The organism is Zestomonas carbonaria (genome assembly GCF_904061905.1).
GTDB classification, from domain to species: domain Bacteria; phylum Pseudomonadota; class Gammaproteobacteria; order Pseudomonadales; family Pseudomonadaceae; genus Aquipseudomonas; species Aquipseudomonas carbonaria.
The window spans coordinates 1-56547 of record NZ_CAJFCI010000012.1 but is presented as its reverse complement, the minus strand read 5'-3'; the positions used below and the strand labels follow the sequence as shown (position 1 = coordinate 56547).

Sequence of the window (56547 nt, the reverse complement as noted above, 5' to 3'; positions counted from 1 at the left end):
CAGGTCGTAGCTGAGCCGGAAGGTCACCACGTCGCCCGGACGCAGGTCGCCGGTGGGTGGCGGCGCACCGTTGACCTGGGTGAGCTGGATATCGACGCTGCTGGTCGGGATGGTGGTGGTGGTGCCCGAGTCGTCGCTCTGGGATTGCCCGGTCAGGTTGAAGCGGTCGCTCAGCAGGGTACCCTCGACCGTGGCGCTGTTGCCCAGGCTGTCGCCCTCGTTGATCTCATTGTGCGGGTTGCCGTTGGGCGGGGTGTAGCTCTGGCTGACCAGCGCCGCGTAGCTGATCAGCGCGATGGTGGCGCCGTCCCGCGCGCCCTCGAAGGCCAGGTCACCGGCCAGCCAGCCGCTGCCGGCCCTGGCGACCTGTAGCGATTGGCCGATGTCGAAGACCAGCGTGGTGGTGCCATCTGCGTTCACCGTAGTCTCGACCACCAGGGCGATGTTGCGGGTGATACCGCCCATGGTTACCGACATGGTCAGCGGCCCACTCAGGGTCTGGCCGTCGGCGAGACTATCGGTGACGCTCAACGCGCCATTCAGGAAGAAGTCCTTGCCGAAGGCGAAGTAGTCCGAGATGTCCAGTTGCAGGGTATAGCGCAGGGTATCGCCGGGGCTGACGCCGGCGCTGCCGATATCGGCCTGCAGCACGACACGCTTCTGCAGGGTGATCGACTTGGCGACTATCGAGGTCTCGTCCCCGCTGCCGGTGAAATCGATGGTGGTGGACGGCGGCGTCACGTCGCGCGGGTCTATCGGGGTCCACAGGCCGGTGACCTCGGCGGCTGCGAAGGTGATGGTCCCCGGCGCGCCGGTGACCGGGTCGAGCACCGGCTGGCCGTTGGCGTCGATTTCCGGGACGTAGAAGTCCACCAGGGTATCGGTGGCGCCACTCATGGTCGCGTAGACGATGGTGAAGGAGCGGATGAACTCCGAATCGCTGGCGATCGCGGCGGCGATCTCCGTCGGATCGGTGAGCACCGTGCCGTTGTGCAGGGTCACCGAGGTCAGGGTGCCGCCGGCGCCGGGCTGGATCGCGGTGACCTGCACGTTGTCCGGCAGGGCCTGGGTGACCGACACGTTGTTCAGGACCTGTCCGTTGGCCGGCGTGGTGGTCAGGGTCAGGGTACGGCCGTGGTTCGGCCCGGTGACGGTCTCGCCTTCGACGGCATCGATGCGCTGGTCGATGGTCACCACGGTGGGATGCACGGTGAAGACCAGGGCGCCCGCTTCGAGCAGGCTGGGGTCGTTCTGCGGGTTGTTCAGCGCGTCGTTGCCCAGCTCGAAGCCGCTGTTGACGCGGATCTGCAAGTCCGGCGAGGCATTCGAGAGATCGGTATCGGCCAGGTTGCTGAGGCTGGCGGTGATCTGTACGGGAATCACCGGCTGGCTTTGCGACACGCTGGCGTAGGGCAGCGAGATCACCACCATCTGGTCGCCCGGCCGCATGCCGTAGGTCGCCGCGTTGATGACCAGCGGATTTCCGCTGGAGTCCCGGGCCAGCGGATGGGTGGCATTGCCGGAAGCATCGAAGGTGATCACCTGGGCGTTGAGCGTCTGCCCCAGGTAGCTGGCGGAAACGAAGCGGACCCCGTCGTCGCCATCCCGGCCGGTGGCCGGCATGAACAGGTTGATGAACGGTGCGTAGCCATCCTGGGTCGAGGTGTTGCGGAAGTTGACGATGAAGTTGAACTGGTCGCCGAGCAGCACGTCCTGGCCGGCGGACGCCAGCTCCGTGGTCGGCGCGGCGTCGGCCAGCAGCAGGTCGTAGGCGTTCAGGGCCACGGCGCTCAGGGCGATGGCCTTGTCGATGTCGCCGTGGCGCACTTCCAGGTCCCAGTCGCCGCCCTTCCCCGCGCTGCCGGTGGCATCGCTGGAAGCGGCGACGTTGGCGCCGGTCAGGCGGGCCAACTGGTCGACCAGCGAACGCCCGGCGCTGCCTTCGCCGACGTTGCAGCCGTACAACTGGATGTCGGCGCCCGCGTTCAGGTGCGCGCCCCAGCCGCCGAGCAGCGAGGCGAACTGGCCGATGTTGTCGCTGCTGACCTGCTGGCTGCCGAGGGTGATCTGCCCGGCAGCGCCATGGCTGAAGATCTGCAGGGAGTCGACCTTTCCGAGCCGGGCCAGGGCCGCCGAGATGGCCGCCAGGCTGTCCTGCTGGCCGTCGAGCACCAGCACTTCGACCGAATCCGCTATGTCGGCGGTCAGCGCCTCGCGGTTCTCCACCCGCTTGTCGAGCACCACGAGATGGCGCGCGGCAGGCGCCTCGGTGTTCGTCGGCGCCGGCGTGGGATGCGGCGTGTCGCCGTCGCGCTCGGCGTTCTGATGGTCGACGGATGCCGCGGCGGCGCCATCGAACAGGATGCGCTGCTCCAGGGCAAGGGCCAGGGGGCGCGGCCTGAAGCCCAGACGATCGGCACTACGAACTGAACCGCCCATTCACATATCCCCCTTTGCCGCTGCGGCAGCCCCTTGGATTCGGGGTATCGGATGACCTGCCATGCGTGGCCTCGATCACTGTTCGGGTAGGTTTGCGGGACGGGCCCGGACGGGCACTCAAGAACCTGTGCCGGCAGGGGAAAAGTGGCGTTCCGTGGTTCCTTGCGGGGGAAGGCAGGAGATATCGGCCATAGCAGTAGTCCTTGGCTATCGACAACTGGAGCGTGGGGGGGCGTTCTCCTCCCCTTCGAAAGCATCGGTGCGTACTGCCGGAGCGCACTCATGGGCTATTTGATAAAGCGTAGCCGTGGATCCCCCTCGTGCCAGTTCATTCGTCCCTGAACGTGCACGATGGTGCAAGGAGCGTCTCGACCGGCTACCCGGGATTCCGGATGCCTCGACAGCCCGTCGGATAGGCGGAACCTATGGCCATCCCGGTGCCTCCATTGTTCAAGTCCATCGAACAGGGTGCTCCCGCATGCGTTCCATTCTCGGCATCGCCGCCCTATGCCTGGCGGCCCTCTCCGCGCCGGCCACGGCCGACTCGTTCTGGCGCGACGTGATCTCCTCGGGGATGACCACCGCCTCCACCTACCTGACCTTCAAGGACGACAAGCTGATCCTGCCAGCCAGGGACGACGCCAGCGCATTCGTCGCCAGCGGCGGACAGATCCGCGGCCCGCACTTGGAAGCCGCGCTGCGCCAGTTGCGCGAGGACAACCCCGGCCTGGAAGCCAGCGACGAGGAACTGGCCCAGGCGATCCTTGCCCGGCACCAATGATCGGATAGCCCGGATGCAATCCGGGCTACGTTTTGTAGGGTGCGCCATGGTTCTGCGGCCCCGGAAACGACGAGGCCGCCCATGGGCGGCCTCGTCGTTTCCATCACTCGCGATAATCGTCCAGCGGCACGCAGGCGCAGAACAGGTTGCGGTCGCCGTAGACGTTGTCCACGCGGTTCACCGTCGGCCAGTACTTGTGCGCGCGGGCGTGCTCGGTCGGGGTCACCGCCTCGGCGATGGAGTACGGCCGCTCCCACACGCCGATCACGTCGGCCAGGGTGTGCGGCGCGCGCTTGAGCGGGTTGTCCTCGGCCGGCCAGTCGCCGTTCTGCACCTTGGCGATTTCCGCGCGGATGCTCAGCATGGCCTCGATGAAGCGGTCCAGCTCATGCTTGGACTCGCTCTCGGTCGGTTCGACCATCAGCGTGCCGGGCACCGGGAAGGACATGGTCGGCGCGTGGAAGCCGTAGTCCATCAGGCGCTTGGCGACGTCTTCCTCGCTGATCCCGGTTTCCGCCTTGAGCGGACGCAGGTCGAGGATGCACTCGTGGGCGACCCGGTCGTTGCGGCCGCTGAACAGCACCGGGAAGGCACCGCCGAGCTGCTTGGCCAGGTAGTTGGCGTTGAGGATCGCCACCTCGGTGGCGTCGGCCAGTTGCGGGCCCATCATGGCGATGTACATCCAACTGATCGGCAGGATGCTCGCGCTGCCCCAGGGCGCCGCGCTGACCGCGCCGTTCTCCGGGTTCGGCCCTTTCAGCTCGATCACCGGGTGGTTGGCGACGAAAGGCGCCAGGTGCGCCCGGACGCCGATCGGGCCCATGCCCGGACCGCCGCCGCCGTGGGGGATGCAGAAGGTCTTGTGCAGGTTCATGTGCGACACGTCGGCGCCGATGTCCGCCGGCCGCGCCAGGCCCACCTGGGCGTTCAGGTTGGCGCCGTCCATGTACACCTGGCCGCCGTGGGCGTGGATCACCTCGCAGATTTCGCGGATGCCCTCTTCGTACACGCCGTGGGTCGACGGGTAGGTCGCCATCAGGCAGGCCAGTTGCTCGCCGGCTTCGGCGGCCTTGCGCTTGAGGTCTTCGAGATCGACGTTGCCCTCGGCGTCGCACTCGACGATCACCACGCGCATGCTCGCCATCTGCGCCGAGGCCGGGTTGGTGCCGTGCGCCGAGGCGGGGATCAGGCAGATGTTGCGGTGCGCGTCGCCCCGGCTCTCATGGTAGCGACGGATCGCCAGCAGCCCCGCGTACTCGCCCTGGGCGCCGGAGTTCGGCTGCATGCAGATGGCGTCGAAACCGGTGATGGCGCGCAGCCATTCCTCCAGCTCGTCGATCATCAGCGTGTAGCCCTGGGCCTGTTCGCGCGGCACGAAGGGGTGCAGGTTGGCGAACTCCGGCCAGGTGATCGGGATCATCTCGCTGGTGGCGTTGAGCTTCATGGTGCAGGAGCCAAGCGGGATCATCGACTGGTTGAGGGCCAGGTCCTTGTTCTCCAACTGCTTGAGGTAGCGCAGCATCTCGGTTTCGCTGTGGTGCGCGTTGAACACCGGGTGGGTCAGGTACGGCGAGCTGCGCCGCAGGCCGGCGGGAATGCCCTCCGGCACCTGCCCGGCGTCCAGCGCCTCGACCGACAGGCCGTGGTCGGCGCCGAGGAAGATGTCGAACAGTCGCTCGACGGTGTCCTCGTCGCAGGTCTCGTCGAGGCTGATGCCGAGCTGGCCGCGACCGAGGATGCGCAGGTTGATGCGCGCCGCCTTGGCCGACTCGATGATCGCGCTCTGCGCACCGCCGACCTCCAGGGTCAGGGTGTCGAAGAAATGCTCGTTGAGGCGCTGCACGCCCTTCTGCTCCAGGCCGGCGGCGAGGATCGCGGTCAGCCTGTGCACGCGCTGGGCGATGCGCTTGAGGCCCTGCGGGCCGTGGTAGACGGCGTAGAAGGCGGCGATGTTGGCCAGCAGCACCTGCGCGGTACAGATGTTCGAGTTGGCCTTCTCGCGGCGGATGTGCTGCTCGCGGGTCTGCAGCGCCATGCGCAGCGCGATGTTGCCACGGGCGTCCTTGGACACGCCGATGATGCGCCCCGGCATGGCGCGCTTGAACTCGTCGCGGGTGGCGAAGAACGCCGCGTGCGGGCCGCCGTAGCCCATCGGCACGCCGAAGCGCTGTGCCGAGCCGAACACCACGTCGGCGCCCAGCTCGCCGGGCGGGGTCAGCAGCAACAGGCTGAGCAGGTCGGTGGCCACGCAGGCCAGCGCCTGCTGGGCGTGCAGATGCTCGATCAGCGGCTTGAGGTCGCGGATCTCGCCATGGGTGTCGGGGTACTGCAACAGTGCGCCGAACACCTGGTGCCGGCCGAGGTTGGCGACATCGTCGACCACCAGCTCGAAGCCGAACGCCTCGGCACGGGTGCTCACCACCGAGATGGTCTGCGGATGGCAGTGCTCGTCGACGAAGAACAGGTTGCTCTTGGCCTTGGCGACGCGCTTGGCCAGGGCCATGGCCTCGGCGGCGGCGGTGGCCTCGTCGAGCAGCGACGCGCTGGCCAGGTCCAGCCCGGTGAGATCGATGGTCAACTGCTGGAAGTTCAGCAGCGCCTCCAGGCGGCCCTGGGCGATCTCCGGCTGGTACGGGGTGTAGGCGGTGTACCAGCCCGGGTTCTCCAGCACGTTGCGGAGGATCACCGTGGGCGTCACGGTGCCGTAGTAGCCCATGCCGATCAGACTGGTCCACAACTGGTTCTGCTCGGCATAGCCGCGCAACTTGGCCAGCGCGGCCTGCTCGTCCAGCGCCGCCGGCAACTGCAGCTCGCCGGTCAGGCAAATGGCCGGCGGCACCGTCTGCTCGATCAGCTCGTCACGGCTGGCGAGGCCGAGGACCTCGAGCATGGCTTGCTGTTCGGCGGCATCCGGGCCGAGGTGGCGGCGCAGGAAGGCGTCGGGCTGCTGCAGTTGGGACAGGCTGGGCGTCTGGGACATGGTCGGCTTCTCGAAAAAAGACAAAGCCCTGGCGAAGCAGGGCTTTTGCAAGGATAGCGTGGGATCAGGCGTCGGCTTCGGCAGCGGCCTTGTAGGCGGCGGCGTCGAGCAGCTTGTCCAGCTCGCCGGCATCGTTCGGCTTGAGCTTGAAGAACCAACTACCGTAGGGGTCGCTGTTGACCAGCTCGGGGCTGTCGGTGAGCGCTTCGTTGACCGCGATCACCTCGCCGCCGATCGGCGCATAGATGTCGGAAGCGGCCTTCACCGACTCCACCACCCCGGCTTCCTGGCCGGCGTCCAGTTGCTTGCCGATCTCCGGCAGCTCGACGAAGACCACGTCGCCCAGGGCTTCCTGGGCATGGTCGGAAATGCCCACGGTAACGCTGCCGTCAGCTTCCAGACGGGCCCACTCGTGGCTGGCGGCGTAACGCAGATCGGCGGGGATATTGCTCATGTCGGTGTCCTCGGAGACTAGATGGCGGAAAGCCCGCCTGGAAAATTTAGCAGGCCGCGGCCCGGACGCGGGTCCGGACGCGGCCAACGCACTTCAGAAGCGGTCAGATAAGAGCCTTGCCATTGCGCACGAAGGTCGGCTGGACCACGCGCACCGGATACCACTTGCCACGGATTTCCACCTGGGCGCGGTCGCCGGTGGCAGCCGGCACGCGGGCCAGGGCGATCGACTTGCCGAGCGTCGGCGAGAAGCTGCCACTGGTGATCTCGCCTTCGCCGATACCCTCGACGCGCACCACCTGGTGGGCGCGCAGCACGCCGCGCTCCTCCAGCACCAGGCCGACCAGCTTGGGCTGGTCGCCGGCGGCGCGCATGGCTTCCAGGGCCTCGCGGCCGACGAAGTCACGCCCGGCGGGCTCCCAGGCGATGGTCCAGGCCATGTTGGCGGCCAATGGCGAGACGTCCTCGTCCATGTCCTGGCCGTAGAGGTTCATGCCGGCCTCCAGGCGCAGGGTGTCACGGGCGCCGAGGCCGATCGGCGCGATGCCGGCGCCGACCAGATCGTTGAAGAAATCCGTCACCTGCTCGGCCGGGAGGATGATCTCCAGGCCGTCCTCCCCGGTGTAGCCGGTGCGGGCGATGAACCAGTCGCCCTCGAAGGCGCCCTGGAACGGCTTGAGTTCGGCGATCAGCGAGGCGCGCGCGGAATTGAGCAGTTCGCCGACCTTGACCCGCGCCTGCGGACCCTGGATGGCCAGCATGGCCAGGTCGGCGCGTTCTTGCAGTTCGACGGCGAAGCCGGCGGCGCGGGCCTGCATCCAGGCCAGGTCCTTGTCGCGGGTGGCGGCGTTGACCACCAGGCGGTAGCCGCTCTCGGTGAGGTAGACGATGAGGTCGTCGACCACCCCGCCGCGCTCGTTGAGCATGCCGCTGTAGAGCGCCTTGCCGGGCGTCTTCAGGCGGTCCACGTCGTTGGCCAGCAGGTATTGCAGGTAGTCCCTGGCCTGGCTGCCGGCGAGATCGACCACGGTCATGTGCGACACATCGAAGACTCCGCAGTCCCGGCGCACCTGGTGGTGCTCCTCGACCTGCGAACCGTAGTGCAGCGGCATGTCCCAGCCGCCGAAATCGACCATCTTGGCCCCCAGAGCCACATGCTGTTCATAGAGGGGCGTACGCTGTCCCATGGGTTTCTCCTTCCGGGCGTGGCGAAGATGCGGCGGGCCCCGACGCGTGGCTGAGCCTGGGCAAGGCACTGGCACAGACGTCGCGAACCCGGTCTGGATGACGGGCCGCATCGAATGGCGCGCATTGTAGCCGCTCGCTCGGTGGCTGGACACCCGAGGACCGACCGCCTGGTCGGGGCGGGAACTCATGCTTTCGTAGGGGGCTCGCCCCGGCCGCGCCTGCCAACCCTCCCCGGATTACATCCGGGCTACGAGCTTTCACAGGGGCTCGATCCCAGCCGTAGGAGCGCGCCATGCGCGCGATTTCGCGGCCATGGGCCGCTCCTACCAGGTTCAGGCAGTTCGGGCCGAAGTCCACCCTGCCCTGTGCCGCGAAATCAGTGCCCGATCTGTCGGGCCGAGCGGCGGATCAGGCCGACCACCGGCAGCAGGCCGACCAGCACCAGGGTCAGGGCCGGCAACGCGGCGCGCGCCCATTCGCCCTCGCTGGTCATCTCGAAGACCCGCACGGCCAGGGTGTCCCAGCCGAACGGGCGCATCAGCAGGGTCGCGGGCATTTCCTTGAGGACGTCGACGAACACCAGCAGCGCCGCGCTCAGCGTGCCCGGCACCAGCAGCGGCAGGTAGACCCTGAAGAACAGCCGTGGCCCACCGACGCCAAGGCTGCGCGAGGCTTCCGGCAGCGACGGGCGGATGCGCGCCAGGCTGTTCTCCAGCGGTCCATAGGCCACCGCCATGAAGCGCACCAGGTAGGCCAGCAGCAGCGCCGACAGGCTGCCCAGCAACAACGGCTTGCCGGCGCCGCCGACCCAGGAAGAGAGCGGAATCACCAGATGGCGGTCGAGATAGCTGAAGGCGAGCATGATCGACACCGCCAGCACCGAGCCGGGCAGCGCGTATCCGAGGTTGGCCAGGCCGACCGCCGAGCGGATCGCCCGGGTTGGCGCCAGGCGCCGGGCGAAGGCCAGCAGCAGCGCCACGGTGACGGTGATCAGCGCCGCCATGCCGCCGAGGTAGAGGGTGTGCAGGATCAGGCCCAGGTAACGCTCGTCGAGGTCGAAACGGCCGCGCCGCCAGAACCACGTCAGCAGTTGCAGCATGGGGATGACGAAGGCGCAGGCGAACACCAGGCAGCACCAGCCACTGGCCGCCAGCGCCTTCCAGCCGCGCAGGTGGTACAGCGCCTTGCCGCGCGGCCGCTCGTTGGCCGGCCGGCTTACTCCACGGGCGCGGCGCTCGCCATAGAGCACCAGCATCACCGCCAGCAGCAGCAGGCTGGCCAGTTGGGTGGCGCTGGACAGGCTGTAGAAGCCGTACCAGGTCTTGTAGATGGCGGTGGTAAAGGTGTCGAAGTTGAACACCGCCACCGCGCCGAAGTCCGCCAGGGTCTCCATCAGCGCCAGCGCCAGGCCGGCGCCGATGGCCGGCCGCGCCATCGGCAGGGCGACCCGCCAGAACGCCTGCCAGGGCGACTGGCCGAGCACCCGCGCGGCCTCCATCAGGCCCTTGCCCTGGGCCAGGAAGGCACCGCGCGCAAGCAGGTAGACGTAGGGATAGAACACCAGCACCAGGACGATGATCACCCCGCCGGAGGAACGCACCCGGGGAAAGCGCAGGCCGCTGCCGAACCACTCGCGCGCCAGGCTCTGCACCGGCCCGGCGAAATCCAGCAGGCCGACGAACACGAAGGCCAGCACGTAGGCGGGGATCGCGAACGGCAGCATCAGCGCCCAGTCCAGCCAGCGCCGGCCGGGAAACTCGCAGAGGCTGGTCAGCCAGGCCAGGCTGACACCGAGCAGGACGACGCCGATGCTGACGCCGGCCAGCAGGATCAGCGTGTTGCCGATCAGGCGCGGCATCTGGGTATCCCACAGGTGCGACCAGATTTCCGTATCGACCGAGCTCCAACTGAACAGCAGCACGGATAACGGCAGCAGGACCAGGGCGGCGATCAGGAAGGAAATCGGATACCAGCGGCGCTGGGCGGGATGGGACACGAAAGCCTCGGGGGAAAACGCCAAAAGCGCTGAAGGCTGAACGAAAAAGCGGCGAACGGCAAGCGCTTCCCCGTCCAGCCCCCAGCCTGCAGCGCTTTATTCGGCTCTTGTCAGTTCCAGCCGGCGCGGTCCATCAGCTTGATCGCTTCGGCCTGGCGCTTGCCGGCCACTTCCACCGGGATGCTGTCGGCCTTGAAGGTGCCCCAGGCCGCGACTTCGGCGGACGGCTTGACGCTGGGGTTGGCCGGGAACTCCTGGTTGACCCCGGCGAAGATTTCCTGGGCTTCCGGGGTGGTCATCCACTCCAGCAGCTTCTGGGCTTCCTCGGCATGGGGAGCGTTCTTGGTCACCCCGGCGCCAGCCAGGTTCACGTGCACGCCACGGTCGTTCTGGTTCGGCCAGAAGGGTTTGACCTTCAGGTTCGGCTGCTGCTTGTGCAGGCGGCCGTAGTAATAGGTGTTGGTGATGCCCACGTCGCACTGGCCGGCGTCGATGGCCTGCAGCAGGGCGGTATCGTCGGCGAACACGTCGGTGGCCAGGTTGTTGACCCAGCCCTTGACGATTTCCTCGGCCTTGGCTTCGCCGTGGTTCTCGATCAGGGTGGCGGTCAGCGACTGGTTGTAGACCTTCTTGCTGGTACGCAGGCACAGGCGCCCTTCCCACTGCTTGTCGGCCAGCGCCTCGTAGGTGGACAGCTCTTCCGGCTTGACCCGCTCGGTGGAGTAGAAAATGGTCCGCGCGCGCAGCGACAGGCCGGTCCAGCTATCGGTGCTGGAACGGTATTGCGGTGGGATGTTGGCGTCGATGACGGAGGAGTCGAGCGGCTTGAGCACGCCTTCCTGCTCGGCCTGCCAGAGGTTGCCGGCATCCACGGTGATCAGCATGTCAGCCGGCGTGTTCTCGCCCTCTGCCTTCAGGCGGGCCAGCAGCGGAGCCTCCTTGTCGGTGATGAACTTGACCTTGACCCCGGTCTTGGCGGTGTAGGCGTCGAACACCGGCTTGATCAGCTCATCGATCCGCGCGGAATACACCACTACCTCGTCGGCGGCCTGGACGGAAGTCGCAGCCAGGCCGAAAGCCAGAGCCGCGAGAAGAGGATTGCGAACTTGCATCTGACATGCCCCTGTTAATGAGTTGGAAGCGCGAATGATAGTAAAGCGCAATTGCGGATTGATACAGGGAGTATGTCGAAGTATTTCATGCCCCGGCCGTGCCCCATGTGGAAATGGATGCCGCCGGAATTCCTCCGGACGACATCATGGTGGTCACCAACGCAGGGAAACACTTCCCAGCACCGTGCGCTCCTCCCCCCAGTAACAACGTCCGGCATTGTTGCAGCCACTGACGTATTCCTGGTCGAACAGGTTCTTGACGTTGAGGTCAACGCTCCAGTGGTCATCCAGGGCATAGCCGATCGCCGCGTCGACCAGCGTCACGTCCCCGGTGTCCAGCTTGCCGTACAACGTGGTCGGGTTGGTGTAGGCGAAGGTGCTGTCGAAATGTCGCACTCCGCCGCCCAATCGCAAACCGCGCAGGAGACCGTCGAGGAAGCGGTAGTTGGCCCAGATCGACGCCTGGTTGCGCGGTACCCCGGTCATCTGGTGCCCCTCGATCAGCGAGGTCTGGTTGTCGCGGGTGACCCGCGCATCGGTGTAGGTGTAGGCGGCCGTCAGGTTGAGGTTCTCGCTGAGGTCGCTGGTGGCTTCCAGCTCCACGCCCTTGGAGCGACTCTCGCCGACCTGGCGGTTGTCGTTGAGCACGGTATCGAAGATCACGTCGTCCTGCTTGCGCAGGTCGTACAGTGAGGCGGTGAAGCTTGTGTTCCAGCCCTTGGGCTCGTACTTGACACCCACTTCGTACTGCTCGCTCTTGATCGGATCGAGCGGCCCGGACGCCGAGGTTGTCTGCTGCACCGGCACGAAGCCCGTCGCGTAGCTGAGGTAGGGTGTCAGGCCGTTGTCGAACCGGTACATCAGACCGACCTGCCAGGTGAAGTCATGGTCCCAGTAGTCCAGGTCCGATGCCCCGTTGGTGGTGCCGGCACGGTTGCGGTACTGGCTGTTGACGCTGTCCTGGCGGCCGCCGAGCAGGAAGATCCAGTGGTCATACCGGGTCTGCAACTGGCTGTAGAGCCCGTACATCCGCTGGTCGAGCTGGGAGTTCTGGACATGCACCAGCATGGTTGGTTTCACCGGCGGGTACACCGGGTCGAAGGCGTCGATCACGCCGCCAAAGCCCGCGTCCCAATCCTGGTTGAAGGAAGTGCGGTCAACGCCGGCGCCGAGCAGCAGGGTGTGCTCGAAACCACCGTGGTCGAAGTGGCCCTCGAGCTGGTTGTCCAGGGAGTAGGTGATGGACTTATTGTCGCGGTCGTACGCGGTGTTGGTCAGCGTGGTGCCGAATCCACGGTCGTTCAGGTTGCCCGGCCAGGTCTCCTGGCGATTGATGCGCGACTGCAGGTAGCGCGAGTTCTGGCGGAATTGCCAGGTATCGTTGAGCTGGTGGCTGAATTCGTAGCCGAGGGTCCAGACTTCCCGCTCGAAATCATCCCAGTACGGATTGCCGAGAAAGTCGTCGCGGTCGAACTTGCCGTTGGGGTTGTCGAGCAGGGTGCCGGCGGCGGGATAGCCCAGGGTCATCATGGTACGGTCGCGCTGGTAGCTCGAGAGCAGGGTCAAGGCAGTCGCCTCGCCCAGGTTGAAGGTCAGCGACGGCGCCAGGTAGAGGCGGTCGTCGGGGACTTCCTCGACCTGGCTGTCAGCATTGCGCCCGAGCAGGACCAGCCGCCCCAGCACGTTGCCGTCGTCGCTCAAGGGGCCGGAGATATCCAGCGTCAACTGCCGCCGGTTGTGGCTGCCGTAGCCGAGCTGCACCTCACCACGGGAGAAGGCGGTCGGGCGTTTGCTGACCAGGTTGACCAACCCGCCCGGGGCATTCTCCCCGTAGAGGATAGAGGTCGGCCCGCGGAACACCTCGGTCCGCTCCAGGCCATAGGGCTCGCTGGTGGTGTCGTAGCGGTTGCCCTGCACGCGCAGGCCGTCGCGCAGCAGGCCGTAGCCGAAGTCAGTGGCGAGGAAGCCACGGATGTAGAACAGGTCACCGGCCAGCCCGTCGCCAGCGGCGAAGGGCGGAGCGAAGATGCCGGGCACATAGCCCAACACGTCGGTCAGCGTCTGCGAGCGCTGATCCTCCATGCGCTGCCGGGTCACCACCGAGATCGAGCGCGGGGTTTCCGCCAGCGGCGTGGCGGTCTTGCTCGCGGTTCTGCTGCGGCTCGCCTGGTAACCGATGTCTGGACCATCCCCCGCCGTCACCAGCACGCTGCCGGAAATGCTCAGTGGCGACAGTTGGACCGCCTCGCCGGTCTTTACCAGCACGTAGCCTCCATTGCTCTGACGCTGGGCCTGCAGGCCACTGCCGGCCAGCAGGCGGTGCAGCCCCTCCTCCACCGAGAAGGCGCCATTCAGCCCTGGCGATTGCAGACCATGGGTCTGCTCGGCGGCGAACGACAGGGTGACGCCGGCGGCGGTGGCGAACTGGCTCAGGGCGGCGCCGAGCGGGCCGGGGGCGATGCGGTACTCGGTGGCGGCCTGCTCCTGGGCGACGGCCTGCACGGGAACCAGGGCGAGCGGCGCCAGGGGCAGCGCGAACAGGGCCAGGTGCACGGCGCGGACCAGCGGCGCGACGCTCGGGATGAATCGGGGCATGCGGTTTTCCTTTTCGTTGGCGTGGCAGATGCGCGGCTGCGAGTGCCGCTTCATGTGCTTGGCCGGATGAGAATGAAAATCGGCAACCCCCAAACGGATTTTTCTTGCCGGCAGGCGTCTCAGGCTGGCTCGACGCTGACCCAGTAGCGCGTCAGGTAGCGCACCCGCACCGGCAGCGAAGCGGCGAGGTTTTCCAGGGCCAGGTCGGTGTCGTCGAGGGAGAAGGCGCCGGACAGGCGCAGATCGGCCACCGAGTCGGCGCAGCGGATATGACCGGGCCGGTAGCGGGCCAGCTCGGCGACGAGGTCGCCCAGGCGCCAGTCCACCACGCTGAGCATGCCCTGGCGCCAGGCCCCCTCGCCCACCGCCAGCGGCACCGGCCGACCCGCCCCTTGTGCGTCGAAGGCCGCCCACGCGCCGGCTTCCAGCCGCAACGGCGCCCCGGCCCAGTGCGCCGGGCGAATCTCCACCGCGTGCTCGAACACTGCGACCCGCGCCCGGCCGTCCTCGCTGCGCACGCTGAAACGGGTTCCAAGGGCACGTACGCTGCCTTCCGGCAGATGCACGACGAAAGGTCGTCCGGCAGGGTCGGCGGCGGTTTCGACGAGGATTTCGCCATGTCGCAGCAGTATCTGCCGCAGGCCGGCGTCGAAGACGACATCCACGGCGCTGGCGGTGTTCAGGTCGAGACGACTGCCGTCGACCAGCGTCAGGCGGCGGCGCTCGCCCCTGGCGGTGCGGTAGTCGGCCATCCAGCCGCGCAGCGGCTCCCGCGCGCCAAGCCCCAGCCCGCCGGCGGCAAGGAGCACCGCCAGGGTCTTGAGCACTGCCCGGCGCCGGGCACGCACGCCGGCGAGGGTCGGCAGGGCGACGTCCCGGGGCACGCTGCCCAGTTGTCGCTGCAGCTTCTCCACCCGCGCCCAGGCCTGGGCATGGGCGGGGTGCAGCTCCAGCCAGGCCCGCCAGGCCTGCCGTTCGGCATCGCTGGGCGGCGCGGCGTTGAGTTGCACGTACCAGGTGGCGGCGGCTTCCAGCACCTGGCGGTCGAGCGTGTCGGACATCCGGCTCAATCCTCGACCAGCAGCAGGCAGTGGGTCATGGCGCGGATCAGGTGTTTCTTCACCGTGGTCACCGACACGCCCAAGCGCTTGCCGACCGCCGCGTAGCCCAGCCCTTCGAGCTGCACGGCGAGGAATATCCGCCGGGTGCGCTCGCCCAGGCCGTCGAGCATGGCGTCGATGGCAGTGAGGGTTTCCAGGATCGCCAGGCGGGTTTCCGGGGAAATGTCCAGCGGCTCAGGGCGCGCGGCCAGGGTGGCGAGGTAGGCTTCTTCCACTGCCCGGCGGCGGAAGCGGTCGATCAGCAACGCACGGGCGATGGAGCTCAGGTAGGTACGCGGTTCGCGGATAGCGACGGCGTTGCGGGCCAGCAGCACGCGCAGAAAGGTGTCCTGGGCCAGGTCGGCGGCATCGCTGGAATTGCCGAGCCGGGCGCACAGCCAGGCTTTCAGCCAGCCGTGATGCTCGGTGTAGAGAAGACGCAGGGCATTGGAATCCTGGGCTGTCATGGCGGACCGACGAAATATCAAATGATAATTCGTCGCATTCTCTACAACCAGCAATCCTCCTGCAAGCCGCAGGATGCCTCAGACCCGCGCCAGCTCCGGCAGGTCGCCGGACAGGCCGAGCGCCTGGCGGACGAACATCGCCTTGGCCTCGGGCAGGCCATCGACCCAGTCGAGGCCGGCGTTGCGCAGCCAGCGCACCGGCAGCGGATCGGCCTGGAACAGCCGCTCGAAGCCTTCCATCGCCGCCATCATCGCCAGGTTGTGGGGCATCCGCCGGCGTTCGTAGCGGCTCAGCACGCGCGGCTCGGCCAGCCGTTCGCCACGGCCCAGGGCATGCAGCAGCACCTCGGCGAGCACCGCCGCGTCGAGGAAGCCGAGGTTGACGCCCTGCCCGGCCAGCGGGTGGATGCTGTGCGCGGCATCGCCGATCAGCGCCAGGCCCGCCTCGATGTAGCGCTTGGCGTGGCGCTGGCGCAGCGGGATGCACAGGCGCGGATCGACCGCCTCGATCTCGCCCAGGCGGTATTCGAAGGCGCGGCCGAGGGCGGCGCGGAAAGCGTCGTCGTCCAGCGCCATCAGCCGCTCGGCCTCATCCGGGGTGACCGACCAGACGATCGAACACCAGTGCCGGTCGCCATCGCGCTCCAGCGGCAGGAAGGCCAGCGGGCCGTCGTCGGTGAAGCGTTGCCAGGCGGTGCGCCGGTGCTCCTCGGCGCAGCGCACGCTGGTGACGATGGCGTGGTGCAGGTAATCCCATTCGCGGGTGGCGCAGCCGGCCAGGCGGCGCACCGCCGAGTTGGCGCCATCGGCGGCGACCAGCAGCGGCGTGCGAATCTGGCGGCCGTCGCTCAGGCCGAGCAGCCAGTCGTCGCCGGAATGGCGCAACTGCTCCAGGCGCGCGCCGCCGACCAGGCCCAGGTCGCTGTCGTGCAGGCGTTCCAGCAAGGCGTCCTGGACCACGCGGTTCTCGACGATATGGCCAAGGGTTTCGGCGTGCACGCTGGCGGCGGAAAAATGGATGCTGCCGGTACCCGAGCCATCCCACACCTGCATTTCGGCATAGGGGCTGGCGCGCCGTGCGGCGATGCCGTCCCAGGCGCCGACCCGTTCGAGGATGCGCTGGCTGGCCGCCGACAACGCGCTGACCCGCGGCTCGAACGGCGCGGTGGCGTCGAACGGCTTGACCGACAACGGCCCGCCGTCCACCACCAGGATCTCCAGACCGCTGTGCTCCAGGGCCAGCGCCAGGCTGGCACCGACCATGCCGGCACCGACGATCACCAGGTCCGCCTTCAACTCCATATGTTCAGCCCGCCTGTCGCAGTCGCGGCTTGAGCCGCACGTAAAGGGTCTTGTGCACCCGCGCCACGAGGGTTCCCTCGCTGTCATGGACTTCCACATGCAGCTTGGGCAGGTACTTGTCGCCGCCGGCGGTGCGTTCGCGGATCTCCGCCAGCAGTTCGTCGTCGATGCGGAAGTCGGCGTACACCGGGCCCTTGCCGGGCGAGACGAAGTCGATGCTGGCGGACTGGTCCCAGACGATGTAGTCGCGGCCGAGGTGCTGCATCAGCATGAGCATGAAGAAGGGATCGGTCATGCTGTACAGCGAGCCGCCGAACTGGGTGCCGACGTAGTTGCGGTTATACCAGCCGAGGCCCATCTTCACGCGGATATGGCGGAAGTCTGCGCTGATCCGCCGCACCCGCACGCCGGCGCCCAGATAGGGCGGGTAGAAATTCAGGGCCCAGCGCATCAGGCGCGCCTTGCGGGCTAGTCGACGCGAGTGCATGCGAAATTCCTAACGGTGAAGGCGAGTGCCCAGGCCCATGGCCTGGCGGGCGAACCAGCGCTTGGCCGGCGGCAGCAGATCGAGGCCGAGCAGGCCGAGGTTGCGCCCGGCGGCAAGCAGTGTGGTGTCGTTGGAGAACAGCCGGGTGACGCGGTCGGAGAACCCCACGGTGAGCTGCTGGTCGAGCGTCTGCATGCGCTGGAAGCGTTGCAGGGTGGCGAAGTCGCCGAGCGGTGCGGCGCTTTCCAGCAGCGCCTCGGCCAGCGCCCAGGTATCGCGCAGCGACAGGTTGTAGCCCTGTCCGGCGATCGGGTGCAGGGTGTGCGCGGCGTTGCCGAGCAGCACCAGGTGCGGGCGCACCTGCTCCTGCGCCTCGCTGAGCGACAGCGGGTAGAGATGGCGCACGCCGACCTGGCGCAAGGTGCCGAGCCGGTAGCCGAAGGTTTCCTGCAACTCGGCGAGGAAGGCGCCTTCGTCCAGGGTGGCCAGGCGCTGGGCGTCGGCGCTGGCACGGCTCCAGACCAGCGCGCAGCGGTTGTCGGCGAGCGGCAGCAAGGCCATCGGGCCATCGGGGGTGAAGCGTTCGAAGGCCTGCCCCCGGTGCGGTTCGCTGGGGGTCAGGTTGGCGATCAGCGCGCTCTGCCGGTAGGCGACGTTGTGCACGTGGATGCCCAGTTGCTCGCGCAGCCCGGAGCGGCCGCCGTCGGCGAGCACCGCCAGGCTGCAGTCGAGGCTGCCCTCGTCGCTGAGCAGCAGCCGGTAGCCGTCGCCCAGCGCCTGCATGCCCTGCACTTCCGCCGGACAGCGCCAATGGATCACCTGATGGTCCATGGCCTGCCACAGGCAGTGGCCGAGCCAGGCGTTCTCCGCCACGTAGCCGAGGGCCGGGACGCCTTCGTCCTCGGCGCGCAGGCGGGTGGCGCCGAAACGACCGCGATCGGAGACGTGGATCTGCCGGATCGGCTCGGCGCGCTCGGCGATCTTCTCCCACACGCCGAGGCGTTCGTAGATCTGCCGGCTGCCGTAGGACAGCGCGGTGGAGCGCGCGTCGTAGCTGGGCTGGTAGCCCTCGCCGGGGACGAAGGGTTCGATCAGCGCGATCGTCCAGCCGCGCGCCCGCGCCTCGCCCTGCAGGGCCAGCGCCAGGCTGGCGCCAACCAGGCCGCCGCCGATGATCGCCAGGTCGCAGCGAGTCATCAGGCCGCCTGGCTCCGTGCCGCAGCCATCAGCGCCTCGATCTCGGCGACGCTCTTCGGCACGCCATTGGTGAGGATTTCGCAGCCGGTCCGGGTCACCACCACGTCATCCTCGATGCGCACGCCGATGCCGCGCCACTTCTTCGCCACCTTGTCGTTGTCCGGGGCGATGTAGATGCCCGGCTCGACGGTCATCGACATGCCCGGCTCGAGCACCCGCCACTCGCCGCCGACCTTGTAGTCGCCGACGTCGTGCACGTCCATGCCCAGCCAGTGGCCGGCACGGTGCATGTAGAAGGGTTTGTAGGCTTCGCTGGCGATCAGTTCGTCGAGTTCGCCGTTGAGCAGGCCCAGTTCGATCAGCCCGGCGGTGATCACCCGCACGGTGGCTTCGTGGGCTTCGTTCCAGTGCCGGCCCGGGGCGATGAACTTGAACGCCTCTTCGTTGGCGGCCAGCACCAGTTCGTAGATGGCCTTCTGCTCGGGCGAGAACTTGCCGTTGACCGGGAAGGTGCGGGTGATGTCGCTGGCGTAGCAGTCGATCTCGCAGCCGGCGTCGATCAGCACCAGGTCGCCGTCCTTGAGCGGCGCGTCGTTCTCGCGGTAGTGCAGGATGCAGGCGTTGCGGCCAGCGGCGACGATCGAGCCGTAGGCCGGCATCTTCGCCCCGCCCCTGCGGAATTCGTAGTCCAGCTCGGCTTCCAGGTGGTACTCGGACAGCCCGGCGCGGCTGGCCTGCATGGCACGGACGTGAGCGCGCGCGGAGATTTCCGCGGCCGTGCGCATCACCTTCACCTCGGCCGCGCTCTTGTACAGGCGCATGTCGTGCAGCAGGTGGTCGAGGGCGACGAACTCGTTGGGCGGCTGCGCGCCCTGGCGGGCCTTGGAGCGGATCACGTTGATCCACTCCATCAGGTGCTGGTCGAATTCCTGGTTGGTGCCGATGGCGTAGTAGACCCGCTCGCGACCTTCGATCAGGCCCGGCAGGATGTCGTCGATGTCGCCGATCGGGAAGGCGTCGTCGGCACCGTAGTCGCGGATCGCGCCTTCCTGGCCGGCGCGCAGGCCGTCCCACAGCTCGCGCTCGGGGTCGCGCTCGCGGCAGAACAGGATGTACTCGCCGTGCTCGCGGCCGGGGACCAGCACCAGCACCGCCTCCGGCTCGGGGAAGCCGCTGAGGTACTGGAAGTCGCTGTCCTGGCGGTAGACGTGCTCGACGTCGCGGTTGCGGATGTACACCGGCGCGGCCGGCAGGATGGCGATGCTGTTGGGTTCCATCTGCTCCATCAGCGCCTTGCGCCGACGGGCGTATTCCGACTTGGGAATGCGGGTCATTGGGCAGCCTCAGTGCAGGGAAGGTTTCGGCGCCGGGGCTTGCGGCCTGGCGCACTCGGCGTACAGCAGCAGCGGCGCGACGCGCAGGTATTCCATGACTTCCATGTAGTCGCTCTCGCCGTCCTCGGACTCGTCCAGGGCGCTCTGCACCTGGGCGATCGCAGCCAGGTCCTGGAGCACTTCCATGGCCTCGCTGCTCAGCGCGGCATCGCCTGCGACCAGGCCGAAGCCCCCGAGGAAGCCCTGGCACCACTGGCCGAGGGCGGCGGCGCGCTCGGCCAGCGGCACGTCGTCGGCGGGCAGCAGCAGGACCACCGTCATGTCCTCGCCGGTCAGCTCGGCCTTGACCATTTCCTGCAGGCCGATCAGCGCCTGGCGCACGTTGTCCTGCGGCGCGCCGCCGAGCAGCTCGCTGGCATCGGCGAGCCAGGGCTCGGCGTCGAAGCCGGCGCCGGCGCAGCTACGGCCGAGCAACAGGCCGTGCAGTTCGGCGGGCGAAACGGGTTGGCCACTGCTCGCGAGCAGGGCGGCGAAAGCGCTGTAGGGGGAGTTTTGCATGGGCGTGGCCAACTAGGCGCGGCAAGGCGCGATGACTAGAATGAAGGCCTCGTATCCTAGCACCGGCGGGTGCGCCAAGACCAATCGCCGGCCCGGCGCCAGGGGCCGATGCCCGCCGATGGTTTACCCGTTCGCCATACCACTCCTATATAGTTGCGATGACTCCTGGCCGCCCCTAGCGAGACTTTATGGAAGACGCCGATCTGCAAGCGCTGACAGCCAAGCTGGAACTGCTGATCCGCCGCATCGAACAACTCAAGGCCGAGAACCAGCTACTTCGGGCGGGCGAGCGTGCCTGGCGCGAGGAGCGCGCTCATCTGATCGAAAAGAACGAAATCGCCCGGCACAAGGTCGAATCCATGATTTCGCGCCTGAAAGCCCTGGAGCAGGACTCATGACCCAGTCGAACACCGTAACCGTCCACATTCTCGACAAAGACTATTGCATCGCCTGTCCCCCGGAGGAGCGCGCCAACCTGGAGAGCGCCGCCCGCTACCTGGACGGCAAGATGCGCGAGATCCGCATGAGCGGCAAAGTGATCGGCGCCGACCGCGTAGCGGTAATGGCCGCGCTGAACATCACCCACGACCTGCTGCACAAGCAGCAGAACCTCGACCAGCAGGCCAGCTCCACCCGCGAGCAGGTGCGCGACCTGCTCGATCGCGTCGACCAGGCCCTCGCCACCGATCAGGATGCCCCACAGAGCTGATTGAAGAATGCTGGATTGGGGTATACTGGCCGCCGCTCCCTGGAGTGTGCGCCAGTCGGGAACGTCCCTGAGCCGATACGCACAACCACGGGGGTTGCCAGTTGGGGCAGGTGTGCATGTCCGCCTGACGGAAAGCCTTAATGCCTCCTGCAACCTCCACCTTGAACTTTCGGGTTCAAGGGCAGAACCGACAGCGGCACGTCGGGGGGTCTTGTTCCGGGCGCCAGCGTTTCTCGACGCTGGCGTCTTTCGTTGCGCCGCCCCATCATGCCCGCCATGATCATCGCCGACGACCTTTCCCGCGCAGCCCTGCGCCGCCTGCTACGCCAGACCCGGCGCGCCCTGCCCCCGCACCAGCAGCATCTCGCCGCCCGCGCCCTGTACCGCCAGTTGGCCCAGCATCCGCTGTTCCGCCGCGCCCGGCACATCGCCCTGTACCTGCCCAACGACGGCGAGATCGACCCGCGCCCGCTGCTGCGCGCCGCACAGCGCCGGGGCAAATGCACCTACCTGCCGGTGCTCAACCCCTGGCCGCGTACCCGGATGGTGTTCCAGCGCGTGCGGCCGGGAGAATCGCTGGTGCGCAATCGCTTCCGCATCCTCGAGCCGCGACCGGCCCCAGGCCGGCAGCGCAAGGTCTGGACGTTGGACCTGGTGCTGATGCCGCTGGTGGGCTTCGACGAGCATGGCGGGCGCCTGGGCATGGGCGGGGGCTTCTACGACCGCAGCCTGGCCTACCGGGCGCGGCGCAAGAATGGTCACAAACCGACGTTATTGGGCCTGGCGCACGAATGCCAGAAGGTCGATCGGCTGGCGCTGGCCAGTTGGGACGTGCCCCTTCGGGCAACGGTGACGGACAGGGGGTGGTACGGTGGGCTTTGAGCCGGCACCGCGATCCCTGCGGCGCACGCGACTACGGATGGGACGCTCAGGGCTGCTGCTGCGACAGGCTCGCCGCCGGTCGATCGCTCTGACGCTCCCACAGGCTCTGGGTGTAACCCGTGGTGACCACACCCAGGCCGAAAACAATTACCAAAACCCACAACATATCTGGTTTACGTTTCATTCATTGCCTCCCCCTTCAAGGCAACATACATGCGCTGACCGCGTCTCTTGTGATTGGACCTGAAGCAGCGCGGAGCTTAACCGGCGGCATTCTCCAGCAAGGTGAAACTTCCCGCAATTTCTGACGCCAACCGGCTGTCGCAAACTTGCCCAGACGCTACGACTGGCAATAGGAGGCAAAGTTCATGCCTTATTGGCTGATGAAGTCCGAACCCGACGAACTCTCCATCCTCGACCTGAAACGGCTCGGCCGGGCGCGCTGGGACGGGGTGCGCAACTACCAGGCGCGCAACTTCCTGCGCAGCATGCAGGTCGGTGACCTGTTCTTCTTCTATCACTCCAGTTGCCCGCAACCGGGCATCGCCGGGATCGGCCGGATCGCCTCGGCCGTCTACCCCGATCCCACCGCGCTGGACCCCGAAAGCCCCTACTTCGACGCCAAGGCCAGCAGCGACAAGAACCCCTGGAGCGCGCTGGACGTCGAGTTCGCCGAAGCCTTCCCGACGCTGATCGCCCTGCCCCGGCTGCGAGCCGAGCCCGCGCTGGCCGAACTGGCGCTGGTGCAGCGTGGCAGCCGGTTGTCGGTGATGCCGGTCGAACCGGCGCAATGGGCCGCGATACTGAGTCTGCGCTAGACTTCATGGCACCGCGCCATCACCCGACGCACTCGCCAGGGCCATTTCTCATGCAGTCCGCTCGTCCCGCCTGGCTGGCCCGTATCGCCCTCGTGCTGCTGCTCGCGCTGTTGTGCGGCACCACCGTGGCGATCTGGTGGCAACTGGAACAGCACCAGACGCAGCGCCTCCAGGAACGGGTCGACGCCCAGGCTCGCGCGCTGGCCCAGCAACTGGAAAGCCGGCTCGACGAGCAGTTGCAGGACCTGCGCATCCTCGGCGCGCTGTGGAACCATCGTGGCCGGCTGCCGCGCGACGAATGGGACCTCTACGTGCGTTTCTGCCTGGAAGGCTTCTCCGGCTACCAGTCGATCCAGTGGCTGGACAGCGACCTGCGCATGCGCTGGCTGCTGCCGGTGCAGGGCAACGAAGCCGCCCGAAACTTCCAGCTCCAGCCCGAACACCCCAACTACGCCATGGCGATGGAGGTCAAGGGCAGCGGCCAGCCGCGTTTCTCCGGCAGCTTCGCGCTGCTCCAGGGCGGGCGCGGGGTGATCCTCTACACCCCGCTGTACATCCGCAACCCGCAGGGCGAGCGGGTCTTCGACGGCTTCCTGCAAGGCGTCTTCCGCGTCGAGCGGTTGATGGACGAACTGCTCGGGCGCCTCGGCAGCCGCAGCTTCAACGTGCGCCTGGTGGAACGGGGCGAGCCGATCTACCGCCACGAGATCGACGAATGGCGCCCCCGTCTGCAACAGGAGGTGCCGCTGCGCCTGCTCGACAACCCGCACTTCACCCTGCAACTCAGCCCCACCGCGTCCCTGCTCGAACGGCTCGACTCGCCGCTGCCCCGGCTGGTGCTCGGCGGCGGCCTGGCGATCAGCCTGCTGCTGGTGGCGGCCCTCGCCCTGGCACTGGAGAACACCCGCCGCGCCGCCGCCCTGCAGGCCGGCAACCGGCGCCTGAACCAGGAGATCGATCGCCGCCAGGTGGTCGAGCAGGTGCTGCGCGACAGCCGCGAACGCCTGCAACTGGTGGTCGACCTGACCGACACCAGCCCGGACGGGCTGTTCATCATCGACCCGCAGAGCCGCGACATCCTGCACATGAACCGCGCCACCTACGCCAGCCTCGGCTACAGCGCGGAAGAGTTCGGCCGGCTGCTCAAGGAAGACCCGGAAAGCCTGCTGCCCGGCTTCGACGGCTGGCTGCGGCAACTGCGCGAGGCGCAGCGCGACGAAGACCCCGGCACGTTGATCCAGCGCGAAATGCGCCGCAACGACGGCAGCCGGCAGGCGGCGGAGATCAACGCGCAACTGGTCGAGGTGAACGGCCACGAGTACCTGATCGGCATCTCCCGCGACAACAGCGAGCGCCTGCAACTGGAGGCGCAGTTGCAGCGGCTGTCGCAGCAGGACGGCCTGACCGGGCTGTACAACCGGCGCTACTTCGACCGCCAGTTGCACAGCGAATGGCGGCGCCTGAGCCGGCTCGGCAAGCCGCTGGCGCTATTGATGCTGGATATCGACCACTTCAAGGCCTACAACGACGCCCTCGGCCACCTGGCCGGCGACGACGCGCTGCGCCGGGTCGGCGACGTGCTGCAACAGTGCATGCAGCGCGAGGGCGACGCGGCCTGCCGCTACGGCGGCGAAGAGTTCGCGCTGATCCTCACCGACACCGACCAGGACGGCGCCGAACACGTCGCGGAGCGCGTCCATCAGTTGATCGCCGAGCTGAACCTGTCCCATCCGGGCAGTCCGCTGGGCCGGCTGAGCATCAGCATCGGCCTGGCCACCGCCGACCCGAGCCACGACCAGGATCCGCAAGTCCTGGTCGAACGCAGCGACCAGGCGCTCTACCAGGCCAAGCACGCCGGCCGCAACCGCTCTTGCAACTGGAAGGAGCCCGCCGCGGGCTAGCAGGCCATGTCTTGCAGCGACGCTTCAGCCCCTCACCCCAGCCCTCTCCCGGCGGGAGAGGGGGCGGAACGGCGCGGCGGGAGAATACTGAGACCGATGGTTCGCACGGATTACCCCCTTGAGCGACGGAGACAAAATCGATGACAGGCTCCAGGCGCGGACGGCCGTCAGATCCTCGCGAAGGTGGCCTGCGCCTTGGCCACCAGCTTGTCGCCCTGCAGGGTTTCCGCCTCGACCACCAGGGTGCGCTTACCGGCGTGCAGCACCCAGGCGCGGCACAGCAGCTCGCCGTCGCTGACCGGGCGGATGTAGTTGATCTTGCTCTCCAGGGTCACGCTGACCGGCACGCCGTCGGTCAGGCTGTGGCAAGCCTGGCCCATGGCGGTGTCGATCAGCGAGAACAGCGCGCCGCCATGCAGCTTGCCGTGCACGTTGCGCAGGCCGTCGTGCATGGTCATGCGCACTTCCGCGCGGCCGTCCCCGGCCTGGATGGTCTCCAGGCCGAGCAGGCGGCTGAAGGCGCTGCCGGCAAGACCGCCCGCGCCGGCCATCAGTTCTTCCTCAACTGCTTGGCGTTGGCGAACAGCGCGGCCATGCCGGCATTGGCCGGCGCCGGCTTGTCCTGCCGCGAGTGGCGCTCGCTGCGCGGCGCGTTGCCGCGATTGCCGCCGCGCGGGCCATCGACCTTGGCGCCGGGGGTGTCGCCCATGCGCATGGACAGGCCGATGCGTTGGCGCGGGATGTCCACCTCCATGACCTTGACCTTGACCACGTCACCGGCCTTGACCGCCTCGCGCGGGTCCTTGACGAACTTCTCGGACAGCGCGGAGATGTGCACCAGGCCATCCTGGTGCACGCCGATGTCGACGAAGGCGCCGAAGTTGGTGACGTTGGTCACCACACCTTCGAGGATCATCCCCGGCTTGAGGTCGGCGAGGGTTTCGACGCCGTCCTGGAAGGCTGCGGTCTTGAACTCCGGGCGCGGGTCGCGGCCGGGCTTGTCGAGTTCCTTGAGGATGTCGGTGACGGTCGGCAGGCCGAAGGTCTCGTCGGTGAACGACTTGGGATCGAGGCGCTTGAGGAAGCCCGAATCGCCGATCAGCGAGCGGATGTCGCGGCCGGTGTCGGCGGCGATGCGCTGCACCAGCGGGTAGGTCTCCGGGTGCACGGCGGAGGCGTCCAGCGGGTTGTCGCCGTTCATCACGCGGAGGAAGCCGGCGGCCAGCTCGAAGGTCTTGTCGCCCAGGCGCGGCACCTTCTTCAGCGCGTCGCGGCTCTTGAACGCGCCGTTGGCGTCGCGGAACTGCACGATGTTCTGCGCCAGGGTGCCGTTGAGGCCGGAGATGCGCGCCAGCAGGGCGGCGGACGCGGTGTTCACGTCCACGCCGACGGCGTTCACGCAGTCCTCGACCACCGCGTCCAGCGAGCGCGCCAGCTTGAGCTGGGACACGTCGTGCTGGTACTGGCCGACGCCGATGGCCTTGGGCTCGATCTTCACCAGCTCGGCCAGCGGGTCCTGCAGGCGGCGGGCGATGGACACCGCGCCACGCAGCGAGACGTCCAGCTCGGGGAATTCCTTGGCCGCCAGTTCGGAGGCCGAGTACACCGAGGCGCCGGCCTCGCTGACCATGATCTTGGTCATGCCCAGGCCCGGGTATTTCTTGATCAGCTCGCCGGCCAGCTTGTCGGTCTCGCGGCTGGCGGTGCCGTTGCCGATGGCGATCAGCTCGACCTGGTGCCTGGCGCACAGCTTGGCCAGGGTCATCAGGGTGCCGTCCCAGTCGTTGCGCGGCGCGTGCGGGTAGACGGTGGCGGTGTCGAGCAGCTTGCCGGTGGCGTCGACCACGGCGACCTTGACCCCGGTGCGCAGGCCCGGGTCGAGGCCGAGGGTGGCGCGCGGGCCGGCCGGCGCGGCGAGCAGCAGGTCGTGCAGGTTGCGGGCGAACACGCTGATCGCCTCGTCCTCGGCCTGCTCGCGCAGTTCGCCGAGCAGGTCGGTTTCCAGGTGGCTGTACAGCTTGACCTTCCAGGTCCAGCGCACCACCTCGGCCAGCCACTTGTCGGCGGCCCGGTCCTGGTTCCGGATGCCGAAGCGCTCGGCGATCATCAGCTCGCACGGGTGCAGGCTGCCCGGCAATTCCTCGCCGACCTTCAGGGCGACGCTCAGCACGCCCTCGTTGCGGCCGCGGAAGATCGCCAGGGCGCGGTGCGAAGGCACGCCCTTGAGCGTCTCGTCATGTTCGAAGTAGTCGCTGAACTTGGCGCCCTCGCCCTCCTTGCCGGGCACCAGGCGGGCGCTCAGGGTGGCGTTGTCCTTGAGGAAGGAGCGCAGCTTGTCGAGCAGGCTGGCATCTTCGGCGAAGCGTTCCATGAGGATGTACTTGGCGCCTTCCAGCACGGCTTTCACGTCGGCGAAGCCCTTCTCGGCATCGACGAAGCGCTCGGCCTCGCTCTCCGGCACCAGGGCGGGATCGTCGAACAGTGCGTCGGCCAGCTCGCCGAGGCCGGCTTCCAGGGCGATCTGGCCCTTGGTGCGGCGCTTCTGCTTGTAGGGCAGGTAAAGGTCCTCGAGGCGGGTCTTGGTGTCCGCCAGGCGGATATCGCGGGCCAGTTCCGGGGTCAGCTTGCCCTGCTCCTCGATGCTGGCGAGGATCGCCGTGCGGCGCTCCTCCAGCTCGCGCAGGTAGCGCAGGCGCTCTTCCAGCATGCGCAACTGGGTATCGTCCAGGCTGCCGGTGACCTCTTTGCGGTAACGGGCGATAAAGGGTACGGTCGACCCCTCGTCGAGCAACGCCACGGCCGCGGCGACCTGCTGCGGCAGCACGCGCCCGGAAGGCAGGGCGGAAAGCTCTTCGGCGATACGTTGGTTGATGCTGTCCATAACATGCGATGACATAGAACTATCCGAACATTGACCAAGGGAAAGACAAGCCACGCTTGCCGCAAAAGGCCGGCATTATAACCAGCCCATCCGCTCGCGCTCGGCGCTAAGACCACCGGCGCGAGGGAAAAATCTGCTAACGAATGCCATCCCGCGTCACGCGGGCCCTGCGCCATAATGGCCGACGTTTTGAAAGGAGCCCCTATGAGCAGCACTACCGCCCCCGAAGGCGAGAAGATCCTGATCGTGGACGACGACCCCGGCCTGCGCCGCCTGCTCGAACGCTTCCTCAGCGAGCAGGGCTACCGGGTACGCTCGGTGGAGAACGTCGAACAGATGGACCGCCTGCTGGCCCGCGAGCTGTTCCAGTTGCTGGTGCTCGACCTGATGCTGCCGGGCGAGGACGGCCTGTCCGCCTGCCGCCGCCTGCGCGAAGCCGGCAACCAGATGCCGATCATCATGCTCACCGCCAAGGGCGACGAGACGAGCCGCATCCAGGGCCTGGAGCTGGGCGCCGACGACTACCTCGGCAAGCCGTTCAACCCCCGCGAACTGCTGGCGCGCATCAAGGCCGTGCTGCGCCGCCAGGCGCCAGTGGTGCCCGGTGCGCCGGCCAGCGAGGACGAGGTGGTCGGTTTCGGCGACTACCAACTGTCGCTGGCCACCCGCGAGCTGAAGAAGGGCGGCGAGATACACATGCTCACCACCGGCGAATTCGCCGTTCTCAAGGCCCTGGTCCAGCACGCCCGCGAACCGCTGACCCGCGACAAGCTGATGAACCTGGCGCGCGGCCGCGAGTGGGACGCCCTGGAACGCTCCATCGACGTGCAGATTTCCCGCCTGCGCCGACTGATCGAGCCGGACCCGTCGAAGCCACGCTATATCCAGACGGTCTGGGGCGTCGGCTACGTGTTCGTGCCCGATGGCAACAAGTGAAGTCGCAAGCGGCAAGCTTCAAGCCGCAAGAGACCTGGCGCGGCCACCTGCTCCGGCTTGTAGCCCGTAGGGTGGATCGCGCCTTATCGATCCACCGGGCGGAGTGGTGGTGGATGAAAAGAGCGTCATCCACCCTACAGACTGCTCCGGCTTGTAGCTTGAGGCTTGCAGCTTGAAGCTGCCTTTCCTATGAAAACCCCCGTCTGGTTCCCGCAAAGCTTCTTCGCCCGCACCCTGCTGCTGGTGTTCATCGCCGTGCTGTTCTCCAAGGCGCTGACCCTGGTCTACCTGCTGATGAACGAGGACGTGCTGGTCGACCGCCAGTACAGCCACGGCGCGGCGCTGACCCTGCGCGCCTACTGGGCGACCCGCCCGGAGTACCGCGACGAGGTGGCCAAGGCCGCCGGCCTGCGCTGGCGGCCCGAGGGCGCGGCGCCGGCCGGCGAATACCACTGGCCGTACACCGAGGTGTTCCAGCGGCAGATGCGCATGGAGCTGGGTCCGGAAACCGAGACCCGCCTGCGCGTGCACCAGCCGTCGTCGCTCTGGGTGCGCGCGCCGAGCCTCGGCGAGGGCTGGGTCGAGGTGCCGCTGTATCCGCACCCGCTGCGCGGCCAGAAGATCTGGAACGTGCTCGGCTGGTTCCTGGCCATCGGCCTGCTGTCCACCGCCGCCGCCTGGATCTTCGTCGGCCAGCTCAACGCGCCGCTCAAGCGCCTGGTCTTCGCCGCCCGCCAGCTCGGCCAGGGGCGCAGCGTGCGCCTGCCGGTCAGCGACACGCCGAGCGAGATGACCGAGGTGTACCGCGCCTTCAACCAGATGGCCGAGGACGTCGAGCAGGCCGCCCGCGAGCGCGAACTGATGCTCGCCGGGGTGTCCCACGACCTGCGCACGCCGCTGACCCGCCTGCGCCTGTCGCTGGAACTGCTCAACAGCGATACCGAGCTGACCGAGGACATGATCCGCGACATCGAGGACATGGACGCCATCCTCGACCAGTTCCTCGCCTTCATCCGCGACGGCCGCGACGAACGCCTGGAAGAGGCCGACCTGGGCGAACTGGTGCGCGAGGCGGTAGCGCCGTTCAACCATCCGGAAGAACGCGTGCGCCTGTGCCTGGAGCCGGTACCGTGCTTCCCGCTGCGCCGCCTGTCGATCAAGCGCCTGCTCAACAACCTGATCGAGAACGCCCTGCACCATGGCGGCGGCGTGGTGGAAGTGGCCGCCTACGTGTCCGGCGACAGCAGCGCGCCCTACGTGGTGCTCAGCGTGCTGGACCGTGGCATCGGCCTCGACCCGGCCGAGCTGGAGGACATCTTCAACCCCTTCATCCGTGGCGACCGCGCCCGCGGCGGACGCGGCACCGGCCTCGGCCTGGCGATCGTCAAGCGCATCGCCGCCCAGCACGGCGGCAGCGTCGAACTGCGCAACCGCTCCGGCGGCGGCCTGGAGGCCCGCGTGTGCTTGCCGCTGGGGTTGCTGCTGCCGCGCGACGCGGCCTGAGGAAAACCAGGCCGCCTGCCCCTGATCCGGCCCTGACGGGAAACGTCAGCGAACGGTGATCACCGGCGCGGCCAGCTTGTCGAACAACATCTGCTGGGCACTGCGCGGGTTCTGGTTGCCGGTCGGGCTGTTACGCATGTAGCGGCCGTCCGGTTGCAGTTGCCAGCTCTGGGTATTGTCGCTGAGGTAGGCCTCGAGCTCCTTCTTCACCCGCATGATCAGCTTGCGCCCTTCCACCGGGAAGCAGGTCTCGACGCGCTTGTCGAGGTTGCGCTCCATCCAGTCGGCGCTGGACAGGTAGAGCTGCTCGTCGCCACCGTTGTGGAAGTAGTAGATGCGCGTGTGCTCGAGGAAGCGGCCGATGATCGAACGCACCTGGATGTTGTGCGACACCCCCGGCACGCCCGGGCGCAGGCAGCACATGCCGCGCACCACCAGATCGATCTTCACGCCGGCCTGGCTGGCCTTGTACAGCGCGCGGATGATCTTCGGATCGGTCAGCGAGTTGAACTTGGCCATGATGTGCGCCGGCTTGCCTTCGCTGGCGAACTGGGTCTCGCGGGCGATCATGTCGAGCAGGCCCTTCTTGAGGGTGAAGGGCGCGTGCAGCAGCTTCTTCATGCGCAGGGTCTTGCCCATGCCGATCAACTGGCTGAACAGCTTGGAGACGTCCTCGCCGAGCGCGGCGTCGGCGGTCAGCAGGCTGTAGTCGGTGTACAGGCGGGCGTTGCCGGCGTGGTAGTTGCCGGTGCCGAGGTGCGCGTAGCGGCGCAGCTCGCCGTTCTCGCGGCGCAGGACGAGGATCATCTTGGCGTGGGTCTTGAAGCCGACCACGCCGTAGATCACCACCGCGCCGGCGGCCTGCAGGCGACTGGCCAGTTGCAGGTTGGATTCCTCGTCGAAACGCGCGCGCAACTCGATCACCGCGGTGACCTCCTTGCCGTTACGGGCCGCGTCGACCAGCGCGTCGACGATCTCCGAGTTGGCCCCGGCGCGGTACAGGGTCTGCTTGATCGCCAGGACGTTGGGGTCCTTGGCGGCCTGGCGCAGCAGGTCGACCACCGGGGTGAACGATTCGAACGGGTGCAACAGCAGCACGTCCTGCTTGCCGATCACGTTGAAGATGTTCTCTGCGTTCTGCAGCAGCTTGGGAATCGCCGGGGTGAACGGCTTGTGCTGCAGTTCCGGGTGGCTGTCGAGGCCGGTGATGCTGAACAGGCGGGTCAGGTTGACCGGGCCGTTGACGGTGTACAGCTCGCTTTCGCCGAGGTTGAACTGCTTGAGCAGGTAGTCGGTGAGGTGCGCCGGGCAGGTATCGACCACTTCCAGGCGCACCGCGTCGCCGTAGCGGCGCGAGAACAGCTCGCCGCGCAGGGCGCGGGCCAGGTCCTCGACGTCCTCGGTGTCCACCGACAGGTCGGCGTTGCGGGTCAGGCGGAACTGGTAGCAGCCCTTGACCTTCATGCCGGGGAACAGGTCGTCGGCATGGGCGTGGATCATCGAGGAGAGGAACACGTAGTTGTCGCCGGGACCGCTGATCTCTTCCGGCACCCGGATGATCCGCGGCAGCAGGCGCGGCGCCGGGATGATCGCCAGGCCGGAGTCGCGGCCGAAGGCGTCCACGCCCTCCAGCTCGACGATGAAGTTGAGGCTCTTGTTGACCAGCAGCGGGAACGGGTGCGTCGGGTCGAGGCCGATCGGCGTGATGATCGGTGCGATCTCGTCGCGGAAGTAGCGGCGCACCCAGGTCTTCAACTTGGTCGTCCAGTAGCGGCGACGGATGAAGTTGATCTGGTGCTTGGCCAGCTCGGGGAACAGCACGTCGTTGAGGATCGCGTACTGGCGCGCCACCTGCTCGTGCACCAGCTCGCTGATCCGCGCCAGCGCCTGGTGCGGTTGCAGGCCGTCGGCGCCGGCCTGTTCGCGGGCGTAGGTGATCTGCTTCTTCAGCCCGGCGACGCGGATCTCGAAGAACTCGTCGAGGTTGCTGGAGAAGATCAGCAGGAACTTCAGGCGTTCGAGCAGCGGATAGGACTCGTCCAGCGCCTGTTCCAGCACGCGGATGTTGAACTTCAGTTGCGACAGCTCGCGATGGATGTACAGGCTGCTGTCGTCCAGGCTGGGAATCACCAGTGGCGCGGCAGCCGGCTCCGGTTGCGGGCTGTCGGCCGGCGGGGCCTCCTCCACGACGGGTTCGGCCTCTTCGGGAGCCGGCGCTTTCACCAGGGTCTGGTCCAGCGGTTCGGCCTCGAGCAATTCGCTATCGGTGAGTCCTGCGGTATTCATTGAGTCCTTCCGGGGGCGGCCTAGCGCCCCTGTTGTAACAGTTCTGCCGCGCGTGCGGCGAAATAGGTAAGGATGCCATCGGCGCCGGCGCGTTTGAAGGCGGTCAGCGATTCGAGGATCACCGCCTCGGACAGCCAGCCGTTCTGGATCGCCGCCATGTGCATGGCGTACTCGCCGCTGACCTGGTAGACAAAGGTCGGCACGCGGAATTCATCTTTCACCCGGTGGACGATGTCCAGGTAGGGCATGCCCGGCTTGACCATCACCATGTCGGCGCCTTCGGCCAGGTCGGTGGCCACTTCGTGGAGGGCTTCGTCGCTGTTGGCCGGGTCCATCTGGTAGCTGGCCTTGTTGCCCTTGCCGAGGTTGGCGGCGGAGCCCACCGCGTCGCGGAACGGCCCGTAGTAGGCGCTGGCGTACTTGGCCGAGTAGGCCATGATGCGCACGTTGTTGTGGTCGGCCAGTTCCAGCGCCTCGCGGATCGCCTGGATGCGCCCGTCCATCATGTCCGACGGTGCCACCACCTGGGCGCCGGCCTCGGCGTGGGACAACGCCTGCTTGACCAGGGCATCGACGGTGATGTCGTTCTGCACGTAGCCGTGCTCGTCGAGGATGCCGTCCTGGCCGTGGGTGGTGAAGGGGTCGAGGGCGATGTCGCCGATGATGCCGAGCTCCGGGAAGCGCTCACGCAGGGCACGGATCGCGCGCTGGGCGATGCCGTCCGGGTTCCAGGCCTCGGCGCCGTCCAGGGATTTCTTCTCCAGCGGGGTCACCGGGAACAGCGCCAGCGCCGGAATGCCCAGCTCCACCCAGCGCTCGGCGGCCTCGAGCAGCAGGTCGATGGACAGCCGCTCGACGCCCGGCATCGACGGCACGGCTTCGCGGCGGTTCTCGCCGTCGAGCACGAACACCGGCAGGATCAGGTCGTCGACGGTCAGGACGTTCTCGCGCACCAGGCGGCGGGAGAAGTCATCGCGACGGTTGCGGCGCAGGCGGGTGGCGGGGAACAGGCGGTTGGCGGGGGTGAAACTCACGGCAGACTCCAGAGCCCGCACGGGCGGGCGAGTGTGACAGTTATAGGCGGCCATTATGACCAAAGTATGAAAGCAAGGGCGCTAGTGCGACCGGAGGCCGCAGCGATCCGCCCTGGATGGCCCCGCCAGCCGGCCCGGCAGCCGTTGCGATGGCCACCTGACACACTTCCGCGCTTTGCCGAGACCCCCGTCGCAGGTTAGGCTGCGCGTTCATTTTTTGGCCTGTTACCGACGATGCTCCAAGAATTCCTGCAGGATTTCGGCTATTTCGCCCTGTTTCTCGGCACTTTCTTCGAAGGCGAGACCATCCTGGTGCTTGCCGGCTTCCTCGCGTTCCGCGGCTACATGGACATCAACATGGTGGTGGCCACCGCGTTCTTCGGCAGCTACGCCGGCGACCAGCTCTGGTACTACATGGGTCGCCACAAGGGACGCCAGATCCTTGCCCGCAGGCCGCGCTGGCAGGCGCTGGGCGACCGCGCACTGAAGCACGTGCGCCGGCATCCCGACCTGTGGGTGCTGATCTTCCGCTTCGTCTACGGCCTGCGCACGGTGATGCCGGTGGCGATCGGCCTGTCCGGCTATCCGCCGCTGCGCTACCTGATCCTCAACGGCATCGGCGCGATCGTCTGGGCGCTGGCCCTGGGCCTCGCCGCCTACCACTTCGGCACGGTGCTGGAAGGCATCCTCGGCAGCGTCAAGAAGTACGAGCTGTGGGTGCTCGGCGGCCTGCTCGCCATCGGCGGCCTGCTCTGGCTGCGCCGCTGGCTGAAGACCCCGCGCGACTGATCCGTCGTTGGCACGGTGGGCTGAAGCCCACCCTACCGGTCTTACCTCGGCGCCAACCTGGCGCTGCCCAGGCGCGGCAGGTAGATCCCCACCACGCTGAGCAGGCTGTACAGCCCGAGCAGGCTCCAGGCCTCCGTGCCCGCCGGCAGCAGCTCCATCCGCTGCGCCAGCCACAACGCCGGCACGTTCGCCAGCAGGCGGGCCCATTCCAGCCACGGCGCCCAGGGCCGGTTCTCCAGCCAGGTGCCGAGCACGTACAACCCGAAGGCCATCCAGCTCCAGCCAAGCAGTTGCCCGCCCAGCGCCCAGCCCTCGCCCCAACCCAGCAGCCAGGTACCGCCGATCACGTAGGCGATGAATTGCAGGGTGGCGTAGAGCTGCGCCGGGCGCCCCAGCGGCACGTCGAACTTGACGAAGCTGGCCAGGTCCGGCTTGGCCAGCGGGTATTTCGCCGCCACGTCGGCCGGCCGCCAGCCGGTGCGCATGAACCAGATGCGCAGCTTGTCCCACCAGGACTCGGCGCGCACCGCGTCGCGCCACAGCGCCGCGTAGAATTGCAGGTTGGCCCACAGCGGGTTCCAGCTACGCAGCGGCGTGGTCACCCCGAATATCACCGGCTCCTCGTCCAGCTCCTCCTGGAAGGTACCGAACAGGCGATCCCAGACGATGAACACGCCGCCATAGTTGCGATCCATATAGATGGGATTCTGGGCGTGGTGGACGCGATGGTTGGACGGCGTGATGAAGATCCACTCGAACCAGCCGAGCTTGGGCACGTGGCGGGTGTGCACCCAGAACTGGTAGAGCAGGTTGAGCGCGCCGACGGTGAGGAACACCAGCGGCGGCACCCCGACGAGCGCCATCGGCAGGTAGAAGATCCAGCCGAAGATGAAACCGGTGCTGGTCTGCCGCAGGGCGGTGCTGAGGTTGTAGTCCTCGCTCTGGTGGTGCACCGAATGCGCCGCCCACAGCACGTTGCGCTCGTGGCCGAGGCGGTGGTTCCAGTAGTAGCAGAAGTCGTAGAAGACGAAGGCGAAGACCCACACCCAGGGATTTTCCACCGACAGTTCGAACAGCCCCCAGTGCTGCCAGGCGAAGCCGTAGGTCAGCAAGCCGACCACCTTGGTCAGCAGCCCGCTGGTGGTCGACAGCACGCCGGCGCTGAGGCTGTTGATGGCATCGGCCAGGCGATAGCTGCGCATGCCGCGCCAGCGGTCGGCGAGCAGCTCGAGGCCGATCAGCAGGAAGAAGAAAGGCACCGCATAGAGGATGTAATTCATGGCTCGTCACCGTCCGCCGGCCGGATCCCGTTCCGGTCTTGTGGCAGGGATTCTAGCCCCGCCCGCCCCTCGCTCCATGGTCGGTACATGCCAGGCGGGGTGGCATTTGGCGACATCCGGCGAGTGCCATGGCTGCGCCCCGCTTGACCACGACGCGCCGCAGGTGGTGCAGTAGCGCCCTGCCCCAAGCATTTCGACGAGCCGGGCCCACAGCGCCCCGTGCGCTACCGTTCGGCCCATTCCATGACCAGGAGTAATCCATGAGCAAGAAAGTCGCAGTGATCCTCTCCGGCTGCGGTGTCTACGACGGCGCCGAAATCCACGAAAGCGTGATCACCCTCCTGCGCCTCGACCAGCGCGGCGCCCAGGTGCAATGCTTCGCACCGAACGTCGCCCAGCTTCATGTGATCAACCACCTGACCGGCGAAGAAATGCCGGAAAGCCGCAACGTCCTGGTCGAGTCCGCCCGCATCGCCCGTGGCAACGTCAAGGACATCCGCGAAGCCAGGGTCGAGGACTTCGACGCACTGATCGTGCCCGGCGGCTTCGGCGCGGCGAAGAATCTCTCCGACTTCGCCATCAACGGCGCCGACTGCACCGTGCAACCGGACGTGCTGGCGCTCGGCAAGGCCTTCGCCGCCGCCGGCAAGCCGGTCGGCCTGATCTGCATCGCGCCGTCGCTGGCCGCGCGCTTCTTCGGCGAAGGGGTGATCTGCACCATCGGCAACGACGCCGACACCGCCGCCGCCCTGGAGAAGATGGGCGCCAGCCACGAGGAATGCGTGGTCGGCGACGTGGTCGAGGATGCCCAGCGCAAGCTGGTGAGCACCCCCGCCTATATGCTCGCGCAATCGATCAGCGAAGCCGCTTCCGGGATCAACAAGCTGGTCGACCGGGTGCTGGAGCTGACCAGCAACCCCTGATCCAGCGTTCCCTACGCACGGATCGTCACCCCGCGATCCGGCCAGTTCGCGCGGCACTCTTGCCGCGCCCCTGGCACACGCGGCGCCGCTCCGGCAACGTAGGGGCCATTCCCTCCGAACGGCGCCGCCTCCATGACCAACCCGACCTTCGAACTGACCGATGAACTGCGCCAGGTCGTCACCCAGTTCTTCCAGCGCATCCCGTTCAACCAGATGCTGGGGATCGAGATCGGCGAGTTGAGCAACGAGCAGGTGGTCATGCACCTGCCGATGAAGCCCGAACTGATCGGCAACTTCGTCCACGGCATCCTGCACGGCGGGGTGATTTCTTCGCTGCTGGACGTCTGCGGCGGCGCCATGGCGCTGATCGGCGCCTTCGCCAACCACCAGCACCTGCCGACGCCCGAACGCATGGCGCGGCTGTCCAAGCTCGGCACCATCGACCTGCGCATCGACTACCTGCGCCCCGGACGCGGCCAGCGCTTCACCGCCACCGCGCTACCGCTGCGCGCCGGCAACAAGGTGGCGGTGGTGCGCATGGAGCTGCATAGCGACGACGGGACCCTGGTGGCGGTGGGGACCGGGACCTATTTGTGTGGGTAGCCGTGCGGGTGGGCTTCCGTAGATTTGTGCCGAGGTCGGGTCCGCCCCCAACGAACGAATCAATAGCTACAACCCACCCCGCCGCCGAAACCACCCAGCCAAAGACAACCGCTCGCGGCTGGCCGGCAGCACCTCGTGGGGCAGCTCGCCGGACAGGAACACCACCAGGCTGCCGCCGAGCGGGAGGATGTCCTCGCTGCGTTCGACGCCATCCTCGTCCAGGTACAGGCGCAGCGCGCCGCCGTGCTCGGGCAGCCAATCGCGGTTGAGGTAGACCAGCGCGGAAACCGTGCGGCGGTCGTCGTCGCGGAAGCGGTCCAGGTGGCGCTGGTAGAAGGCGCCGGGCGGGTAGCAGGCGAAATGGCTCTCGAAATCCGCCAGGCCCAGGTACAGCCCCTGGTTCAACGCCTGGCGCAGGCCATCCATCAGCTCCAGGTAGCGATCGCAGGCGGCCGACTGGCCAGCCTCCAGCCACTGGATGCGGTCGCCGCGCACGCCTTCGCGCACCTGCTGGCCGGCGCCGCGACCGATGGCGGCGGGCGTCAGTGCGCCCCGATTCGCGCGTTCATGGCACTCATTGGCCAGTTCGAGGGTCAGATCATCTGGCAGAAAGATACGCTGCCGCGACCAGCCACGGCTGGCGAGGTCGTCGACGATGCGGGAAAACAGCGGATGATGGGGGATTGCGGACATGGCGCCGATTCTACCAGCGCCCTGCGCGCACCTCGACAAGCCGTCACGCCGTCGCAAGAATAGCCGCCTGCCCGACAGGAGTCCTTATGCGCGCCCTTTTCGCTTGTGTGTTGCTGCTGCTGAGCTTGCCCAGCATGGCCGACGACCATTCCCAGCTCTACCAGGCCGCCGGCTGGCCCGACCAGCGCGTGCATTTCAGCGCCGCCCTGGAGGCGGCCCAGCAGCGTTACCGCAGCACCCTGCCGCCGGCGGTCTACCAGGCGCTGGTGGACAACAGCAACCGGCGCTTCGCCCCGCAGGCCATGGACCAGCGCGCCCAGGCCGCGCTGCGCCAGCAGCTCGCCGACCCGAAGCCGGCCCTGCAGTTCTTCCAGTCACCGCTGGGGCGCAAGATCGTCGCCGCCGAGGTCAAGGCCACCAGCCGGGAAGAGCTGCTGAAGAACGCCAACGGCCTGCCGCGCGTCGAGGCCGAGGCCACCCGCCGCCTGCTGATCCGCCACCTGGCCCAGGCGCTGCCGGCCAAGGAAGCCGGCGCCGAGGTCAGCCTGGCGCTGGCCGGCGTGGCCGCCGACAGCCTCAGCCAGATGATCCCCGGCCTGCTCAACGGCGGACAGGCACAGGGCATGCTGAACAGCCAGCGCCAGCGGCTGATCGACCAGATCGGCGACGATATCGACAACACCCTGCTGTACGTCTATCGCGACCTGTCCGATCCCGAGCTAGAAGAGTTCGCCACCTTCGCCGAATCCGCCGCCGGCAAGGCCTATTACCAGGCCGCGCTGAACGCCGTGCGCGCCGGACTGGCGGTGGGCCAGAGCGGCGAGGAGCTGGCCCCGGCGACACCGAGCATCTAAGGCTCTTGTAGGGTACGCCGCGCGCACCGTTTACCGGGAAACAGGCTTGCGCCGCACCGGGAACGCCGGGGTTGTCACCCTATCGGTGCGCGCGGCGCACCCTACCCGTCATCCCCGCGAACGCGGGGAACCAGAAACCACCCTCACCCCAGACGCTCGCGCAGGAAGTCGAGGTAACGCCGGCGCAGCTCCTCGCTTTCATTGACCAGATGGTGGCGCGCTTCGGGCAGCAGCAGCAGGTCGGGCGTGGCGAACTTGTCGCCGAGCACTTCCAGGTTGTGTCGCCAGTCCACCGTCATGTCCGCCTCGCCCTGGACGATCAGCGGCCGCCGTGGGTTGCCCGGCGCCGCTTCGATGTGCGGCACCCAGCGGGCCAGGGCGCCGACCCAGTCGGTGGGCAGGATCAGCGGTTGCAGCGGATCGCGCTGCACGAAGTCGAGGAACGCCGGATCGTTGGAGTTGGCACTGAAGCGCCTTGGGATGCTGTTGACGAAGGGTTGCAGCAGCCGGTAGCTGAGCTTCGACCAGCCCCAGGCGCGCGGGCGCACCAGCGGCGCCAGCAGTATCGTCTCGGCCACCTCCTCGCGAACCATGCCGTGCAGCAGGTAGTCGATGAGGATCGCCCCGCCGGTGCTCTGCCCGCACAGGTGCCAGGGCTCCGGCAGCCCCAGCGCGGCGGCCTCGGCGAACAAGCCGTCGAGCACCTGCTGGTATTCGGCGAAGTCGCCGATGCTGGCGCGCGCGCCGCTGGACAGGCCGTGGCCGGGCAGGTCGCAGGCGAGCACCGCGAAGCCCTGCTCCAGCGCCCAGCCGATCAGGTGGCGATAGAGGCCGACGTGGTCGTAATAACCGTGCTGCAACAGCAGCGTGCCGCGCGGCTGGGACGGCCACCAGGCCTGGGCGACGATCTGGTAGCCGGCGGCCGGGAACAGCCCCATGCGGCTGTGCACGCCGGGGAACTCCAGGCCATAGAAGGCACGGTAGGCGGCCACCTGGGGCGGCTCGGCCACCGCCTCCGCCAGGGGGCGCAGGTGGAGACGCAGCAGTTCGGGCGGGAAACGCTCGGGCATGGGACCTTCCATCGATTGTCGGCACACCGGCCATTGGCCGGCTGCCGATATTCAGCTCCGCGGCACGGCATGGCAAGCTATGCGCCCCGCATTCGACCGATCAGCCATGTCCCCGTCCCGTCGCAAGACCCTCCTCACCGGCCTGTTCGCCCTGGCCTGGCTGGCCGCCCTGCTCGCCGCCTTCTGGTGGTACGAGGGCCGCTACCTGCGCCCGTTCGACAGCTCGGCCACGCTGTTCAGCGGCGACCGCTTGCGGCTGCCGGACGAACTGGCCGGGCCGGGGCCGATCCGCCTGGTGCATTTCTGGGACCCGGCCTGCCCCTGCAACGTCGGCAACCAGCAGCACCTCGGCGAACTGCTCGAACGCTTCGTGCCGCAGGGCGTGGTCTTCTACGCCGTGCAGAAGCCAGGCAGCCACGGCAAGCTGCCGGCCACCCTGGATGCGCTGCAACCGCTGGACGACCTGCCCGGCGCCGACCAGTTGCCGGCCAGCCCGGCGGTCGGCATCTGGGACGCCCAGGGCCGGCTGGCCTACTTCGGCCCCTACAGCGAAGGCGCCGTGTGCAATTCGGCGAACAGCTTCATCGAGCCGGTCCTCGAGGCGCTGGCCGAGGGCCGCGCGGTCAACGCCGCCAACACCCTGGCGAGCGGCTGTTTCTGCGACTGGTCGACGCCGGGCAACTAGCCCCTCGCCCTGCCCACCCGCAGCCGGTACTGCTCCGGCGTCTCGCCGTACCAGCGGCGGAACGCCCGGTAGAACGGCGACAGCTCGGCAAACCCGCAGGCCCGCGCCACCTCGCGGATCGACGCGCCGCCGTGCAGCAGCTCCTGCGCGCGGCCCTGGCGCACGCCCTCGCGCACCTGGCGCAGGCTGCTGCCCTGGGCGGCCAGGGCACGCTGCAGGCCGGCCATCGACATGCCCAGTTCGCTCGCGCAGGCGGCCAGCGAGCAGTCGCCGCCGGCCAGGCGCACGCCGAGCAGGTAGCGCAGGCGATTGAGCAACTGGTTCTCCAGCAATCCATCGAGCTGGCGCTGGGCGTGTTCGCTGAGCAGGGCATGCAGGCCCGGATTGGCGGTGCGCGACGGCCGCTGCAGCAGCGCGGCGGGAAACAGCAGGGCATCGTGGGCCTGGCCGAACGCGGGTAGCAGGCCGAACAGCCGGCGGTGCTCGGCCACCCGGCGCGGCTGGGCATGGCGGAAGTGCAGGCCGCCCAGGCGGAACTCCCCGTCGGTGATGAAGGCCAGCAGCTTGATCAGCAGCAGCGCCACGCACTCCATCTGATGGCGCAGCGAGGGGAACCCCTGGTAGTTGAGGTCGATCACCAGTCGTGCCTCGTCGCCCTCGACCCGCAACTGGGCGACCGAACCACCGGACAGGATGTGCTGGAAGCGCACCAGGCTCTCCAGCGCCTGGCGCAGGTCGCTGCTGGCCAGCAGCAGGTAGCCGACCACGTCGAGCAGGCGCGGCTTCATCACCTCGCCGAGATGCAGGCCGATGTCGGCGTCGCCGGTGATCTCCGGCAGCGCCTGCCAGAACAGCGGCGCGTTGTCGTGCTCCAGGCGCTCGTCGATCGGCGCGATGGCCAGCCGGCGGTGCTGGTAGATGCGCCGGTAGATATCGGTGGGATCGAGGCGCAGCTCGACCAGCGCCTCGTAGAGCAGACGACGCAGGGTAGCCGAGTGGGTCAGCGGCTGGTCGATGGCTTCGTGCATGGCGGCTCCGGAAAATTGACCGAAGACTTGCAGCCCTGATGCATCCAGTCAATGCCTCGCGCGTGGCGGCTGCGCAGAATCCGGTTCACTACAAGAACCCACAAGGAGCTGTTCGTCCATGAAACGTACCTTGACTGCCCTCGCCGTCACCGTCGCGGCGGTTGCCGCCGGCGCCACCTGGTATATCCACGACAAGCGGCCGCTGCGTGACGGGGAACTGGCCCTCGCCCACCTGCAGGCGCCGGTCAGCGTGCGCTACGACGAACGCGGCGTGCCGCATATCCAGGCGCAGAGCGAGGCCGACATGTACCGTGCGCTGGGCTTCGTGCACGCCCAGGACCGCCTGTTCCAGATGGAAATGCTGCGCCGCCTGGCGCGCGGCGAACTGGCCGAGGTGCTCGGCGCCAGGCTGGTCGACACCGACCGGCTGTTCCGCACCCTGGGCCTCCGCGAGCACGCCGACCGCTACGCGGCGACCCTCGACCGCGACAGCCCGGCGATGCGGGCGATGCTCGCCTACCTGGACGGCATCAACCAGTACCAGGACAGCCGCCCGGCGCCGCTGGAGTTCGACCTGCTGGGCATCGAGAAACGCCCGTTCACCCTCGAAGACACCATCAGCGTGACCGGCTACATGGCCTATAGCTTCGCCGCCGCGCTGCGCACCGAGCCGGTGCTGACCTATATCCGCGACCAGCTCGGCGACGACTACCTGAAGGTCTTCGACCTCGGCTGGCACCCCGACGGCGTGATCCGCACCCCATCCGACACCCCGGCGCTGGCGGCCGGCGACTGGCAGGACCTCGGCGCCCTCGCCCAGCTCAGCCACCAGGCCCTGGACAAGGCCGGCCTGCCGCAGTTCGAGGGCAGCAACGCCTGGGTCGTCGCCGGCAGCCACACCAGGAGCGGCAAGCCGCTGCTGGCCGGCGACCCGCACATCCGCTACGCCGCGCCGGCGGTGTGGTACGAGGCGCATCTCAGCGCGCCCGGCTTCGAACTGTACGGCCATCACCAGGCGCTCACCCCCTACGCCTCGCTCGGCCACAACCGGCAGTTCGCCTGGAGCCTGACCATGTTCCAGAACGACGACCTCGACCTGATCGCCGAGAAGGTCAACCCGGACAACCCCGGGCAGGTCTGGTACCAGGGCGATTGGGTGAACCTGGAAAGCCGCGAGGAGACGATCCGGGTCAAGGATGGCGAACCGGTCAAGCTGACCCTGCGCCGCTCGCCCCACGGGCCGATCATCAACGACGCCCTCGGCAACTCCGCCGGCAAGACGCCGATCGCCATGTGGTGGGCCTTCCTGGAGACCGAGAACCCGATCCTCGACGCCTTCTACCAGCTCAACCGCGCCGACACCCTGGACAAGGCCCGCAGCGCCGCCTCGAAGATCCATTCGCCGGGGCTCAACGTGATCTGGGGCAACGCCGCCGGCGACATCGCCTGGTGGGCATCGGCCAAGCTGCCTCGGCGCCCGGCCGGGGTGAACCCGAGCCTGATCCTCGACGGCGCCGCCGGCGAGGCGGACAAGCCAGGCTTCCTGCCGTTCAGCGCCAACCCGCACGAGGAAAACCCGGAACGCGGCTTCATCGTCTCGGCCAACTACCAGCCGCTGTCGCCGACCGGCACGGCGATCCCCGGCTACTACAACCTGCCGGACCGTGGCCAGCGCCTCAACGACCTGCTGTCGCAGCCTGGCGTGAAGTGGGACCTGCAAAACAGCCAGGCGCTGCAACTGGAGAACGGCACCGACTATCCGAAGCGCCTGCTGCAACCACTGGTCGAGGACCTGCGCGCCGCCGTGGCCGACGATGACGAACGCGCGCTGCTCGACCGGTTGCTGGCGTGGGATGGGCAGCACACCGTGGATTCGGTCAGCGCCACGCTGTTCAACCAGTTGACTTATCAGTTGGCCGATGCGGCGATGCGCGACGACCTGGGCGATGCCTTCTTCGACAACCTGCTCGGCACCCGCGCCATCGACGCCGCCCTGCCGCGCCTGGCCATGGAGCCCAGCTCGCCCTGGTGGGACGACCGCAACACGCCGGCCCGGGAAAGCCGCGCCGACACGGTGAAGAAGGCCTGGCAGGACTCGCTGGCCCATCTGCGCGGCAGCCTGGGCAACGACCCGGCGAAGTGGACCTGGGGCAGCGTGCACACCCTCACCCACGGCCACTCGCTTGGCCAGCAGAAGCCGCTGGACCGGCTGTTCAACGTGGGGCCGTTCGCCGCGCCGGGTGGCCACGAGATTCCCAACAACCTGTCGCACCGCGTCGGCCCGTCGCCCTGGCTGGTGGTCCACGGCCCCTCGACCCGCCGCCTGATCGACCTCGCCACCCCCGAGCACAGCCTGGGCATCAACCCGCTCGGCCAGAGCGGCGTGCCGTTCGATACGCACTATGCCGACCAGGCGGAAGCCTATATCCGTGGCCAGTACCTGCCGCAGCACTACAGCGAGGAAGATGTGAAGGCCAATACCCGAGGCGTTCTGAATCTGCTGCCGGCGCGGGGGGATGGTTGAAGGGACGTGTTGCCCGACATCCCGCCCTCTCCCCCGGCCCCTCTCCCATGAATGGGAGAGGGGAGCTCGCTGCCTGGTCGTTCGGCGCCGGGTTCCTCCTCGTGCGTTAACGCAACGCAGACCAGTCCCCTCTCCCTCCGGAGCGGGGCGCGCAGTTCGTAGGATGGGTCGAGGAGCGTAGCGACGATACCCATCGAGCCGATGCCGATGGGTACCGCTTCGCTCAACCCTTCCTACGTGTGGGCTAGAAAAACAACGGGCCCCGCAGGGCCCGTCGTGGTTTCGGCTTTGCGCCGGTCAGGCGGTCTGGCCGGTGGTCGGTTTCCAGTTGGCCTTGCTGGCCGAGGCCTCTTCGGCCATGGTCTCCATGGCCTGCTGGATCGCCCGCTTGCGGCGTTCCTCGGCGCGGCGGGTGAAGTACCAGGCGAGGAAGGTGAACAGCGACACCACCAGCAGGATCAGGCTGGCAATGGCGTTGATCTCCGGCTTCACGCCCAGGCGCACGGCGGAGAACACTTCCATCGGCAGGGTGGTCGAGCCGGGGCCGGACACGAAGCTGGCGAGCACCAGGTCGTCCAGCGACAGGGCGAAGGACATCATCGCCCCCGCCGCCAGCGACGGCGCGATCATCGGGATGGTGATCAGGAAGAACACCTTCCACGGCTTGGCGCCGAGGTCCATGGCCGCTTCCTCGATGGACAGGTCCAGCTCGCGCAGCCGCGACGACACCACCACCGCCACGTAGGCCGAGCAGAAGGTGGTGTGGGCGATCCAGATGGTCACCAGGCCGCGCTCGGCGGGCCAGCCGATCAACTGGGCCATGGCCACGAACAGCAGCAGCAGCGACAGACCGGTGATCACCTCGGGCATCACCAGCGGCGCGGTGACCATGCCGCCGAACAGCGTGCGGCCCTTGAAGCGCGGGATGCGGGTCAGCACGAAGGCCGCCAGGGTGCCCAGCGCCACCGCGGCGACCGCGGTGTACAGGGCGATCTCCAGGGAGCGCATCACCGAACCCATCAACTGGGTGTTGTCGAGCAGGCCGACGTACCACTTCACCGACCAGCCGCCCCACACCGTCACCAGCCGCGAGGCGTTGAACGAGTAGATCACCAGGATGACCATCGGCAGGTAGATGAACAGCATGCCCAGCCAGAGCATCACGGTGGAGAAACTGAAGCGCTTCATACCTTGCCCTCCAGTTCCTTGGCCTGGTTACGGTTGAACAGAATGATCGGCACCAGCAGGATCAGCAGCATCACCACCGCCAGGGCGGAAGCCACCGGCCAGTCGCGGTTGTTGAAGAACTCCTGCCACAGCACCTTGCCGATCATCAGGGTCTCCGGTCCGCCGAGCAGTTCGGGGATCACGAATTCGCCGACCACCGGGATGAACACCAGCATGCAGCCGGCGATGATGCCGTTCTTGGACAGCGGCACGGTGATCTTCCAGAAGCTGTTGAAGGTGCTCGAACCCAGGTCGGAAGCAGCCTCCAGCAGGCTGGGATCGTGCTTGACCAGGTTGGCGTAGAGCGGCAGGACCATGAACGGCAGGTACGAATAGACCACGCCGATGTACACCGCCAGGTTGGTGTTGAGGATCTGCAGCGGGCTGTCGATCAGGCCGATGCCCATCAGGAAGCTGTTGAGCAGGCCGTTGTTGCTGAGGATGCCCATCCAGGCGTAGACGCGGATCAGGATAGCCGTCCAGGTCGGCATCATGATCAGCAGCAGCAGCACGGTCTGGGTTTCCTTGTCGGCGCGGGCGATGGCGTAGGCCATCGGGTAGCCGAGCAGCAGGCACAGCAGGGTGCAGAGCACGGCGGTCTTCAGCGAGCCGAGGTAGGCCGCCAGGTACAGTTGGTCCTCGGTGAGGATCTGGTAGTTGGCCATGTTGAGGACGATCGACAACTGGTTTTCGGCCCAGGTGTAGATCTCGGTGTACGGCGGAATCGCCACGTCGGCCTCGGCCAGGCTGATCTTCAGGACGATCAGGAACGGCAGCAGGAAGAACAGGAACAGCCAGGCGAACGGCACGCCGATCACCACGTGCCGCCCCGTGGGCAGACGCTTCTTGAGGCTACTGGAAATGTTCATGAGCGCAACGCGACCCCGCTGTCGTCTTCCCACCAGACGAACACCTCGTCGTTCCAGGTCGGCCGCGTGCCACGGCGCTCGGCGTTGGCGACGAAGGACTGGACGATGGCGCCGCTCGGCAGCTCCACGTAGAACACCGAGTGGCCGCCGAGATAGGCGATGTCGTGCACCTTGCCACGCGACCAGTTGTACTCGCAGGTCGGCTGCTCGGTGGTGACCAGCAGTTTCTCCGGGCGGATGGCGTAGGTGATGCTCTTGTCTTCCGCCGAGGTGGTCACGCCGTGGCCGACGTAGATGTTGCGCTCCAGCACCGGGCATTCGATCAGCGCGTGGCCTTCGGCGTCCTCGACGATCTGCCCTTCGAACAGGTTGACGTTGCCGATGAATTCACAGACCAGGCGGCTGATCGGCGTCTCGTAGATGTCCACCGGGCTGCCGATCTGCTCGATGCAGCCGAGGTGCATGATGGCGATGCGCTGGGCCATGGTCATGGCCTCTTCCTGGTCGTGGGTCACCATCACGCAGGTCACGCCGACCCGTTCGATGATCTCCACCAGTTCGAGCTGCATCTGCGAGCGCAGTTTCTTGTCCAGCGCGCCCATCGGCTCGTCGAGCAGCAGCAGCTTGGGACTCTTGGCCAGCGAGCGGGCCAGGGCCACGCGCTGGCGCTGGCCGCCGGAGAGCTGGTGCGGCTTGCGCCTGGCGTACTGGGTCATGTGCACCAGCTTGAGCATCTCGTTGACGCGCGCGTCGATCTCCGCCTTGGACAGGCGGTCCTGCTTGAGGCCGAAGGCGATGTTGTCGGCCACGCTCATGTGCGGGAACAGTGCGTAGGACTGGAACATCATGTTGATCGGCCGCTCGTAGGGCGGCATGTCGGTGATGTCCACGCCATCGAGGAAGATGCGGCCTTCGGTCGGCCGCTCGAAGCCGGCGAGCATGCGCAGCAGGGTCGACTTGCCCGAACCGGAGCCGCCGAGCAGGGCGAAGATCTCGCCCTTGTTGATGTTCAGCGAAACGTTGTCGACCGCCAGGGTTTCGTCGAACTGTTTACTGACCCGGTCGATCTTCACCAGCACCTCTTTCGGTTGCTGGCTACCCTCGAGGGCTTTCTTGTAGGCACCGGAGGCTATCGCCATACCACAACTCCCAACTCAGTGAGGCCCGGCCGCAAGGGCCGGGCTTGCTTGGATAACTAAAAGCGGATTACTTGCCGGACTTGATCTTGGTCCAGGAACGGGTCATCAGGCGCAGGACCTTCGGCGGCAGCTCGATCGAGACGAACAGCTTGTCCAGCACTTCCTGCGGCGGATAGACCCCGGGGTCGTTCAGCACTTCTTCATCCATGAACTCGCCAGCCTTGAGGTTCGGGTTGGCGTAACCGACGTAGTCGCTGACCTTGGCGATCACCTCGGGGTCGAGCAGGTAGTTGATGAAGGCGTGCGCCTCCTTCGGGTTGGCCGCATCCTTGGGAATGGCGAGGATGTCGAACCACAGGTTGGCGCCTTCCTTGGGAATCACGTAGCTGATTTCCACACCCTTGCCGGCCTCTTCGGCGCGGTCGGCCGCTTGCAGGATGTCGCCGGAGAAACCGGCCGCCACGCAGATGTCGCCGTTGGCCAGGTCGGAGATGTACTTCGAGGAGTGGAAGTAGGTGATGTACGGACGCACCGCCAGCAGCTTCTCTTCCGCTTTCTTGTAGTCCTCGGGGTCGGTGCTGTTGGGGTCCAGGCCCAGGTACAGCAGTACGGCCGGGAGCATCTCGTCACCGGAGTCGAGCATGGCGACGCCGCACTTGCTGAGTTTCTGGATGTTCTCCGGCTCGAACAGCACCGCCCAGGAGTCGATTTCGTCGGTGCCGAGCACCTCTTTTACTTTCTCGGCGTTGTAGCCGATGCCGTTGGTGCCCCACAGGTAGGGCACGCCGTATTCGTTGCCCGAGTCGTTGGCCTCGAGCTGCTTCATCAGTTTCGGGTCCAGGTTCTGCCAGTTCGGCAGAAGGCTCTTGTCGAGCTTCTGGAATGCGCCGGCCTTGATCTGCCGGCCGAGGAAGTGGTTGGAAGGCACCACCACGTCGTAGCCGGTGCGGCCAGCCAGCAGCTTGCCTTCGAGGGTCTCGTTGGAGTCGAAGACGTCGTAGATGGGTTTGATGCCGGTGGCCTTCTGGAAGTCGGCCAGGGTGGTCTCGCCAATGTAGTCCGACCAGTTGTAGACATGCACGGTCGACTCGGCCTGGGCTCCAGCGCTCAGGCCCAGGATCGCCAATGCGCCGATCAGGGTTTTATGGAAGGGAATTCGCACATGCCAGCCCTCATTCTTGTTAGTGATTGCGACCATCTCCCGACGGCCAGCCATTGCCGGCGGCAGGCCACGAGCCGCCACCGACACCGTCCCGGTGGGGCCGGTACCGCGAACAACGCCAAGGCGGGAAGGGTGTACCGCATGCGACACGCTCCTGGCGGGTCTCCGGCGGGAGCACCCGCCGGAGGGTGTCATCGTCTTACTTGCCGGACTTGATCTTGGTCCAGCTACGAGTCATCGCGCGCTGGGCCTTGGCCGGCAGGTCCGGGAAGGCGTACAGCTTGGCCATCGTCTCCTCGGTCGGGTAGATACCCGGGTCGTTACGGATCGCCTCGTCCACCAGCGGGGTGGCGGCGGCGTTGCCGTTCGGGAACTGCACCTCGTTGCTGATCTCGGCCATGATTTCCGGCTTCATCAGGAAGTTCATGAAGGCATAGGCGGATTCGACGTTCTCGGCATCGGCCGGGATGGCGACCATGTCGAAGAAGGTACCGGCGCCTTCTTTCGGAATGTTGTACGCGACCTTCACCTTGTCGCCGGCCTCTTCGGCGCGCGACTTGGCCTGGTAGACGTCGCCCGAGTAGCCCACCGCGACGCACAGGTTGCCGTTGGCCAGGTCGGAGATGTACTTCGAGGAGTGGAAGTAGGTGATGTGCGGACGGATCTTCAGGAACAGGTCCTCGGCCGCCTTCAGGTCAGCCGCGCTGGGGTTGGCGGTGTCCGGCTTCAGACCCAGGTAGTGCAGGGCGATCGGCAGCACCTCGGTCGGCGAGTCGAGGAAGGACACGCCGCAGGACTTCAGCTTCTCGATGTTCTCCGGCTTGAACAGCAGGTCCCAGGAATCCACCGGGGCGTTCTCGCCGAGCACCGCCTTGACCTTCTCCGGGTTGTAGCCGATGCCGATCGAGCCCCACATGTAGGGGAACGAGTACTGGTTGCCCGGGTCGCTGACTTCCACGGTCTTCAGCAGGGCGGTGTCGAGGTTCTGCCAGTTCGGCAGCTTGGACTTGTCCAGCGGCTGGTAGACCTTGGCCTTGATCTGCTTGGCCAGGAAGTTGTTCGACGGTACCACGATGTCATAGCCCGACTTGCCGGCCAGCAGCTTGGCTTCCAGGGTCTCGTTGCTGTCGAAGACGTCGTAGACGACCTTGATGCCGGTTTCCTTCTCGAACTTGGAAACGGTATCGGCCGCAATGTAGTCGGACCAGTTGTAGACGTGCAGCACCTTGCCCTGCGCCTGAGCCGTGCCAACCATCGCCCCCATCAGCGACAAGGCGAGCAGGGACTTGCCGAATTTTTTCATGCGTACAGCTCCTGTTGTTTTGAAGTGTCCGGAAGGCGTTGGAACCCGTTCCACCACACCTGCCGGTGAGCATGGCCAACGCACTGGCGAAGTCTGGCAAGGTCGGGGGCGTGTTTACAACTTTTCCGATTGCTCGCACGCCCCGTCTCCTCAGGCCTGGACGTCCCTCAGCGTGAGGTCGAGACTCAGGCGCGCCTTGCTGACCAGTTCGTCGATCTCGTCGCGGCTGATCACCAGCGGCGGCGCGATGATCATGGTGTCGCCCACCGCCCGCATGACCAGCCCGTTGGCGAAGCAGTGACCGCGGCAGATCATGCCCACGGCCAGCTCTTCCGGGTAACGCTCGCGGGTCTGCTTGTCCTTCACCAGTTCGATTGCACCGAGCATGCCGACGCCGCGAACCTCGCCCACCAGCGGATGGTCGGCCAGCTCACGCAAACGCTGTTGCAAATACGGTGCCGTTTCCGCCTTCACCTTCTCGATGATCTTCTCTTCGCGCAGGATGCGGATGTTCTCCAGGGCCACCGCGGCGGCCACAGGGTGACCGGAATAGGTGAAGCCGTGGTTGAAGTCGCCGCACTCGTTGATCACCTCGAAGACCTTGTCGCTGACCACCAGGCCGCCCATCGGCACGTAGCCGGAGGTCAGGCCCTTGGCGATGGTCATCAGGTCCGGGCTGTTGCCGTAGTAGTCGCTGCCGAACCACTCGCCGGTGCGCCCGAAGCCGCAGATCACCTCGTCGGCGACGAACAGGATGTCGTACTTGGCGAGGATCTCGCGGATGCGCGGCCAGTAGCTCTCCGGCGGGATGATCACGCCGCCGGCGCCCTGGATCGGCTCGGCGATGAAGGCGGCGACGTTGTCCTCGCCGACTTCGAGGATCTTCTTCTCCAGTTGGTCGGCGGCCCAGATGCCGAACTCCTCGGGGCTCATGTCGCCGCCCTCGCCGAACCAGTACGGCTGCGGGATGTGCACGATGCCCGGGATCGGCAGGTCGCCCTGCTCGTGCATGAACTTCATGCCGCCCAGGCTGGCGCCGGCCACGGTGGAACCGTGGTAGCCGTTGACCCGGCCGATGATCACCTTCTTGTTCGGCTGGCCCTTGCACGCCCAGTAGTGGCGGACCAGGCGCAGCATGGTGTCGTTGCCTTCCGAGCCGGAGCCGGTGAAGAACACGTGGTTCAGGCCCGGCGGGGTGATCTCGGAGATCGCCTTGGCCAGTTCCAGCACCGGCGGGTGGGCGGTCTGGAAGAAGGTGTTGTAGAACGGCAGCTCGCGCATCTGCCGGCTGGCCGCCTCGACCAGCTCCTCGCGGCCGTAGCCGACGGCGATGCACCACAGGCCGGCCATGCCGTCGAGGATCTCGTTGCCCTCGCTGTCCCACAGGTGCACGCCTTCGGCCCTGGTGATGATCCGCGGACCCTTCTCGTGCAGTTGCTTGTAGTCGGAGAACGGCGCCAGGTGGTGACGCTGGCTCATCTCCTGCCACTGGCGGGTTTGCGGGTTGTTGATCTGATTGGTCATTACTTCACCTCGAAGTTGCCGGCCGGGGACAGGTGGGTCCCCGGCCCTCGTTCATACGGAAAGCAGCAGGAACTCACGCTCCCAGGAGCTGATCACCCGCTTGAAGTTCTCGTGCTCGGCGCGCTTCACCGCGACGTAGCCACGAATGAATTTGTCGCCCAGGTACTTTTCCGCATCCTTGCAGGCTTCCATCCGCTCCAGGGCGCTCTCGATGGTCACCGGCAGGCGCAGGTTGCGGCGCTCGTAGCCGCGCCCCTTGACCGGCGCGCTGGGCCGGACCTGCTCGACCATGCCCATGTAGCCGCACAGCAGGGTGGCGGCCAGCACCAGGTAGGGGTTGGCGTCGGCGCCGGCCAGGCGGTTCTCGACGCGGCGGTTCTGCGGCCCGGCCTCCGGCACGCGCAGCCCCACGGTACGGTTCTCCTCGCCCCATTCGACGTTCACCGGCGCCGAGGTGTCGGGCAGGAAGCGGCGGAACGAGTTGACGTTCGGCGCGAACAGCGGCAGCAGTTCGGGGATGTACTTCTGCAGACCGCCGATGTGGTGGAGGAACAGCTCGCTCATGGTGCCGTCGGGATTGGAGAAGATGTTCTTGCCAGTCTTGATGTCCACCACGCTCTGGTGGATGTGCATGGCGCTGCCCGGCTCGTCGGTGATCGGCTTGGCCATGAAGGTCGCCGCCACGTCGTGCTTGAGCGCCGCCTCGCGCATGGTGCGCTTGAACACCAGGATCTGGTCGGCCAGGTGCAGTGCCTCGCCGTGACGGAAGTTGATCTCCATCTGCGCCGGGCCTTCCTCGTGGATCAGCGTGTCGAGGTCCAGGCCTTGCAGTTCGCACCAGTCGTACATGTCCTCGAACAGCGGGTCGAACTCGTTGGCCGCGTCGATGGAAAAGCTCTGGCGGCCGGTCTCCGGGCGCCCGGAGCGGCCGATCGGCGCCTCCAGCGGGAAGTCCGGGTCGGCGACCCGCTTGGTCAGGTAGAACTCCATCTCCGGCGCGACGATCGGCTGCCAGCCCTTGTCGGCGTACAGCTTCAGGACCTTCTTGAGAATGTTGCGCGGCGACAGCTCGATGGGGTTGCCCTGCTTGTCGAAGGTGTCGTGGATCACCATCGCGGTCGGTTCCAGCGCCCAGGGCACCACGAACACGGCGCCGGCATCGGGACGGCAGAACATGTCGATGTCCGCCTCGTCCAGCAGGTCGTAATAGATGTCGTCCTCGACGTAGTCGCCAGTGACAGTCTGCAGCAGCACGCTTTCGGGCAGGCGCATGCCGCCTTCGTCGAGGAACTTGTTGGTCGGCGAGATCTTGCCGCGCGCGATGCCGGTAAGATCGCTGATCAAGCATTCAACTTCGGTGATTTTGCGTTCTTTCAGCCAGCTTGTGAGCTGGTCGAGCTTGGTACTCATAGAGACCTCAGGGTTGAGAGCTGCAGTTTGTTATAGCTGAGCTCAGCGTTGCCCCGCCCTCTTCCTGCAAGCCTCACCAAAGGCCTGGAAGATGGCGAGATAATCGGGATTCGCACGTACCTGCCATTCCGGGTGCCATTGCACCCCGAGGGCAAAGCTCCCGGCTCCCTCGATCGAGACCGCCTCGATCAGCCCGTCAGGGGCCAGAGCCTCGACACGCAGGCCCGGCGCCAGACGATCAACGCCCTGGCCATGTATGGAATTGACGCGGATCTCGCGCGGCAAGCCGAGGCCGGCGAGTACGCCACCCGGCTGCACCTGCAGCGGATGGCTGGGAGCGTACTGGACCTCCAGCGGCTCGTTTTCCGGCTCGCGGTGATCCATGAAGGGGCCGACCTCGTGCACCTTCTGGTGCAGGCTGCCGCCGAACGCCACGTTCATCTCCTGGAAGCCGCGGCAGATGCCGAGCACCGGGATGCCGGCGGCCACCGCCGCGCGCAGCAGCGGCAGGGTAGTACGGTCGCGGTCCGGGTCGTGAAGGGTGCCTGGCGCGCTGGCCGGGCCACCGTAAAGGTGCGGCTCGACATTGGAGGGCGAGCCGGTGAACAGCAGCCCGTCGAGGCTGTCCAGCAACGCCGCCTGGTCGAGCAGTTCGCCCAGGGCAGGGATCACCAATGGCAACCCTCCGGCGCCCTCCACCACCGCGCGCACATATTTGTCGCCGACGATGTGGTAGGGGTACGAACCGATCTGCTTGGTACAAGCGCTGACGCCAATCAATGGCAGGCGAGCCATGGGACACCCGATTTATTGCTGTTATGGGTTTCGACCGAGCTTAGCCTTGTTCATTTTTTTACACAATACGTCCGTAAAAAATCACACACACGCCCACTGAACCCCGCGCCGGGCATGGCTCCGCGGGGCCTCGCAATGCCCTGAAATGCCCCAAAACTGGCGATAAGGCCCTGATTTGGGGCAAAATATCCCTCGCTTGACAGTCAAAGGCGTTTGCGATTGACTCAAGCTGTGTCAGTCGAATGATTGATATTTTTAACAAAAAAGGTGTTGCATCATGTCGGTACCCCCGCGTGCCGTTCAGCTTAACGAAGCGAACGCGTTCCTTAAGGAACATCCTGAGGTCCTGTTCGTCGACCTTCTGATTGCAGATATGAATGGCGTCGTGCGCGGCAAGCGCATCGAACGTACCAGCCTCCACAAGGTGTACGAGAAAGGCATCAACCTGCCCGCCTCGCTCTTCGCGCTCGATATCAACGGCTCCACGGTGGAAAGCACCGGCCTGGGCCTGGATATCGGCGACGCCGACCGCATCTGCTTCCCCATCCCCAATACCCTGAGCAACGAGCCATGGCAGAAGCGCCCCACCGCGCAGTTGCTGATGACCATGCACGAGCTGGAAGGCGAGCCGTTCTTCGCCGACCCCCGCGAAGTGCTGCGCCGGGTAGTGCAGAAGTTCGACGAACTGGGCCTGACCATCTGTGCGGCTTTCGAGCTGGAGTTCTACCTGATCGACCAGGAAAACGTGAACGGCCGGCCGCAGCCGCCGCGCTCACCGATCTCCGGCAAGCGTCCGCACTCCACCCAGGTGTATCTGATCGATGACCTCGACGAATATGCCGATTGCCTGCAGGACATCCTCGAAGGCGCCAAGGAGCAGGGCATCCCTGCCGACGCCATCGTCAAGGAAAGCGCCCCGGCGCAGTTCGAGGTCAACCTGCACTACGTCGCCGATGCCCTCAAGGCCTGCGACTATGCGGTGCTGCTCAAGCGCCTGGTGAAGAACATCGCCTACGACCACGAGATGGATTCGACCTTCATGGCCAAGCCCTACCCGGGCCAGGCCGGCAACGGCCTGCACGTGCACATCTCGCTGGTCGACAAGGACGGCAACAATATCTTCGCCAGCGAAGACCCGGAACAGAACGAAGCCCTGCGCCACGCGCTCGGCGGCGTGCTGGAAACCATGCCGGCGTCGATGGCCTTCCTCTGCCCGAACGTCAACTCCTACCGCCGCTTCGGCGCACAGTTCTACGTGCCCAACGCGCCGAGCTGGGGCCTGGACAACCGTACCGTGGCGCTGCGCGTGCCGACCGGCGCGCCGGAAGCGGTGCGCATCGAACACCGCGTCGCCGGTGCCGATGCCAACCCCTACCTGATGATGGCGGCGATCCTCGCCGGCATTCACCACGGCCTGACCAACAAGATCGAACCGGGCCCGCCGATCGAAGGCAACTCCTACGAGCAACTGGAGCAGAGCCTGCCGAACAACCTGCGCGACGCCCTGCGCGAACTGGACGACAACGAGGTACTGGCGCGCTATATCGATCCGAAGTACATCGATATCTTCGTCGCCTGCAAGGAAAGCGAACTGGCGGAATTCGAGCACTCGATCTCCGACCTGGAGTACAACTGGTACCTGCACACCGTATAAGCACCGCCCCCGAAAAACGCCGGCCTCACCGCCGGCGTTTTTTTAGGTCGCGAGGGCGGCAGAACACCGCCCTCCACCTTTCACCTGCCGAGCACCCTGTCTGCCCGCACCGCCCCACGCGGTGAAGGCCGGCGCCTATCCCACACCGTCGCGGCCCGGACCGACCCGGGCCGCTCGCACCGAGGTCGATATGTCGCGCTTGCTGGCTTCATTGCTGTTCGTCCTGACTCCCCTGCTGGCCCAGGCCGGGGACACCATCCGCGTCTACAACTGGAACGACTACATCGATCCGCAGGTGCTCGTCGACTTCGAGAAAGACACCGGCATCCAGGTCGAGTACCACACCTACAGCACCATCGAGGAGCTGCTGGCGGCGCTGGCCAGCGGCGAAGCCATCGACGTCGCGGTACCTTCCAACGACAACCTCGCCGAGCTGATCGCCGCCGGCCGGCTGCAGCCGCTGGACTCCAACCTGCTGCCCAACCGCAGCCACCTCGACAAGCAACTGCTCAGCAAGCTGGCCGCCGACGATTCCGGCAACCGCTACGCGCTGCCCTACCTGTGGGGCGCGGTCGGCCTGGCGGTCAACGAGCCCCAGGCCCAGGCGGCCTTCGGCGGTCCGCTGCCGGATAGCTGGAGCCTGCTGTTCGATCCGGAGCAGAGCGCGCGCCTGTCCAGTTGCGGGATCAGCGTCCTCGATGCCCAGGCCGAGGTGATGGCCGTGCTGCTCAACTACCAGGGCCATAACCTGACCCGCACCGCGCCCCGGCAGATCCAGCGCGCCGGGCAGGCGCTCGCCGAGCTGCGCCCGCACCTGCGCTACATCGACAGCGAGCGCTACATCGACGACCTGAAGAACGGCAAGCTGTGCCTCGCGCTGGCCTGGATGGGCGATGCCCTGGCCGCCGCCGACGCCGGCCAGCCGGTGCGCTTCATCATCCCCGAGGAAGGCACCACCCTGTTCATCGACAACCTAGTGATCCCCAGCAGCGCACGTCGCGCCGACCTCGCCCACCGCTTCATCGACTACCTGATGCAACCGCAGGTGGCCGCGCGGATCAGCGCCGAAACCCTGTTTCCCAGCGCCAACGTCGACGCGCGGGAGTTCCTCGGCGAAACCCTGAAAACCCACCCCGGCCTCTACCCGGACCGCGAAACCAAGCGCCGCCTGTTCCTCCTCGAACCCCTTCCGGAAAAACTCGCCACCAGCCGCGACGCCACCTGGACCCGGTTCCGCGACGGGCAGTGACCCATTCGCGCCGATTCGATGGGTTGCCTGATTGGATCCCCGCATTCGCGCACTACTGTCCGGAATATTTTCGAGGGGGCGTCTGGAGGGCTTGCGGGGGCTGAAGGCACGGGTTAAACCGTTGAGCGCCAACTCAACCTCACAGCCCCCGCAAGATGTTCAGGATAAGCCGTTTTCACGATGTACTAAAAGCGCTGCCTCGCGACGTCTTCGATCGACTGGTCGCCGAACACGGCGCCGACAAGCACAGCAAGCGCTTTGGCAGCTGGGATCACCTGGTCGCCATGGTGTATGCCCAACTGGCCGGCGTGAGCAGCCTGCGGGCGCTTGAAACCAGCTTCAACAGCCATCCCCATCAGCACTATCACCTGGGTACGGGCCCGATCCGACGTTCCACCCTGGCCGACGCCAACGAACGCCGTAATACCGAGGTCTTCGCCCAGGTCGCGCACTACCTGATGGCGGGCGTCTGCCGGCAGTTACGCCGTGACGGGAAGGAACTGCTGTACCTGCTGGACTCCACCACGATCACCCTCAAGGGCCCTGGCTTCGACGAATGGACGCTGTCCAATCGAACCCGCTCCCAGGGGCTGAAAGTCCATGTGCTGTATGCCGAGCAGGCGGCGGCGCCGGTGCATTGCAGCTTCAGCGCAGCCAACGTCAACGACATCGACGAAGGCCGGACGCTGGGTATCGAGCCACAGGCCACCTACGTGTTCGACAAGGGCTATTACGACTTCAACTGGTGGGCGAGCCTGGATGCCCAGAAGGCCCGCTTCGTCACACGATTCAAGTCCAACGTGCAGCTCAAGGTCCTGGCCCAGCGC

General features: G+C 66.9%; 48 protein-coding genes and 1 other RNA gene (1 of these 49 only partly in view). 18 read left to right on the top strand and 31 right to left on the bottom strand.

Annotated elements, in window-relative coordinates; genetic code table 11:
- Positions 1–2439, bottom strand: the beginning of a protein-coding gene (locus tag PSEWESI4_RS00520; RefSeq protein ID WP_187669233.1) for a VCBS domain-containing protein. The gene continues 8907 nt to the left of window position 1, outside the view; 2439 of the gene's 11346 nt are visible here — the first part of the coding sequence; its start codon is at positions 2437–2439; its stop codon lies off the left edge, out of view.
- 478 nt (positions 2440–2917) lie between these two features.
- Here PSEWESI4_RS00520 and PSEWESI4_RS00515 point away from each other — a divergent pair, with 478 nt between their 5' ends.
- Complete coding sequence (locus PSEWESI4_RS00515; RefSeq protein WP_187669232.1) at positions 2918–3220, top strand: DUF2388 domain-containing protein; 303 nt, start codon at positions 2918–2920, stop codon at positions 3218–3220.
- A 103-nt stretch (positions 3221–3323) separates the two neighbouring features.
- Here PSEWESI4_RS00515 and gcvP read toward each other — a convergent pair whose 3' ends face one another.
- The 13 genes from gcvP to PSEWESI4_RS00450 all read right to left on the bottom strand — a co-directional run bounded on the left by gcvP (position 3324) and on the right by PSEWESI4_RS00450 (position 19989).
- Positions 3324–6200 carry an aminomethyl-transferring glycine dehydrogenase gene (gcvP, locus tag PSEWESI4_RS00510; RefSeq protein ID WP_187669231.1) on the bottom strand — a complete coding sequence of 959 codons (2877 nt, stop codon included), beginning with the start codon at positions 6198–6200 and terminating at the stop codon, positions 3324–3326.
- Between the two features lie 64 nt (positions 6201–6264).
- The gene (gene gcvH, locus PSEWESI4_RS00505) at positions 6265–6654 is read right to left on the bottom strand and encodes a glycine cleavage system protein GcvH (protein WP_187669230.1); all 390 of its coding nucleotides are present in this window, start codon (positions 6652–6654) and stop codon (positions 6265–6267) included.
- 103 nt (positions 6655–6757) lie between these two features.
- Positions 6758–7840, bottom strand: a complete 1083-nt coding sequence (gene gcvT / locus PSEWESI4_RS00500; RefSeq protein ID WP_187669229.1) for a glycine cleavage system aminomethyltransferase GcvT — start codon at positions 7838–7840, stop codon at positions 6758–6760.
- Between the two features lie 377 nt (positions 7841–8217).
- The gene (locus PSEWESI4_RS00495) at positions 8218–9837 is read right to left on the bottom strand and encodes an ABC transporter permease (protein ID WP_187669228.1); all 1620 of its coding nucleotides are present in this window, start codon (positions 9835–9837) and stop codon (positions 8218–8220) included.
- A gap of 110 nt (positions 9838–9947) precedes the next feature.
- A complete protein-coding gene (locus PSEWESI4_RS00490) occupies positions 9948–10949 on the bottom strand; it encodes an extracellular solute-binding protein (protein WP_187669227.1) in 1002 nt (333 codons plus the stop codon).
- Positions 10950–11102: 153 nt separating this feature from the next.
- Positions 11103–13544: a TonB-dependent siderophore receptor gene (locus PSEWESI4_RS00485; protein WP_187669226.1), complete on the bottom strand. Its 2442-nt coding sequence runs from the start codon at positions 13542–13544 to the stop codon at positions 11103–11105.
- 119 nt (positions 13545–13663) lie between these two features.
- Positions 13664–14605: a FecR domain-containing protein gene (locus tag PSEWESI4_RS00480; RefSeq protein ID WP_187669225.1), complete on the bottom strand. Its 942-nt coding sequence runs from the start codon at positions 14603–14605 to the stop codon at positions 13664–13666.
- Positions 14606–14610: 5 nt separating this feature from the next.
- Positions 14611–15111 carry a sigma-70 family RNA polymerase sigma factor gene (locus tag PSEWESI4_RS00475; RefSeq protein WP_187669224.1) on the bottom strand — a complete coding sequence of 167 codons (501 nt, stop codon included), beginning with the start codon at positions 15109–15111 and terminating at the stop codon, positions 14611–14613.
- A 78-nt stretch (positions 15112–15189) separates the two neighbouring features.
- Positions 15190–16413 (bottom strand): 2-octaprenyl-3-methyl-6-methoxy-1,4-benzoquinol hydroxylase, encoded by a 1224-nt coding sequence (locus PSEWESI4_RS00470; RefSeq protein ID WP_456243200.1) that lies wholly within the window; start codon positions 16411–16413, stop codon positions 15190–15192.
- 4 nt (positions 16414–16417) lie between these two features.
- Positions 16418–16900, bottom strand: a complete 483-nt coding sequence (locus PSEWESI4_RS00465) for a DUF4442 domain-containing protein (protein WP_187669223.1) — start codon at positions 16898–16900, stop codon at positions 16418–16420.
- Positions 16901–16909: 9 nt separating this feature from the next.
- Entirely contained in the window at positions 16910–18097 is a 1188-nt protein-coding gene (gene ubiH / locus PSEWESI4_RS00460) for a 2-octaprenyl-6-methoxyphenyl hydroxylase (protein ID WP_187669222.1), read from the bottom strand.
- Complete coding sequence (gene pepP / locus PSEWESI4_RS00455; RefSeq protein WP_187669221.1) at positions 18097–19431, bottom strand: Xaa-Pro aminopeptidase; 1335 nt, start codon at positions 19429–19431, stop codon at positions 18097–18099. The genes ubiH and pepP overlap by 1 nt, the downstream gene beginning before the upstream one ends.
- Positions 19432–19440: 9 nt before the next feature.
- On the bottom strand, positions 19441–19989 hold the full coding sequence (locus PSEWESI4_RS00450; RefSeq protein ID WP_187669220.1) for a YecA/YgfB family protein: 549 nt from the start codon (positions 19987–19989) through the stop codon (positions 19441–19443).
- Positions 19990–20177: 188 nt separating this feature from the next.
- On the opposite strand from PSEWESI4_RS00450, the gene PSEWESI4_RS00445 reads away from it, so the two are divergent.
- The 4 genes from PSEWESI4_RS00445 to PSEWESI4_RS00430 all read left to right on the top strand — a co-directional run bounded on the left by PSEWESI4_RS00445 (position 20178) and on the right by PSEWESI4_RS00430 (position 21580).
- The gene (locus PSEWESI4_RS00445) at positions 20178–20387 is read left to right on the top strand and encodes a TIGR02449 family protein (RefSeq protein WP_187669219.1); all 210 of its coding nucleotides are present in this window, start codon (positions 20178–20180) and stop codon (positions 20385–20387) included.
- Entirely contained in the window at positions 20384–20698 is a 315-nt protein-coding gene (locus PSEWESI4_RS00440) for a cell division protein ZapA (protein WP_187669218.1), read from the top strand. Before PSEWESI4_RS00445 ends, PSEWESI4_RS00440 begins: the two co-directional genes overlap by 4 nt.
- Positions 20699–20731: 33 nt before the next feature.
- Positions 20732–20910: non-coding RNA, 6S RNA (gene ssrS, locus PSEWESI4_RS00435), on the top strand.
- Between the two features lie 64 nt (positions 20911–20974).
- Positions 20975–21580 carry a 5-formyltetrahydrofolate cyclo-ligase gene (locus tag PSEWESI4_RS00430; RefSeq protein WP_187669324.1) on the top strand — a complete coding sequence of 202 codons (606 nt, stop codon included), beginning with the start codon at positions 20975–20977 and terminating at the stop codon, positions 21578–21580.
- A 46-nt stretch (positions 21581–21626) separates the two neighbouring features.
- Here the strand turns inward: PSEWESI4_RS00430 and PSEWESI4_RS00425 are convergent, their stop codons facing one another.
- On the bottom strand, positions 21627–21764 hold the full coding sequence (locus PSEWESI4_RS00425; RefSeq protein WP_187669217.1) for a hypothetical protein: 138 nt from the start codon (positions 21762–21764) through the stop codon (positions 21627–21629).
- Between the two features lie 184 nt (positions 21765–21948).
- Here PSEWESI4_RS00425 and PSEWESI4_RS00420 point away from each other — a divergent pair, with 184 nt between their 5' ends.
- Both PSEWESI4_RS00420 and PSEWESI4_RS00415 read left to right on the top strand, forming a co-directional pair.
- Positions 21949–22398: an EVE domain-containing protein gene (locus PSEWESI4_RS00420; protein ID WP_187669216.1), complete on the top strand. Its 450-nt coding sequence runs from the start codon at positions 21949–21951 to the stop codon at positions 22396–22398.
- A 50-nt stretch (positions 22399–22448) separates the two neighbouring features.
- Positions 22449–24299, top strand: a complete 1851-nt coding sequence (locus PSEWESI4_RS00415) for a sensor domain-containing diguanylate cyclase (RefSeq protein ID WP_187669215.1) — start codon at positions 22449–22451, stop codon at positions 24297–24299.
- Positions 24300–24466: 167 nt separating this feature from the next.
- Here the strand turns inward: PSEWESI4_RS00415 and PSEWESI4_RS00410 are convergent, their stop codons facing one another.
- Together PSEWESI4_RS00410 and PSEWESI4_RS00405 are read right to left on the bottom strand one after the other, a co-directional pair.
- Positions 24467–24850, bottom strand: a complete 384-nt coding sequence (locus tag PSEWESI4_RS00410) for a PaaI family thioesterase (protein WP_187669214.1) — start codon at positions 24848–24850, stop codon at positions 24467–24469.
- Positions 24850–27180: a Tex family protein gene (locus PSEWESI4_RS00405; RefSeq protein ID WP_187669323.1), complete on the bottom strand. Its 2331-nt coding sequence runs from the start codon at positions 27178–27180 to the stop codon at positions 24850–24852. The genes PSEWESI4_RS00410 and PSEWESI4_RS00405 overlap by 1 nt, the downstream gene beginning before the upstream one ends.
- Positions 27181–27384: 204 nt before the next feature.
- On the opposite strand from PSEWESI4_RS00405, the gene ompR reads away from it, so the two are divergent.
- Both ompR and PSEWESI4_RS00395 read left to right on the top strand, forming a co-directional pair.
- Entirely contained in the window at positions 27385–28116 is a 732-nt protein-coding gene (gene ompR / locus PSEWESI4_RS00400) for an osmolarity response regulator transcription factor OmpR (RefSeq protein WP_187669213.1), read from the top strand.
- Between the two features lie 189 nt (positions 28117–28305).
- Positions 28306–29619 carry an ATP-binding protein gene (locus tag PSEWESI4_RS00395; protein WP_187669212.1) on the top strand — a complete coding sequence of 438 codons (1314 nt, stop codon included), beginning with the start codon at positions 28306–28308 and terminating at the stop codon, positions 29617–29619.
- A gap of 45 nt (positions 29620–29664) precedes the next feature.
- Here the strand turns inward: PSEWESI4_RS00395 and ppk1 are convergent, their stop codons facing one another.
- The gene (gene ppk1, locus PSEWESI4_RS00390; protein ID WP_187669211.1) at positions 29665–31905 is read right to left on the bottom strand and encodes a polyphosphate kinase 1; all 2241 of its coding nucleotides are present in this window, start codon (positions 31903–31905) and stop codon (positions 29665–29667) included.
- A gap of 20 nt (positions 31906–31925) precedes the next feature.
- Positions 31926–32939, bottom strand: coding sequence for a porphobilinogen synthase (gene hemB / locus PSEWESI4_RS00385; RefSeq protein ID WP_187669210.1), 1014 nt, complete (start codon positions 32937–32939; stop codon positions 31926–31928).
- A 234-nt stretch (positions 32940–33173) separates the two neighbouring features.
- On the opposite strand from hemB, the gene PSEWESI4_RS00380 reads away from it, so the two are divergent.
- Positions 33174–33728, top strand: coding sequence for a DedA family protein (locus tag PSEWESI4_RS00380; RefSeq protein ID WP_187669209.1), 555 nt, complete (start codon positions 33174–33176; stop codon positions 33726–33728).
- A 41-nt stretch (positions 33729–33769) separates the two neighbouring features.
- Here PSEWESI4_RS00380 and PSEWESI4_RS00375 read toward each other — a convergent pair whose 3' ends face one another.
- Positions 33770–35008, bottom strand: coding sequence for a sterol desaturase family protein (locus tag PSEWESI4_RS00375; protein WP_187669208.1), 1239 nt, complete (start codon positions 35006–35008; stop codon positions 33770–33772).
- Positions 35009–35268: 260 nt separating this feature from the next.
- Between PSEWESI4_RS00375 and elbB the strand changes: the two genes are divergently transcribed.
- Both elbB and PSEWESI4_RS00365 read left to right on the top strand, forming a co-directional pair.
- Complete coding sequence (elbB, locus tag PSEWESI4_RS00370; RefSeq protein WP_187669207.1) at positions 35269–35931, top strand: isoprenoid biosynthesis glyoxalase ElbB; 663 nt, start codon at positions 35269–35271, stop codon at positions 35929–35931.
- A gap of 132 nt (positions 35932–36063) precedes the next feature.
- A complete protein-coding gene (locus PSEWESI4_RS00365; RefSeq protein WP_187669206.1) occupies positions 36064–36534 on the top strand; it encodes a thioesterase family protein in 471 nt (156 codons plus the stop codon).
- 66 nt (positions 36535–36600) lie between these two features.
- Here the strand turns inward: PSEWESI4_RS00365 and PSEWESI4_RS00360 are convergent, their stop codons facing one another.
- Positions 36601–37227, bottom strand: coding sequence for a 2OG-Fe(II) oxygenase (locus PSEWESI4_RS00360; protein ID WP_187669205.1), 627 nt, complete (start codon positions 37225–37227; stop codon positions 36601–36603).
- Between the two features lie 86 nt (positions 37228–37313).
- Here PSEWESI4_RS00360 and PSEWESI4_RS00355 point away from each other — a divergent pair, with 86 nt between their 5' ends.
- Positions 37314–38081: a DUF2059 domain-containing protein gene (locus PSEWESI4_RS00355; protein ID WP_187669204.1), complete on the top strand. Its 768-nt coding sequence runs from the start codon at positions 37314–37316 to the stop codon at positions 38079–38081.
- Positions 38082–38224: 143 nt separating this feature from the next.
- On the opposite strand, the gene PSEWESI4_RS00350 is transcribed toward PSEWESI4_RS00355, so the two are convergent.
- Entirely contained in the window at positions 38225–39151 is a 927-nt protein-coding gene (locus tag PSEWESI4_RS00350; protein ID WP_187669203.1) for a phospholipase BipL, read from the bottom strand.
- Between the two features lie 106 nt (positions 39152–39257).
- On the opposite strand from PSEWESI4_RS00350, the gene PSEWESI4_RS00345 reads away from it, so the two are divergent.
- Positions 39258–39836 (top strand): DUF6436 domain-containing protein, encoded by a 579-nt coding sequence (locus PSEWESI4_RS00345; protein ID WP_235978852.1) that lies wholly within the window; start codon positions 39258–39260, stop codon positions 39834–39836.
- Here PSEWESI4_RS00345 and PSEWESI4_RS00340 read toward each other — a convergent pair.
- On the bottom strand, positions 39833–40864 hold the full coding sequence (locus PSEWESI4_RS00340; protein WP_187669201.1) for an AraC family transcriptional regulator: 1032 nt from the start codon (positions 40862–40864) through the stop codon (positions 39833–39835). The genes PSEWESI4_RS00345 and PSEWESI4_RS00340 overlap by 4 nt on opposite strands.
- Positions 40865–40982: 118 nt before the next feature.
- Here PSEWESI4_RS00340 and PSEWESI4_RS00335 point away from each other — a divergent pair, with 118 nt between their 5' ends.
- Positions 40983–43388, top strand: a complete 2406-nt coding sequence (locus tag PSEWESI4_RS00335; protein WP_187669200.1) for a penicillin acylase family protein — start codon at positions 40983–40985, stop codon at positions 43386–43388.
- A gap of 297 nt (positions 43389–43685) precedes the next feature.
- Here the strand turns inward: PSEWESI4_RS00335 and PSEWESI4_RS00330 are convergent, their stop codons facing one another.
- The 8 genes from PSEWESI4_RS00330 to PSEWESI4_RS00295 form a co-directional block, all read right to left on the bottom strand.
- Entirely contained in the window at positions 43686–44576 is an 891-nt protein-coding gene (locus PSEWESI4_RS00330; protein ID WP_187669199.1) for an ABC transporter permease subunit, read from the bottom strand.
- Positions 44573–45484, bottom strand: coding sequence for an ABC transporter permease subunit (locus PSEWESI4_RS00325; RefSeq protein ID WP_456243199.1), 912 nt, complete (start codon positions 45482–45484; stop codon positions 44573–44575). Before PSEWESI4_RS00325 ends, PSEWESI4_RS00330 begins: the two co-directional genes overlap by 4 nt.
- Positions 45481–46623 carry an ABC transporter ATP-binding protein gene (locus tag PSEWESI4_RS00320; RefSeq protein WP_187669198.1) on the bottom strand — a complete coding sequence of 381 codons (1143 nt, stop codon included), beginning with the start codon at positions 46621–46623 and terminating at the stop codon, positions 45481–45483. The genes PSEWESI4_RS00325 and PSEWESI4_RS00320 overlap by 4 nt, the downstream gene beginning before the upstream one ends.
- A 67-nt stretch (positions 46624–46690) precedes the next feature.
- Positions 46691–47821, bottom strand: coding sequence for a polyamine ABC transporter substrate-binding protein (locus PSEWESI4_RS00315; protein ID WP_408004259.1), 1131 nt, complete (start codon positions 47819–47821; stop codon positions 46691–46693).
- A gap of 163 nt (positions 47822–47984) precedes the next feature.
- The gene (locus PSEWESI4_RS00310; protein ID WP_187669196.1) at positions 47985–49088 is read right to left on the bottom strand and encodes a polyamine ABC transporter substrate-binding protein; all 1104 of its coding nucleotides are present in this window, start codon (positions 49086–49088) and stop codon (positions 47985–47987) included.
- Between the two features lie 150 nt (positions 49089–49238).
- On the bottom strand, positions 49239–50612 hold the full coding sequence (locus PSEWESI4_RS00305) for an aspartate aminotransferase family protein (protein ID WP_187669195.1): 1374 nt from the start codon (positions 50610–50612) through the stop codon (positions 49239–49241).
- A gap of 51 nt (positions 50613–50663) precedes the next feature.
- Positions 50664–52022: a glutamine synthetase family protein gene (locus PSEWESI4_RS00300; RefSeq protein WP_187669194.1), complete on the bottom strand. Its 1359-nt coding sequence runs from the start codon at positions 52020–52022 to the stop codon at positions 50664–50666.
- A gap of 42 nt (positions 52023–52064) precedes the next feature.
- On the bottom strand, positions 52065–52817 hold the full coding sequence (locus PSEWESI4_RS00295) for a gamma-glutamyl-gamma-aminobutyrate hydrolase family protein (protein WP_187669193.1): 753 nt from the start codon (positions 52815–52817) through the stop codon (positions 52065–52067).
- A 277-nt stretch (positions 52818–53094) separates the two neighbouring features.
- Here PSEWESI4_RS00295 and PSEWESI4_RS00290 point away from each other — a divergent pair, with 277 nt between their 5' ends.
- The 3 genes from PSEWESI4_RS00290 to PSEWESI4_RS00280 form a co-directional block, all read left to right on the top strand.
- Positions 53095–54471, top strand: a complete 1377-nt coding sequence (locus tag PSEWESI4_RS00290; protein WP_187669192.1) for a glutamine synthetase family protein — start codon at positions 53095–53097, stop codon at positions 54469–54471.
- Positions 54472–54661: 190 nt separating this feature from the next.
- The gene (locus PSEWESI4_RS00285; RefSeq protein ID WP_187669191.1) at positions 54662–55720 is read left to right on the top strand and encodes an extracellular solute-binding protein; all 1059 of its coding nucleotides are present in this window, start codon (positions 54662–54664) and stop codon (positions 55718–55720) included.
- A gap of 155 nt (positions 55721–55875) precedes the next feature.
- Positions 55876–56547: IS4 family transposase (locus tag PSEWESI4_RS00280; protein WP_187669190.1), on the top strand; the 672-nt coding region annotated here is incomplete at its 3' end.

Excerpts from the sequence above, each read along its gene's own strand:
- PSEWESI4_RS00515 (WP_187669232.1), top strand. The coding sequence starts at position 2,918 with ATGCGTTCCATTCTCGGCATCGCCGCCCTATGCCTGGCGGCCCTCTCC.
- gcvP (WP_187669231.1), bottom strand. The coding sequence starts at position 6,200 with ATGTCCCAGACGCCCAGCCTGTCCCAACTGCAGCAGCCCGACGCCTTC.
- gcvH (WP_187669230.1), bottom strand. The coding sequence starts at position 6,654 with ATGAGCAATATCCCCGCCGATCTGCGTTACGCCGCCAGCCACGAGTGG.
- gcvT (WP_187669229.1), bottom strand. The coding sequence starts at position 7,840 with ATGGGACAGCGTACGCCCCTCTATGAACAGCATGTGGCTCTGGGGGCC.
- PSEWESI4_RS00490 (WP_187669227.1), bottom strand. The coding sequence starts at position 10,949 with ATGCAAGTTCGCAATCCTCTTCTCGCGGCTCTGGCTTTCGGCCTGGCT.
- PSEWESI4_RS00485 (WP_187669226.1), bottom strand. The coding sequence starts at position 13,544 with ATGCCCCGATTCATCCCGAGCGTCGCGCCGCTGGTCCGCGCCGTGCAC.
- PSEWESI4_RS00480 (WP_187669225.1), bottom strand. The coding sequence starts at position 14,605 with ATGTCCGACACGCTCGACCGCCAGGTGCTGGAAGCCGCCGCCACCTGG.
- PSEWESI4_RS00475 (WP_187669224.1), bottom strand. The coding sequence starts at position 15,111 with ATGACAGCCCAGGATTCCAATGCCCTGCGTCTTCTCTACACCGAGCAT.
- PSEWESI4_RS00470 (WP_456243200.1), bottom strand. The coding sequence starts at position 16,413 with ATGGAGTTGAAGGCGGACCTGGTGATCGTCGGTGCCGGCATGGTCGGT.
- PSEWESI4_RS00465 (WP_187669223.1), bottom strand. The coding sequence starts at position 16,900 with ATGCACTCGCGTCGACTAGCCCGCAAGGCGCGCCTGATGCGCTGGGCC.
- ubiH (WP_187669222.1), bottom strand. The coding sequence starts at position 18,097 with ATGACTCGCTGCGACCTGGCGATCATCGGCGGCGGCCTGGTTGGCGCC.
- pepP (WP_187669221.1), bottom strand. The coding sequence starts at position 19,431 with ATGACCCGCATTCCCAAGTCGGAATACGCCCGTCGGCGCAAGGCGCTG.
- PSEWESI4_RS00450 (WP_187669220.1), bottom strand. The coding sequence starts at position 19,989 with ATGCAAAACTCCCCCTACAGCGCTTTCGCCGCCCTGCTCGCGAGCAGT.
- PSEWESI4_RS00445 (WP_187669219.1), top strand. The coding sequence starts at position 20,178 with ATGGAAGACGCCGATCTGCAAGCGCTGACAGCCAAGCTGGAACTGCTG.
- PSEWESI4_RS00440 (WP_187669218.1), top strand. The coding sequence starts at position 20,384 with ATGACCCAGTCGAACACCGTAACCGTCCACATTCTCGACAAAGACTAT.
- PSEWESI4_RS00430 (WP_187669324.1), top strand. The coding sequence starts at position 20,975 with ATGATCATCGCCGACGACCTTTCCCGCGCAGCCCTGCGCCGCCTGCTA.
- PSEWESI4_RS00425 (WP_187669217.1), bottom strand. The coding sequence starts at position 21,764 with ATGAAACGTAAACCAGATATGTTGTGGGTTTTGGTAATTGTTTTCGGC.
- PSEWESI4_RS00420 (WP_187669216.1), top strand. The coding sequence starts at position 21,949 with ATGCCTTATTGGCTGATGAAGTCCGAACCCGACGAACTCTCCATCCTC.
- PSEWESI4_RS00415 (WP_187669215.1), top strand. The coding sequence starts at position 22,449 with ATGCAGTCCGCTCGTCCCGCCTGGCTGGCCCGTATCGCCCTCGTGCTG.
- PSEWESI4_RS00410 (WP_187669214.1), bottom strand. The coding sequence starts at position 24,850 with ATGGCCGGCGCGGGCGGTCTTGCCGGCAGCGCCTTCAGCCGCCTGCTC.
- PSEWESI4_RS00405 (WP_187669323.1), bottom strand. The coding sequence starts at position 27,180 with ATGGACAGCATCAACCAACGTATCGCCGAAGAGCTTTCCGCCCTGCCT.
- ompR (WP_187669213.1), top strand. The coding sequence starts at position 27,385 with ATGAGCAGCACTACCGCCCCCGAAGGCGAGAAGATCCTGATCGTGGAC.
- PSEWESI4_RS00395 (WP_187669212.1), top strand. The coding sequence starts at position 28,306 with ATGAAAACCCCCGTCTGGTTCCCGCAAAGCTTCTTCGCCCGCACCCTG.
- ppk1 (WP_187669211.1), bottom strand. The coding sequence starts at position 31,905 with ATGAATACCGCAGGACTCACCGATAGCGAATTGCTCGAGGCCGAACCG.
- PSEWESI4_RS00380 (WP_187669209.1), top strand. The coding sequence starts at position 33,174 with ATGCTCCAAGAATTCCTGCAGGATTTCGGCTATTTCGCCCTGTTTCTC.
- PSEWESI4_RS00375 (WP_187669208.1), bottom strand. The coding sequence starts at position 35,008 with ATGAATTACATCCTCTATGCGGTGCCTTTCTTCTTCCTGCTGATCGGC.
- elbB (WP_187669207.1), top strand. The coding sequence starts at position 35,269 with ATGAGCAAGAAAGTCGCAGTGATCCTCTCCGGCTGCGGTGTCTACGAC.
- PSEWESI4_RS00365 (WP_187669206.1), top strand. The coding sequence starts at position 36,064 with ATGACCAACCCGACCTTCGAACTGACCGATGAACTGCGCCAGGTCGTC.
- PSEWESI4_RS00360 (WP_187669205.1), bottom strand. The coding sequence starts at position 37,227 with ATGTCCGCAATCCCCCATCATCCGCTGTTTTCCCGCATCGTCGACGAC.
- PSEWESI4_RS00355 (WP_187669204.1), top strand. The coding sequence starts at position 37,314 with ATGCGCGCCCTTTTCGCTTGTGTGTTGCTGCTGCTGAGCTTGCCCAGC.
- PSEWESI4_RS00350 (WP_187669203.1), bottom strand. The coding sequence starts at position 39,151 with ATGCCCGAGCGTTTCCCGCCCGAACTGCTGCGTCTCCACCTGCGCCCC.
- PSEWESI4_RS00345 (WP_235978852.1), top strand. The coding sequence starts at position 39,258 with ATGTCCCCGTCCCGTCGCAAGACCCTCCTCACCGGCCTGTTCGCCCTG.
- PSEWESI4_RS00340 (WP_187669201.1), bottom strand. The coding sequence starts at position 40,864 with ATGCACGAAGCCATCGACCAGCCGCTGACCCACTCGGCTACCCTGCGT.
- PSEWESI4_RS00335 (WP_187669200.1), top strand. The coding sequence starts at position 40,983 with ATGAAACGTACCTTGACTGCCCTCGCCGTCACCGTCGCGGCGGTTGCC.
- PSEWESI4_RS00330 (WP_187669199.1), bottom strand. The coding sequence starts at position 44,576 with ATGAAGCGCTTCAGTTTCTCCACCGTGATGCTCTGGCTGGGCATGCTG.
- PSEWESI4_RS00325 (WP_456243199.1), bottom strand. The coding sequence starts at position 45,484 with ATGAACATTTCCAGTAGCCTCAAGAAGCGTCTGCCCACGGGGCGGCAC.
- PSEWESI4_RS00320 (WP_187669198.1), bottom strand. The coding sequence starts at position 46,623 with ATGGCGATAGCCTCCGGTGCCTACAAGAAAGCCCTCGAGGGTAGCCAG.
- PSEWESI4_RS00315 (WP_408004259.1), bottom strand. The coding sequence starts at position 47,821 with ATGGTCGCAATCACTAACAAGAATGAGGGCTGGCATGTGCGAATTCCC.
- PSEWESI4_RS00310 (WP_187669196.1), bottom strand. The coding sequence starts at position 49,088 with ATGAAAAAATTCGGCAAGTCCCTGCTCGCCTTGTCGCTGATGGGGGCG.
- PSEWESI4_RS00305 (WP_187669195.1), bottom strand. The coding sequence starts at position 50,612 with ATGACCAATCAGATCAACAACCCGCAAACCCGCCAGTGGCAGGAGATG.
- PSEWESI4_RS00300 (WP_187669194.1), bottom strand. The coding sequence starts at position 52,022 with ATGAGTACCAAGCTCGACCAGCTCACAAGCTGGCTGAAAGAACGCAAA.
- PSEWESI4_RS00295 (WP_187669193.1), bottom strand. The coding sequence starts at position 52,817 with ATGGCTCGCCTGCCATTGATTGGCGTCAGCGCTTGTACCAAGCAGATC.
- PSEWESI4_RS00290 (WP_187669192.1), top strand. The coding sequence starts at position 53,095 with ATGTCGGTACCCCCGCGTGCCGTTCAGCTTAACGAAGCGAACGCGTTC.
- PSEWESI4_RS00285 (WP_187669191.1), top strand. The coding sequence starts at position 54,662 with ATGTCGCGCTTGCTGGCTTCATTGCTGTTCGTCCTGACTCCCCTGCTG.